The sequence below is a fragment of the Variovorax sp. GW821-FHT09D07 genome (genome assembly GCF_059416345.1).
Genome location: NZ_JBWKOY010000003.1, coordinates 836234 through 893181, shown reverse-complemented (window position 1 = coordinate 893181; position 56948 = coordinate 836234). Strand labels below are relative to the sequence as shown.

The 56948-nt window shown below is 65.8% G+C and carries 50 protein-coding genes (2 of these 50 running past the window's edge); 14 read left to right on the top strand and 36 right to left on the bottom strand.

Annotated features, from left to right (window positions below):
- The 7 genes in view from AC07OX_RS15570 to AC07OX_RS15540 are tightly spaced (at most 37 nt apart) and all read right to left on the bottom strand, a layout consistent with a single transcriptional unit that may run on beyond the window.
- On the bottom strand, nt 1-36 hold the beginning of the coding sequence (locus AC07OX_RS15570; protein WP_495261990.1) for an ABC transporter permease. 999 nt of this gene lie to the left of the window's left edge; 36 of the gene's 1035 nt are visible here — the first part of the coding sequence; its start codon is at nt 34-36; the stop codon falls past the left edge of the window.
- Nucleotides 33-1553, bottom strand: a complete 1521-nt coding sequence (locus AC07OX_RS15565; RefSeq protein WP_495261989.1) for a sugar ABC transporter ATP-binding protein — start codon at nt 1551-1553, stop codon at nt 33-35. The genes AC07OX_RS15570 and AC07OX_RS15565 overlap by 4 nt, the downstream gene beginning before the upstream one ends.
- A 7-nt stretch (nt 1554-1560) precedes the next feature.
- The gene (gene mmsB / locus AC07OX_RS15560) at nt 1561-2766 is read right to left on the bottom strand and encodes a multiple monosaccharide ABC transporter permease (RefSeq protein WP_495261988.1); all 1206 of its coding nucleotides are present in this window, start codon (nt 2764-2766) and stop codon (nt 1561-1563) included.
- Nucleotides 2753-4279 carry a multiple monosaccharide ABC transporter ATP-binding protein gene (gene mmsA / locus AC07OX_RS15555; protein ID WP_495262002.1) on the bottom strand — a complete coding sequence of 509 codons (1527 nt, stop codon included), beginning with the start codon at nt 4277-4279 and terminating at the stop codon, nt 2753-2755. Before mmsA ends, mmsB begins: the two co-directional genes overlap by 14 nt.
- 26 nt (nt 4280-4305) lie before the next feature.
- Nucleotides 4306-5376 carry a multiple monosaccharide ABC transporter substrate-binding protein gene (chvE, locus tag AC07OX_RS15550; protein WP_495261987.1) on the bottom strand — a complete coding sequence of 357 codons (1071 nt, stop codon included), beginning with the start codon at nt 5374-5376 and terminating at the stop codon, nt 4306-4308.
- 12 nt (nt 5377-5388) lie between these two features.
- A complete protein-coding gene (locus AC07OX_RS15545) occupies nt 5389-6354 on the bottom strand; it encodes an ABC transporter substrate-binding protein (protein WP_062480580.1) in 966 nt (321 codons plus the stop codon).
- A 37-nt stretch (nt 6355-6391) separates the two neighbouring features.
- Nucleotides 6392-7846 carry an aldehyde dehydrogenase family protein gene (locus tag AC07OX_RS15540; protein ID WP_495261986.1) on the bottom strand — a complete coding sequence of 485 codons (1455 nt, stop codon included), beginning with the start codon at nt 7844-7846 and terminating at the stop codon, nt 6392-6394.
- Nucleotides 7847-7993: 147 nt separating this feature from the next.
- On the opposite strand from AC07OX_RS15540, the gene AC07OX_RS15535 reads away from it, so the two are divergent.
- Entirely contained in the window at nt 7994-8953 is a 960-nt protein-coding gene (locus AC07OX_RS15535; protein WP_369644706.1) for a LysR family transcriptional regulator, read from the top strand.
- Here AC07OX_RS15535 and AC07OX_RS15530 read toward each other — a convergent pair whose 3' ends face one another.
- Nucleotides 8954-9754 carry an SDR family NAD(P)-dependent oxidoreductase gene (locus AC07OX_RS15530; RefSeq protein WP_495261985.1) on the bottom strand — a complete coding sequence of 267 codons (801 nt, stop codon included), beginning with the start codon at nt 9752-9754 and terminating at the stop codon, nt 8954-8956.
- A gap of 108 nt (nt 9755-9862) precedes the next feature.
- Between AC07OX_RS15530 and AC07OX_RS15525 the strand changes: the two genes are divergently transcribed.
- Nucleotides 9863-10807, top strand: a complete 945-nt coding sequence (locus AC07OX_RS15525; RefSeq protein ID WP_495261984.1) for an SMP-30/gluconolactonase/LRE family protein — start codon at nt 9863-9865, stop codon at nt 10805-10807.
- On the opposite strand, the gene AC07OX_RS15520 is transcribed toward AC07OX_RS15525, so the two are convergent.
- Nucleotides 10804-11718, bottom strand: a complete 915-nt coding sequence (locus AC07OX_RS15520; RefSeq protein WP_493196101.1) for a LysR family transcriptional regulator — start codon at nt 11716-11718, stop codon at nt 10804-10806. The genes AC07OX_RS15525 and AC07OX_RS15520 overlap by 4 nt on opposite strands.
- Before the next feature lie 123 nt (nt 11719-11841).
- On the opposite strand from AC07OX_RS15520, the gene AC07OX_RS15515 reads away from it, so the two are divergent.
- Nucleotides 11842-11964 (top strand): hypothetical protein, encoded by a 123-nt coding sequence (locus AC07OX_RS15515; RefSeq protein WP_495261983.1) that lies wholly within the window; start codon nt 11842-11844, stop codon nt 11962-11964.
- Nucleotides 11961-12206, top strand: a complete 246-nt coding sequence (locus AC07OX_RS15510) for a DUF2798 domain-containing protein (RefSeq protein WP_070060049.1) — start codon at nt 11961-11963, stop codon at nt 12204-12206. The genes AC07OX_RS15515 and AC07OX_RS15510 overlap by 4 nt, the downstream gene beginning before the upstream one ends.
- A 7-nt stretch (nt 12207-12213) precedes the next feature.
- Here AC07OX_RS15510 and AC07OX_RS15505 read toward each other — a convergent pair whose 3' ends face one another.
- The 4 genes from AC07OX_RS15505 to AC07OX_RS15490 form a co-directional block, all read right to left on the bottom strand.
- Nucleotides 12214-13266, bottom strand: coding sequence for an aldose epimerase family protein (locus AC07OX_RS15505; RefSeq protein WP_495261982.1), 1053 nt, complete (start codon nt 13264-13266; stop codon nt 12214-12216).
- The gene (locus AC07OX_RS15500) at nt 13263-14213 is read right to left on the bottom strand and encodes an alpha/beta hydrolase family protein (protein WP_495261981.1); all 951 of its coding nucleotides are present in this window, start codon (nt 14211-14213) and stop codon (nt 13263-13265) included. The genes AC07OX_RS15505 and AC07OX_RS15500 overlap by 4 nt, the downstream gene beginning before the upstream one ends.
- Nucleotides 14210-18997: a CapA family protein gene (locus AC07OX_RS15495; protein ID WP_495261980.1), complete on the bottom strand. Its 4788-nt coding sequence runs from the start codon at nt 18995-18997 to the stop codon at nt 14210-14212. Before AC07OX_RS15495 ends, AC07OX_RS15500 begins: the two co-directional genes overlap by 4 nt.
- A gap of 81 nt (nt 18998-19078) precedes the next feature.
- Nucleotides 19079-19957 (bottom strand): LysR family transcriptional regulator, encoded by an 879-nt coding sequence (locus tag AC07OX_RS15490; RefSeq protein WP_495261979.1) that lies wholly within the window; start codon nt 19955-19957, stop codon nt 19079-19081.
- Between the two features lie 143 nt (nt 19958-20100).
- On the opposite strand from AC07OX_RS15490, the gene AC07OX_RS15485 reads away from it, so the two are divergent.
- Nucleotides 20101-21075, top strand: a complete 975-nt coding sequence (locus AC07OX_RS15485; protein WP_390346572.1) for a DMT family transporter — start codon at nt 20101-20103, stop codon at nt 21073-21075.
- A 3-nt stretch (nt 21076-21078) separates the two neighbouring features.
- Here AC07OX_RS15485 and AC07OX_RS15480 read toward each other — a convergent pair whose 3' ends face one another.
- From AC07OX_RS15480 to AC07OX_RS15470, 3 genes are read right to left on the bottom strand one after another with little or no spacing between them, the layout of a single operon-like run.
- Complete coding sequence (locus AC07OX_RS15480) at nt 21079-21462, bottom strand: PaaI family thioesterase (RefSeq protein WP_307638430.1); 384 nt, start codon at nt 21460-21462, stop codon at nt 21079-21081.
- 46 nt (nt 21463-21508) lie between these two features.
- Nucleotides 21509-22039 (bottom strand): GNAT family N-acetyltransferase, encoded by a 531-nt coding sequence (locus AC07OX_RS15475; RefSeq protein ID WP_495261978.1) that lies wholly within the window; start codon nt 22037-22039, stop codon nt 21509-21511.
- A gap of 2 nt (nt 22040-22041) precedes the next feature.
- Complete coding sequence (locus tag AC07OX_RS15470; RefSeq protein ID WP_495261977.1) at nt 22042-22647, bottom strand: helix-turn-helix domain-containing protein; 606 nt, start codon at nt 22645-22647, stop codon at nt 22042-22044.
- A 159-nt stretch (nt 22648-22806) separates the two neighbouring features.
- On the opposite strand from AC07OX_RS15470, the gene putA reads away from it, so the two are divergent.
- Entirely contained in the window at nt 22807-26547 is a 3741-nt protein-coding gene (gene putA / locus AC07OX_RS15465; RefSeq protein ID WP_495261976.1) for a trifunctional transcriptional regulator/proline dehydrogenase/L-glutamate gamma-semialdehyde dehydrogenase, read from the top strand.
- A gap of 6 nt (nt 26548-26553) precedes the next feature.
- Here putA and AC07OX_RS15460 read toward each other — a convergent pair whose 3' ends face one another.
- Nucleotides 26554-26946: a carboxymuconolactone decarboxylase family protein gene (locus AC07OX_RS15460; protein ID WP_159273919.1), complete on the bottom strand. Its 393-nt coding sequence runs from the start codon at nt 26944-26946 to the stop codon at nt 26554-26556.
- A 166-nt stretch (nt 26947-27112) separates the two neighbouring features.
- On the opposite strand from AC07OX_RS15460, the gene AC07OX_RS15455 reads away from it, so the two are divergent.
- Together AC07OX_RS15455 and AC07OX_RS15450 are read left to right on the top strand one after the other, a co-directional pair.
- Nucleotides 27113-28582 (top strand): YadA family autotransporter adhesin, encoded by a 1470-nt coding sequence (locus tag AC07OX_RS15455; protein ID WP_495261975.1) that lies wholly within the window; start codon nt 27113-27115, stop codon nt 28580-28582.
- Between the two features lie 53 nt (nt 28583-28635).
- Nucleotides 28636-29043, top strand: coding sequence for an outer membrane protein assembly factor BamE (locus AC07OX_RS15450; RefSeq protein WP_495261974.1), 408 nt, complete (start codon nt 28636-28638; stop codon nt 29041-29043).
- Here AC07OX_RS15450 and AC07OX_RS15445 read toward each other — a convergent pair whose 3' ends face one another.
- A complete protein-coding gene (locus tag AC07OX_RS15445) occupies nt 29044-29475 on the bottom strand; it encodes a YbaN family protein (protein ID WP_495261973.1) in 432 nt (143 codons plus the stop codon).
- Nucleotides 29476-29593: 118 nt separating this feature from the next.
- Between AC07OX_RS15445 and AC07OX_RS15440 the strand changes: the two genes are divergently transcribed.
- Nucleotides 29594-30106, top strand: coding sequence for a bacteriohemerythrin (locus AC07OX_RS15440; protein ID WP_447741205.1), 513 nt, complete (start codon nt 29594-29596; stop codon nt 30104-30106).
- A gap of 29 nt (nt 30107-30135) precedes the next feature.
- Here AC07OX_RS15440 and AC07OX_RS15435 read toward each other — a convergent pair whose 3' ends face one another.
- The 13 genes from AC07OX_RS15435 to AC07OX_RS15375 form a co-directional block, all read right to left on the bottom strand.
- Nucleotides 30136-31647 carry a tripartite tricarboxylate transporter permease gene (locus tag AC07OX_RS15435; protein ID WP_070060062.1) on the bottom strand — a complete coding sequence of 504 codons (1512 nt, stop codon included), beginning with the start codon at nt 31645-31647 and terminating at the stop codon, nt 30136-30138.
- Between the two features lie 33 nt (nt 31648-31680).
- Entirely contained in the window at nt 31681-32169 is a 489-nt protein-coding gene (locus AC07OX_RS15430) for a tripartite tricarboxylate transporter TctB family protein (RefSeq protein ID WP_062481184.1), read from the bottom strand.
- Between the two features lie 138 nt (nt 32170-32307).
- Nucleotides 32308-33681, bottom strand: a complete 1374-nt coding sequence (locus tag AC07OX_RS15425) for a sensor histidine kinase (protein WP_495261972.1) — start codon at nt 33679-33681, stop codon at nt 32308-32310.
- Complete coding sequence (locus tag AC07OX_RS15420; RefSeq protein WP_495262001.1) at nt 33678-34361, bottom strand: response regulator transcription factor; 684 nt, start codon at nt 34359-34361, stop codon at nt 33678-33680. Before AC07OX_RS15420 ends, AC07OX_RS15425 begins: the two co-directional genes overlap by 4 nt.
- 295 nt (nt 34362-34656) lie before the next feature.
- Entirely contained in the window at nt 34657-35253 is a 597-nt protein-coding gene (locus tag AC07OX_RS15415; protein ID WP_495261971.1) for a YitT family protein, read from the bottom strand.
- Nucleotides 35254-35491: 238 nt separating this feature from the next.
- Nucleotides 35492-36445, bottom strand: coding sequence for a branched-chain amino acid transaminase (locus AC07OX_RS15410; RefSeq protein WP_495261970.1), 954 nt, complete (start codon nt 36443-36445; stop codon nt 35492-35494).
- Between the two features lie 188 nt (nt 36446-36633).
- Nucleotides 36634-36999 carry a LysR family transcriptional regulator gene (locus AC07OX_RS15405; RefSeq protein WP_495261969.1) on the bottom strand — a complete coding sequence of 122 codons (366 nt, stop codon included), beginning with the start codon at nt 36997-36999 and terminating at the stop codon, nt 36634-36636.
- A 218-nt stretch (nt 37000-37217) separates the two neighbouring features.
- Nucleotides 37218-38432 carry a porin gene (locus tag AC07OX_RS15400; RefSeq protein WP_492744881.1) on the bottom strand — a complete coding sequence of 405 codons (1215 nt, stop codon included), beginning with the start codon at nt 38430-38432 and terminating at the stop codon, nt 37218-37220.
- A gap of 304 nt (nt 38433-38736) precedes the next feature.
- Entirely contained in the window at nt 38737-39765 is a 1029-nt protein-coding gene (locus AC07OX_RS15395) for an AraC family transcriptional regulator (RefSeq protein WP_495261968.1), read from the bottom strand.
- Between the two features lie 171 nt (nt 39766-39936).
- Complete coding sequence (locus AC07OX_RS15390; protein ID WP_495261967.1) at nt 39937-40944, bottom strand: alpha/beta fold hydrolase; 1008 nt, start codon at nt 40942-40944, stop codon at nt 39937-39939.
- Between the two features lie 134 nt (nt 40945-41078).
- Entirely contained in the window at nt 41079-42494 is a 1416-nt protein-coding gene (locus AC07OX_RS15385; RefSeq protein ID WP_495263287.1) for a dipeptidase, read from the bottom strand.
- A 4-nt stretch (nt 42495-42498) separates the two neighbouring features.
- Entirely contained in the window at nt 42499-44184 is a 1686-nt protein-coding gene (locus AC07OX_RS15380) for a carboxylesterase/lipase family protein (protein ID WP_492744889.1), read from the bottom strand.
- Nucleotides 44185-44216: 32 nt separating this feature from the next.
- Complete coding sequence (locus AC07OX_RS15375; RefSeq protein WP_492744891.1) at nt 44217-45203, bottom strand: tripartite tricarboxylate transporter substrate binding protein; 987 nt, start codon at nt 45201-45203, stop codon at nt 44217-44219.
- 122 nt (nt 45204-45325) lie between these two features.
- On the opposite strand from AC07OX_RS15375, the gene AC07OX_RS15370 reads away from it, so the two are divergent.
- Complete coding sequence (locus tag AC07OX_RS15370) at nt 45326-46252, top strand: LysR family transcriptional regulator (protein WP_492744893.1); 927 nt, start codon at nt 45326-45328, stop codon at nt 46250-46252.
- Between the two features lie 562 nt (nt 46253-46814).
- On the opposite strand, the gene AC07OX_RS15365 is transcribed toward AC07OX_RS15370, so the two are convergent.
- The 5 genes from AC07OX_RS15365 to AC07OX_RS15345 form a co-directional block, all read right to left on the bottom strand.
- Nucleotides 46815-47618: a hypothetical protein gene (locus tag AC07OX_RS15365; protein WP_495261965.1), complete on the bottom strand. Its 804-nt coding sequence runs from the start codon at nt 47616-47618 to the stop codon at nt 46815-46817.
- A 166-nt stretch (nt 47619-47784) separates the two neighbouring features.
- Complete coding sequence (locus AC07OX_RS15360) at nt 47785-49035, bottom strand: hypothetical protein (RefSeq protein ID WP_495261964.1); 1251 nt, start codon at nt 49033-49035, stop codon at nt 47785-47787.
- A gap of 130 nt (nt 49036-49165) precedes the next feature.
- A complete protein-coding gene (locus AC07OX_RS15355) occupies nt 49166-52435 on the bottom strand; it encodes an AAA domain-containing protein (protein ID WP_495262000.1) in 3270 nt (1089 codons plus the stop codon).
- A gap of 84 nt (nt 52436-52519) precedes the next feature.
- Entirely contained in the window at nt 52520-52813 is a 294-nt protein-coding gene (locus AC07OX_RS15350; protein WP_495261963.1) for a hypothetical protein, read from the bottom strand.
- A 298-nt stretch (nt 52814-53111) separates the two neighbouring features.
- Nucleotides 53112-54044, bottom strand: coding sequence for a DUF5655 domain-containing protein (locus AC07OX_RS15345; RefSeq protein ID WP_495261962.1), 933 nt, complete (start codon nt 54042-54044; stop codon nt 53112-53114).
- A gap of 151 nt (nt 54045-54195) precedes the next feature.
- Between AC07OX_RS15345 and AC07OX_RS15340 the strand changes: the two genes are divergently transcribed.
- The 4 genes from AC07OX_RS15340 to tnpB form a co-directional block, all read left to right on the top strand.
- Nucleotides 54196-55062 (top strand): restriction endonuclease, encoded by an 867-nt coding sequence (locus tag AC07OX_RS15340; RefSeq protein WP_495261961.1) that lies wholly within the window; start codon nt 54196-54198, stop codon nt 55060-55062.
- Nucleotides 55026-55838, top strand: coding sequence for a PIN domain-containing protein (locus tag AC07OX_RS15335; protein WP_495261960.1), 813 nt, complete (start codon nt 55026-55028; stop codon nt 55836-55838). Before AC07OX_RS15340 ends, AC07OX_RS15335 begins: the two co-directional genes overlap by 37 nt.
- Nucleotides 55839-55984: 146 nt before the next feature.
- Entirely contained in the window at nt 55985-56344 is a 360-nt protein-coding gene (locus AC07OX_RS15330) for a hypothetical protein (RefSeq protein WP_495261959.1), read from the top strand.
- Between the two features lie 259 nt (nt 56345-56603).
- Nucleotides 56604-56948, top strand: the 5' portion of a protein-coding gene (gene tnpB / locus AC07OX_RS15325; protein ID WP_495261958.1) for an IS66 family insertion sequence element accessory protein TnpB. It continues 96 nt past the right edge of the window; 345 of the gene's 441 nt are visible here — the first part of the coding sequence; it begins with the start codon at nt 56604-56606; its stop codon lies off the right edge, out of view.

Sequence of the window (56948 nt, the reverse complement as noted above, 5' to 3'; positions counted from 1 at the left end):
GAGCCGGTGGCTCATGAGGGACGAAAAGCGGTTCATGCTGCAGCAATCATTTCGTAGACCTCGTCCTCGGTCGAACCACCCGGCAGTTCGCCCACCTTCTGCCGGTCGCGCAGCACCACGATGCGATGCGCCACGCGCACCACCTCGCTCATCTCCGACGAGATGAAGATCACCGCCATGCCGGCGCGCGCGAGCCGCAGGATCTCCTCCATGATTTCCTGCTTGGCAGCCACGTCGATGCCGCGCGTGGGCTCGTCCAGGATCAAGAGGCGCGGCTCGGTCGCGAGCCAGCGCGCGATCATGGCTTTCTGCTGGTTGCCGCCCGAGAGCAGGCCGATGGGCGTTTCGACGCTCGCCGTCTTGATGCCCAGCGAGGCGACGAAACGCTCGGCCATCACGGTCTGCTCCGCGTGCGAGAGAAATTTCCGCGTGCCCAGGCGGGCCTGCAGCGCCAGCGCGATGTTCTCGCGCACCGACAGCTCGGCCACGATGCCGTCGGTCTTGCGCTCTTCGGGGCACAGCGCGAGGCCTTCGCGGATCGCATCGGCCGGATTCGAAAAACTGACGGAGCGGCCGTCGATCTTCAGCACGCCACGGTCGGGCGATTCGAGGCCGAACAACAGGCGCGCAAGTTCGGTGCGGCCCGCGCCGAGCAGGCCGGCAATGCCGACGACCTCGCCGGCACGCACGCGCAAATCGGTCGCCTGCAACTGCCCCGCCTGCCCCAGCCCTTCGGTCTGCAGCAACGCCGGTGCGGCCTCATCGAATGCAGGCAGCGCGGCAGGTCGTGCCGACTGCGCAGCCAGCTCGCGACCCAGCATCGCCGCGATCAGCGCCTGCGGGCCGAGCGCTGCGGCCTTCCACTCGCCCACCCAGTTGCCGTTGCGCAGCACGGTGATGCGGTCGGACACCGCGTACATCTGGTTCAGGAAGTGCGTCACGAAGACGATGGCCAGGCCTTCGCCGCGCAAGCGCCGCAGCACCTCGAACAGCTTCTCGACTTCGTCGTCATCGAGGCTCGAAGTCGGCTCGTCGAGGATCAGCACTTTCGACGACACGCCGAGTGCCCGCGCGATCGCCACCATCTGCTGCACCGCGACCGAATAGCTCGACAGGAGCCGCGTCACGTCGATGTCGAGCCCGATGCGCGCCAGCAGTTCTTCTGCCCGGCGGTTCACCGCGGCCCAGTCGATGCGAAAGCCCTGCATCGCACCGCAGCGCGGATAGCGCCCCGCGAACACGTTCTCCGCCACCGAGAGGTTCGGGCACAGGTTCACCTCCTGGTAGACCGTGCTGATGCCCAGCTTCTGCGCCTCCAGCGGCGAGGCGGGACGGATGGCTTCGCCACCGAGGAACATCTCGCCGCCGCTCGATGGCAGCACGCCCGTGAGCACCTTGATGAGCGTCGACTTGCCCGCGCCGTTCTGCCCCATCAGCGCATGGATCTCGCCCGGGTAGAGCCTGAGCTGCACATCGTTCAGCACGGAGATGCCGCCGAACTGCTTGTGGATGCCCCGCAGTTCGAGCACCGGGCTGGCGGTTCCGTCGGTCATGCGCCTGCTACTTGTTCTTGTTGTAGACGTCGATGAACACCGCCGCCAGCAGCACCAGCCCCTTGATGACCTGCTGGTAGTCGATGCCGATGCCGAGGATCGACATGCCGTTGTTCATCACGCCCATGATGAAGGCGCCGATCACCGCGCCCATCACCCGGCCCACGCCGCCCGAGGCCGAGGCGCCGCCGATGAAGCAGGCCGCGATCACATCGAGCTCGAAGCCCAGGCCCGCCTTGGGCGTGGCCGTGTTGAGCCGCGCCGCGAACACGAGCCCCGCCAATGCGGCCAGCGCACCCATGTTCACGAAGGTGAGGAACGCGAGCCGCTGCGTCTTCACGCCCGACAGCCGCGCGGCCTTCTCGTTGCCGCCCAGCGCATAGATGCGCCGGCCGATGGTCGTGCGGTTGGTGACGAAGTCGTACACCACGATCAGCACCGCCATCACCACCAGCACGTTGGGCAAGCCCTTGTAGGTCGAGAGCAGGTAGCTGAAGAAAAGAATGATCGCCGCGAAGAACAGGTTCTTCACGAGGAAGAAGGCGTACGGTTCCTGCTCCATGCCATGCGCCTTGAGCTTGGCGCGCCCGCGCAGCTTGAAGAACACCAGCGCCGCGGCCGCCAGCGCGCCCACGATCAGAGAGGTGGTGCGCACCGTGTCGCCGCCGAGCGGATCGGGAATGAAGCCCGAACTCAGGCGCTGGAACTCGACCGGAAACGGCCCCACCGACTGCCCCGCCAGCAGCGCCAGCGTGAGCCCCTTGAACACCAGCATGCCCGCGAGCGTGACGATGAACGAGGGGATCTTGCGGAACGCGACGAACCAGCCCTGCGCGGCGCCGATCACCGCGCCGGCCGCGATGCTGATGATCGCGGTCGGCACGAAGTGCCACTCGTACTCCACCATCAGCACCGCCGCGAGCGCGCCGATGAAGCCGCAGACCGAGCCCACCGACAGGTCGATGTGCCCCGCCACGATCACCAGCAGCATGCCCAGCGCCATGATGACCACGTAGCTGTTCTGCAGCAGCAGGTTGGTGAGGTTCAGCGGGCGCAGCAGCGTGCCGTCGGTCAGCACCTGGAACAGCACCATGATCGCGACCAGCGAGATCAGCATGCCGTATTCGCGCAGGTTGTTCTTCAGGAAGCCCACATGGAGCTTCGGTGCTGCAGGTACGGCGCTCTGCACCGCGTTGGCTTTAGGCAGCGACATGGACAGAGCTCCCTGCGCTCACGATCGCATGCATGATGCGCTCCTGCGACGCCTCGGCCGCCGTGAACTCGGCCACGAAGCGGCCCTCGTTCATCACGTAGATGCGGTCGCACATGCCGAGCAGCTCGGGCAGTTCGGAAGAAATCATGAGAATGCCTTTGCCCTCGCTCGCGAGCTGGTCGATGATGGTGTAGATCTCGTACTTGGCGCCCACGTCGATACCGCGCGTGGGTTCGTCCAATATCAGCAGTTCCGGCTTGGCGAAGAGCCACTTGCTCAGCACCACCTTCTGCTGGTTGCCGCCCGACAAATTGACCACCAGCTGCTCGACGCCCGCGCAGCGGATGTTCAATGCCTTCTTGAAGTCATTGGCCACCTTGAACTCGCGGCCATCGTCGATCACCGCGCGCTCGGCAATCGCATCGAGGTTCGCGAGGCTGATGTTCTTGCGGATGCCTTCCTCCAGCACCAGCCCGAGGCCCTTGCGGTCTTCGGTGACATAGGCGATGCCGTGGTCGATGGCCTTGCGCACCGTGCTCACGTCCACGGGCTTGCCGTGCATCAGCACCGAGCCGCTGATGCGCTGGCCGTACGACTTGCCGAACACGCTCATCGCAAGCTCGGTGCGCCCCGCGCCCATGAGGCCCGCAATGCCAACGATCTCGCCCTGGCGCACATGCAGGTTCACGCCCTTGATCTGCTCGCGGTCGGCGTGCAGCGCGTGGTGCACGCGCCAGTCGCGCACCTCCAGCACCGTCTCGCCGATCTTGGGCGAGCGCTGCGGATAGCGGTGTTCCATGTCGCGCCCCACCATGCCGCGGATGATGCGGTCTTCGCTGATCGGGTCGCTGCGGCAGTCGATGGTTTCGACCGTCGCGCCGTCGCGCAGCACGGTGATCGAATCAGCCACCTTGGCGATCTCGTTGAGCTTGTGCGAGATGAGGATCGACGCGATGCCCTGGCGCTTCAGTTCCAGCAGAAGCATCAGCAGCGCATCGCTGTCGTTCTCGTTCAGGCTCGCGGTGGGCTCGTCGAGGATCAGGAGCTTCACTTCCTTCGCCAGCGCCTTGGCGATTTCCACGAGCTGCTGCTTGCCGACACCGAGGTCGGTCACCAGCGTGGTGGGCAGCTCCTTCAGGCCCACCTTCGCAAGCAGCTCGCGCGTCTTCGCATAGGCCGCGAACCAGTCGATCACGCCGCCGCTCGCGATCTCGTTGCCGAGGAAGATGTTCTCGGCAATCGAGAGCAACGGCACCAGCGCGAGCTCCTGGTGGATGATGATGATGCCCAGCTTCTCGCTGTCGGCGATGCCCTTGAAGCGGCGCAGCTCGCCCTCGAAATGGATCTCCCCGGTGTACGAGTCGCACGGGTAGACGCCGCTCAGCACCTTCATGAGCGTCGACTTGCCCGCGCCGTTCTCGCCGACCACCGCGTGGATCTCCCCCGCGCGCACCGCGAGGTTGACGTTGCTCAGGGCCTTCACCCCGGGAAACGTCTTGGTGATCCCGCGCATCTCGAGGATCGTGCGTTCTCCGCCGTTCACTTGACCTGGCTTTCCTTGTAGTAGCCGCTGTCCACCAGCACCTGTTTCCAGTTCGAGGCGTCCACGCTCACCGGCTTGAGCAGGTACGAGGGCACGACCTTGATGCCGTTGTTGTAGGTCTTGGTGTCGTTCACCTCGGGCGTCTTGCCCGAGAGCATGGCGTCGACCATCGCGACCGTCACCTTGGCCAGCTCGCGCGTGTCCTTGAACACGGTGGAGCTTTGCTCCTTGCGCAGGATCGACTTGACCGAGGGAATCTCCGCGTCCTGCCCCGACACCACCGGCATCGGCTGCGAGCCCGAGCCGTAGCCCACGCCCTTGAGCGACGAGAGGATGCCGATGGAAAGACCGTCGTACGGCGACAGCACCGCATCGACGCGGTCCTTCGTGTAGTAGGCCGACAGCAGGTTGTCCATGCGCGCCTGCGCCACCGCGCCGTCCCAGCGCAGCGTGCCGACCTTGTCCATGCCCATCTGCTTGCTGCGCACCACGAGCTTGCCGCTCTTGATGTACGGGTCGAGCACCGACATCGCGCCGTTGTAGAAGAAGAAGGCGTTGTTGTCGTCCGGCGAGCCGCCGAACAGCTCGATGTTGAACGGGCCCTTGCCGCTCTTGAGGCCCAGCGCCGCCTCGATCGATTGCGCCTGCAGCACGCCGACCTGGAAGTTGTCGAAGGTGGCGTAGTAGTCGACGTTCTTCGAGCCCTTGATGAGCCGGTCGTAGGCGATGACCTTCACGCCCTTGTCAGCAGCCTTTTGCAGCACGTCGGACAGCGTGGTGCCGTCGATGGCCGCGATGACCAGCACCTTGGAGCCCTTGGTCACCATGTTCTCGATCTGCGCGAGCTGGTTCGGAATGTCGTCGTCCGCGTACTGCAGGTCGGTCTTGTAGCCCTTGTCCTTGAAGTACTTGACCATGTTGGCGCCGTCGGCGATCCAGCGCGCCGACGACTTGGTGGGCATCGAGATGGCGATGAGGCCCTTGTCCTGCGCGTGGGCCAACGGCGTGAAGCCGACGACGGCGAAGGCCAGGCCCGCGAGCGAGGCCTTGAGGAAGTTGCGTTTCATGTCGGTCGGTCCTCAGTACTTGCGGTTGGGAAACTCTTTGGCCGCGACTTCCATCGGGAAGATGCCTTCTTCCGTGACGATGCGCTTGGGCAGCGTCTTGCCGGCCTTGATGTCCTTCACCGCGCTCATGAGCTGCGGCCCGAGCAGGGGGCTGCATTCCACCGACACGTTGAGCTTGCCGGCGATCATGGCTTCGAAGGCGCCCTTCACCCCGTCGATGGAGATGATGGTGATGTCCTTCGCGGGCTTCATGCCGGCCTCTTCGATCGCCTGGATCGCGCCGATGGCCATGTCGTCGTTGTGCGCGTAGAGCACGTTGATCTTCTTGCCCTCGGCCTTGAGGAAGGCTTCCATCACCTCCTTGCCCTTGGCGCGCGTGAAGTCGCCGGTCTGCGAGCGGGTGATCTTGAACTTCGGGTCGGCCTTGATGATTTCCTCGAAGCCCTTCTTGCGGTCGATGGCGGGGGCCGAGCCCACGGTGCCCTGCAGCTCGACGATGTTCACCTCGCCCTTCTGGTCCTTCATCTTCTCGACCAGCCAGCGGCCGGCCTTGCGGCCTTCCTCGGTGAAGTCGGAGCCCATGAAGGTCACGTAGAGCGAGTCGTCCTTGGTGTTCACGGAGCGGTCGGTCAGCACGACCGGGATCTTGGCGGCCTTGGCTTCGCGCAGCACGGTTTCCCAGCCCGACTCGACCACGGGCGAGAACGCGATCACGTCCACCTTCTGCGCGATGTACGAGCGGATGGCCTTGATCTGGTTTTCCTGCTTCTGCTGCGCGTCGGAGAACTTCAGTTCGATGCCCGCCTCCTTGGCCGAGGACTTGATCGACTCGGTGTTGGCGGTGCGCCATTCGCTCTCGGCGCCCACCTGCGCGAAGCCGAGCACGAGTTTCTTCTGCGCGAGGGCGGACACGGGCAGCATGCTGCCCAGGGCTGCGGCGGCGAGCGCGGTGTTGAGGGTGCGGCGATTCATGGTCATGGTTGTCTCCTTCTTGATGAGTCTGTGATGTGTTCGGTCAGGCCAGCATGTAGCCGGTCTTCACCGTCGTGTAGAACTCCGCGGCGTGGCGCCCTTGTTCGCGCGGCCCGTAGCCCGACCCCTTGCGGCCGCCGAAGGGCACGTGAAAGTCCACCCCCGCGGTCGGCAGATTGACCATCGTCATGCCGACCACGGCATGGCGCCTGAAGTGCATCGCGTGCTTCAGCGAATTGGTGCAGATGCCCGCGCACAGGCCGAAGGGCGTGTCGTTGCACAGCGCGAGCGCCTCGTCGTAGTCGCCGGCGCGCAGCACGCAGGCCAGCGGCCCGAAGATCTCTTCGCGTGCGATGCGGTGCCCGGGTTGGGCCAGGAAGAGCGCGGGGCTCATGTAGTGGCCGGCGGTGGCACGCTGCAGCGCTTCGCCTCCCCACACGTGCTCCGCGCCCTCTTCGCGCGCGATGTCGATCCACGCGAGGTTCTGCGCCAGCCGCTCTTCGTCGGCCACGGGGCCGATGTCGATGCCGCGCTCCAGCGCGTGGCCGATCTTCAGCGTCTTCAGGCGCTGGCGCAGCTGCGCCACGAAGGCGTCGTGCACAGCGGCTTCGACGATGAGGCGGCTCGATGCGGTGCAGCGCTGGCCGTTGGAAAAGTAGGCGCCCTGCACCGCGCAGTCGACGGCGCGGTCCAGGTCGGCGTCGGCCAGCACCACCAGCGCGTTCTTGCCGCCCATCTCCAGCTGCACCTTGGCGCGCCGTGCGGCCGCGGCCTGCAGCACGCGTTCGCCATTGGCGGCCGAGCCGGTGAAGCTCAGCGCATCGACCAGCGGGCTGTCGACCAGCGCCTGGCCGGCTTCGCGCCCGCTGCCCATCACGAGGTTGAACACGCCGGCCGGCAGCGTGGCGCGGCCGATGATGTCTGTGAGCGCCCAGCCGCAGGCCGGCACCAGCTCGGCCGGCTTGAAGACCACGCTGTTGCCGTGCGCCAGTGCCGCGGCGATCTTGGAGGCCGGCACGGCGAAGGGCGTGTTCCACGGCGTGATGAGGCCCACCACGCCGACCGGTTCGCGCGTCACGTCGACCTGCACGCCGGCGCGCACCGAGGCCACGTTCTCGCCACCGCCGCCGCGCAGGGCCTCCCCCGCGAAGAACTTGAAGATCTGGCCCGCGCGCGCCACCTCGGCCACGGCCTCGGGCAGTGTCTTGCCGACCTCGCGCGCCAGCAGCAGGCCCAGCTCGTCCTTGCGGGCCAGCAACTCGGCGCCGATGCGGTCGAGCACGTCGGCGCGCCGCTGCGGCGTGCTGTGGCTCCAGTGCACGAAGGCCTCGCTGGCCGCGCGGATCGCCAGCTCGACCTGGCGCCGGTCGGCACGTGCGTACTCGGCCACCACTTCGCTGGTGTCCGATGGATTGACGCTGACACCGGTGGTCGCGCTGGTTTCCCAGCGGCCGTTGATGTACTGGCGCACGCTCTGCCGAAGCTCGCCGTGGATCACCGTGGCGTTGCCTTGTCTCTGTTGTTATGGGACTGGGGCGGAAGTCTAGAAACGATTTCGATATCGATCCAATCGTTTTTTAGACAAAATGCATATCAATCGGTGGATTCTGGAAAACCCCGTCAGACCTTCGTTCGCACCCTCTTCATGAACACCTACAACCACTGGTTCATCCGCGCCCGCCTCAAGACCCGCCAGCTGCTGTTGCTGGTGGCGCTGGCCGAGGAAGGCAACATCCACCGTGCGGCGCAGGTGCTCAACATGACGCAGCCCGCCGCGTCGAAATTGCTGAAGGACCTGGAAGACGTGCTCGAGGTGCCGCTGTTCGAGCGCCTGCCGCGCGGCATGCGCCCCACCTGGTACGGCGAGACCATGATTCGCCACGCCCGCGTGGCACTGGCCAGCCTGAACCAGGCGCACGACGAGCTCACCGCGCTGAAGGCCGGGCGCCTCGGCCAGGTGAACGTGGGCGCCATCACCGCGCCGGGCCTCACGCTGATGCCGCCGGCCGTGGCGATGGTCAAGCGCGAGCAGCCCGACCTGCGTGTGTCACTGGAGATCGAGACCAGCCCGGTGCTGCTCGAGCGGCTCGAGCAGGGCAAGCTCGACATCCTCGTGGCGCGGCTGTTCGCCGAGCACGACAAGTCGCAGCTGCGCTACGAGGCGCTCACCGAGGAGCCCGTGTGCGCGCTGGTGCGCCCCGGCCATCCGCTGCTGGGCGTGAGCGGGCTCACGCTGCGCGACGTGGTGGGCGCCGGCTGGATCGTGCCGCCCGCGGGCAGCGTGCTGCGCCATCGCTTCGAGCTGATGTTCCAGGAGGAAGGCCTGGCGCCGCCGGGCAACATCATCGAGAGCCCGGCGCTGCTGTTCATCACGCGCATGCTGCAGCAAAGCGACATGGTCGCGGTGCTGGCGACCGACGTGGCACGTTACTACGCGTCGCACGGCATCGTGTCGCTGCTGCCGCTGGACATGCCCTGCCACATGGACGCCTTCGGCATCATCACGCGCACCGACCGGCTGCTGTCGCCGGCCGCGAAGGTGATGATGAAGGCGCTGAAGACCGCGAGCATGAGCGTCTACGGACGCAAGCTCGAGATGGACTGATCAGGTCCAGCCGGCGTCCACGGTGAACTCTTGTGCCGTGCACATCTTCGCGTCGTCCGACGCGAGGAACAGCACCATGCGCGCGATGTCTTCCGGCATCAGCTTGTCGGGCAGGCACTGGTTGCGGTGCAGCGCCTTCTCGCCCTCCTCGTCGAGCCACAACGCCACCTGCCGCTCGGTCATCACCCAGCCGGGCGAGACGGTGTTGATGCGGATGCGGTCGCGGCCCAGCTCCACCGCGAGCCCGCGCGTGAGGCCGTTCACCGACGACTTGGCGATCGCGTAGCAGGGGTAGCCCGAGCCCTTGGTCTGCCAGCCCGTGGAGCCGAGGTTGATCACCGAACCGAAGCCCAGGCGCTTCATGCCCGGCACCACCGACTGGATCGCGAACAGCGCGGGCCGCTCGTTGATGGCCATGCGGTTGTCGTAGTAGTCGGGCGTGACCGATGCGAGCGTGTGGCGGTCGTCGCTGGCCACGTTGTTGACCAGCACCGCGAAGTCGCCGAGCTCGGCGGCCGCGTCGGCCACGGCCTGCTGCAGCGCGCCGATGTCGCGCACGTCGCAGGCGCGCCACCACGGCGCGGCGTGGCCGGCTTCGGCGATCTGCGCGGCGAGCGCCGCGCTGGCAGCTTCTGCAATATCGACAAAGGCCACGCGCGCGCCCTGCGCCGCGAAAGCAGCGACGATGGCCGCGCCGATGCCGCTGCCGCCGCCGGTGACGAACACGGTGCGGCCCTTCAGGCTGGGATGGATGGAAAGCTGAGGGGAATTCAAGGAAAAGGTCTCCAGGGGGCATCTCATGACATTGCAAAACACATATCAATCGATGCAGTTATTTTCAATTTCTATTATCAATATGCCTTGATACGATCCGCCGCGTCAAGGCGACATGACATTCAGAAAGAACAAATGAACATGCAAGAGACAAGCGCCCCTTCTTCGCCGCTCGCAGCGCCCCGCGTGCTCGGCACCCCCGAATGCCTCTGGCCCGCCGCCGCCGACCTCGGCGAAGGCACGCTGTGGTCGGTGCGCGAGCAGGCGCTGTACTGGATCGACATCCTGCAGCCGCGCCTGTTCCGCTACGACCCGGCCACGGGCGCGCAACGCACCTGGCATTTCGACGAAGAGATCACCGCCATCGCCGAGCGCGCGTCGGCGCCGGGCCTGTTCCTCACGCTGCGCCGCGGCTTCGCGCTGTTCGACACCACCGCGCCCGGCGACACCACGAAGCCGCACTACCTGCACCAGCCCGAACCCGAGCGCACCGGCAACCGCTTCAACGACGGCAAGTGCGACAGCCGCGGCCGCTTCTGGGCCGGCAGCATGGACTTCGACTGCAAGGCGCCCACCGGCGCGCTCTACCGCTTCGACGCCGACGGCCAATGCACCCGGCACGACGACGGCTTCGAGGTGACCAACGGGCCGACATGGTCGGGCGACGGCCGCACCATGTACTTCAACAACACGGCGATCAACACGATGTACGCCTACGACTTCGACATGGAAGCCGGCGCGGTGTCGAACAAGCGCGTATGGCACCGCTTCCCGAAGGGTGACGGCCTGCCCGACGGCATGACCACCGACGCGGCCGGCCGCCTGTGGATCGCGCACTGGGACGGCGCCTGCGTCACCTGCCACGACCCGGTGAGCGCCGCCGAGCTGTGCCGCATCGCGCTGCCCGCGAGCAACGTGACCGACTGCGCCTTCGGCGGCGCTGACCTGCAGACGCTCTACATCACGACGGCGCGCAACAGCCGCACCGAAGAACAGCTGAAGAGCGAGCCGCTGGCCGGTGGGCTCTTCTCGGTGCGCATCGACAGCCCGGGCGTGCCGGCGGCACTGTTCGCGGGCTAGGCCGCCCCGGGTCCCTCGCGCGGCTGCAGCGACGGCAGGTGCGCCGCCGCGAAATCGGCGAACAGCCGGGCCCGCGCGAAGCTGCCACGGGACGAGGGCCACACCGCGTGGACCGGAATCCTCGGCGACTCGAACTCGGTCAGCACCAGTTCGGCCTGCCCGCTGTCGAGCAGGTCACGGATCTGCCACAGCGGCGTGAAGAACAGGCCCAGCCCGCTCAGCACGGCCGCATAGATCGCGGCGGTGTTGTCGGCGCGGAAGCGCCCCGTCACCTTGACGCGCTGCAGCGTGCCGTCGACCGTGAAGGGCCAGTGCGCGTCGCTGCCGTGCGTGGTGCGCACCACGCACTGGTGGTCGGCCAGGTCTTCGGGCCGCTGCGGTCGCCCGTGCCGCGCGAAGTACGCCGGCGAGCCGAACACCACCAGCCGCAGCTCGCCGAGCGGCTTGGCCGCCAGTTCGGAATCGGGCAGCTCGCCGATGCGGATGGCCAGGTCCAGCTCGCCTTCGATCAGGTCCACGAAACGGTCGGAGGCCGTGAGTTCGACCTCCATGTCCGGGTAGCGCTGCATGAACGCGCCGATCAGCGGCACCACGAAGGCCGGCGCGAACTGCACCGGCGCGGCCACGCGCAGCAGCCCCCGCGGCGAGTCGAGCTGGCTGCTGGCCTCGACGGCCGCCGCATCGAACTCCGCCAGCGCGGCCCGCACGCGGCGGTGGTAGGCCAGCCCCACTTCGGTGACCGACGACTGCCGCGTGGTGCGGCGAAGGAGCTGCACGCCGAGGCTGCGCTCGAGCACGCTCAGCGAGCGGCTGATCGATTGCACCGAGCGCCCCAGGTGCCGGGCCGCCGCGCTCTGGCTGCCGTGGTCGACGATGGCCACGAAGGCCCGGATGTCCTGAATCTGGTCCATGGATTCTCTCGGTCTGGATGAAGGTCTATGGCGGCGCGCGTGGCTTCCCGATGGCGCCTGCCGTTCGTATCTTCGAGGCCTCGCGGTCGCAGGCCGCATTGCCACAAACGAAGGAATCATTCCATGAAACAACGACACAGACCCACCGTACGGGTGGTCGGCGCCGACGGCGCTGACGGCGCAGAAGGGCTGCAACCTCGTCCGCGCACCTTGAACAACCACATCCAGGAGCTTGCCCAATCATGACCACCCGAAAACTGCCGGCCCGTTATGCGGGCATCGCCATGCCCTTCCTGCTGTCGATCTTCATGTCGTGCATCGTGGCGGGCATCTCCACGCTCAAGAGCGTGGGGCTGGCCTCGGGCCTCTTCCAGATGTGGATGGCCGCATGGGGTGTGTCGTGGCTGGCCGCGTTTCCGTCGCTGCTCGTGGTGCTGCCGGTGGTGCGCCGGATCGTCGCGGCGACGGTGCAGAGCCCGCAGCGCTGATCCGCGGTCAGCCGATGCCGAAGCGGTGCTCGGTCGCGCTGGCGAACACCTCGCCGGGGCGCAGCACGGTCGACGCGAACTCCTGCCTGTTCGGCGCGTCGGGAAAGTGCTGCGTCTCCAGGCACAGGCCGTCGCCCTGGCGCAGGCTCGCGCCCGCGCTGCCGAGCAGGCTGCCGTCGAGGAAGTTGCCCGAATAGAACTGCACGCCGGGCTCGGTGGTGTGCACGTCCATCACGCGGCCCGAGGCCTCGTGGGCGAGGCGCGCCGCAAACGCCAGGCCCGTGCCGCTGCGGTCGAGCACCCAGTTGTGGTCGTAGCCATGCGCGCGCAGCAGCTGCTCGTGCCCTTCGCGGATGCGCGCGCCGATGCGCGTCGGCGTGCGGAAATCGAAAGGCGTGCCGGCCACCTCGCCCAGCCCGAGCGGAATGAGCGTGGCATCCACCGGGCAGTAGCGGCTCGCGGGCAGCGTCAGCACATGGTCCATCACCGAGCCGCTGCCTGCAAGGTTGAAGTAGTCGTGGTGGCTCAGGTTGAGCACCGTGGGCCGGTCGGTGGTGGCGCGGTAGTCGATGCGCCAGGTGTTGGCGGTGGCACTCAAGGTGTAGCGCACCGTCAGCTGCACCTCGCCGGGGTAGCCCTCTTCGCCGTCGGCGCTGGTGTAGCGCAGTTCGAGGGCGAGTTCATGCGGCACCGGCACGATCTCCCAGTAGCGCTTGCCGAAGCCGGTGGCGCCGCCGTGCAGCGTGTTCACGCCGTCGTTCAGGCCCAGCTGGTGAGCGGTGCCATCGAGCGTGAAGCGGCCCGCCGCGATGCGGTTCGCGTAGCGGCCGACGATGGTGCCGAAGTGCGGGTGCGGCTTCAGGTAGTCGGCCAGCGACGGCAAGCCCAGCACCACGTTCGCGCTGCGCCCCAGCCGGTCGGGCACGTGCAGCGCGGTGACGATGCCACCGAGGTTGATGGCGCTCAGGCGCAGGCCGTGGCCGTTGTCGAGCGTGTATTCGGTGACGGGGCGGCCGTCGGGCATGGCGCCGAAGGGGCGCGAAGTGAGGGGTTCGATCATCGGGCTTGCGACTGCAGCGCCTCGCGCGCGCACTGCGATGCGGTGCGCAGGCCGATGCGGTCTTTCAGGTCGTGGAAGGTCGGTGGCTCGGCGTCGTGCGTCATCACCTCGACGCGATGGCCCGCCTTGCCCACCGCGTCGGCAAAGCGCTGCTGCAGCGCGAACGGCGTGTTGCGGTCGCCGGGGTTGCCGATGAGCACGATGCGCCGCTGCGGGTCGCGCGGGATGCCGGCCACATGGTCCAGCGGGTCGTAGACCTGCATGCTGCCCGTGGTGTCGCTGCGCCCGTTCTTCGATCGGCCGAGCAGCCGCGCACGCTCCAGCAGGTCGAAGGCGCCCGAGGTGAGCACCGCGCAGGCCACGCGCGTGCGCCCGAGCGTGAGCAGCGCGGCGCCGGCCGTGGCGCCGCCGCTGTGGCCGAAGAGCACCACGCGCTGCAGCCGGTGGCGCTGCATCAGCGCTTCGAGCGCCGCATCGAGCGCATGGAACTCCACCGCCTCGCGCCGCTGGCGGTGGTCGCCCGACGAGCCGTAGGTGCCGGGGCGCGCCATGAAGATCCACGGCATGCCCGCGCGGTCGCTCGCGGCCTGCGCGTCGAGCGTGCGCAGCGGTTCGGTGTTGCCGGGGATGCGCGTGGGCGACAGGTTCATCACGCTGTCGCGGTCGCCCGAGAACTGCACGATGGCAATGCGCGCGTCGTCGATGTCGCGGCTGGCGAAGTAGCGGATGCACGACGGCCCCTCGACCGCCTGCACCCAGAGAAAGCCCGGGCGGTCGGGGCAGTTGGCGCGCACGGCGGGCTGGTTCCAGTGCAGCAGTGCGCCCTCGGCCGACGCGGAGGCCGCCGGCTCGCGCGGCGCTGCGGCCTTCGGCGCATCGGCACGCTGCGCGCAGGCCGTCTGCACGAGGGCAAGGAGCACACAGGCCAGGCGCGCGCGGGGGCTCATAGCTTCTGCAGCAGTTCGGAGATGAGGCCGAAGTCGGACTGCTGGCGGTCGCCCTTCACCAGCACCAGGTCGCCGTCGCGCAGGAATTCGCCGAGGTAGCCGGTGAGCTGCGCGGCGTCCTCGAAGTGCGGGCCGAGCAGCTCGGCCGGCACCTCCTCGCGCAGCCAGCGCATCTCGGCGCCGTGCGTCACGAGGTGCTGGATGCCCGAGGCCAGCAGCGGCGCGGCCAGGCTGCGGTGCATCGCTTCGGCTTCCTTGTCGAGGTTGATGATGCGCCCGAGCACGCCGATCTTGCGCGTCACCGGCCCGTGCGCCGCATGCTGGCAGGTGCGCACGAACTCCATCGCGTTGCGCATCGACATGACCTCGGCGTTCCAGCTGTCGTCGATCAGCGTGGCCTGCACGCCGCCCTGCGTGCGCAGCGGGCGCAGCTGCATCACCGAAGCCGGCAGGCGCACGAAAGGCATGCGCGCGCACGCGGCCTCGGCATCGAAGCCCAGCGCCAGCAGCGCGGCGAAGGCCAGCGCCGAATTGCGCACCAGCCCGGCGCTCGCGATCGGGAACAGGTACTCGACCGCGCGCCCCGGCAGCGCGATGCGCACGCAGCAGCCGCCGTCGCGCTCGGGCCGCGTGTCGACGATGCGGATGTTGGCGTCGGGGCTGCTGCCCACGACCCAGATGGCGCCCGCGGTGCGCGCGGCCGCCCGCACCACCTGCATCAGGCAGGGGATGTGGTCGGGCACGATGGCCACGCCGCCGGGCTCCAGCCCCAGGAAGATGCGCGACTTGAACTCGGCCGTCTGTTCGAGCGTGGCGGTCTGGCGGGTCTGCGACAGGCCGATCTCGGTGAGGATGGCCACGTGCGGGCGCGCCACGAGCGAGATCGGGCCGCGGTCCATCCACAGCGCGCTCTGCGCCATCTCGAGCACGCACACGTCGGCATCGGCCGCGAGGTTGGCCAGCATCGCCGGCACGCCCACGCGCGAGTTGTAGTTGTCGATGGTGGTGTGCACGCGCGCCGCCTCGGGCAGCAGGTCGCGCAGCATGGCGATGGTGGACGACTTGCCGACGGTGCCGGTCACGCCCACCACGCGGCCCTTGAAGCGCGCACGCGCGGCAATGCCCAGGTCGATCATGGCGCGGATCGGGTCCTCCACCTGCAGCAGCGGGAACGACGGGTCGAGACCGTCCACCGGGTGCGCGACCACGGCGCCCGCGAGCGCGTGCTGCAGCACGGGCACGTCTTCGTGGCGGTCGGGGTTGTCGGCGCGCGGCTTGCTGTAGTTCTCGTGCTTGGCGAGCGTGCGGTAGTCGGACGCGATGAACAGCGCCGGCTTCGGCAGCCGCGCCATGTGCGTCGGTCCGCGCACCACCGCGTTCACGAACCAGCCCGAAGGCGGCGGCACCAGCCACTGCCCGCCGGTGACGCGCTGCAGTTCGTCGGCGGTCCACACGGGCGACGCCTGCGGCGCTGCACCGGGGCGCAGCGCCGCGAGCACGGGCGCGGGGCGCTCGGGCAGCGGCGTCGGAAACTTCGGCACGCGCAGGCCGCACCACACGGGCAGCCGGCGCGCGCCCGGCAGGTCGGGCATGCTGCCGCGCACGCGCACCTCGATCTGCAGCGCGTCGTTCTCGAGCAGGCCCAGGCGCGGCGCGCGCAGGCCGTAGCGGTCGCGGTAGATGCGTCCCGGCGTCCAGCGGCTGGTGGGCCACATCCAGTCGCAGGGGTCGTGGTCCATGGCCTCGCCCCAGGCCGGCATGGTGGCGCTGCGCATCGGCAGCGCGCGAAACTGCACGCGCAGGTCGGCGCTCACGGGCGCATCGGCGGTCCAGAACGACTCGACCCACAGCAGGCGCCGCCCGATGATCTGCGTCGGCGCGAGGCGGATGCCCACGAGGCGCAGCGGGCCGAACTGCAGCGGGCGCATCCTGGCGTCCTCGGGCACGGCATCGACCGACCACTCGGGCCGGGGCGCGAGCACGGGGCCGACCAGCGCGGGCGGGCGCGACGCCGACAGCGGCGCCAGCGGCGGGCGCCCGGCCGGCGCGGTGCGTTCGGGCGGCGACAGCTGCAGCGCGCAGCGCCCGTCGGGCCGCTGCGTCATCTCGGTGCCGAGCGCGCGGCACAGTTCAGCGAAGCGCGCGCTGGCGGCTTCGGCTGCCTCACCCGCGAGCTGCTGCGAGAAACCGAAGCCCACGCCCACCGGCGTGAACACCACCTCTTCCACGCCGTGCGGTCCCAGGCGCAGCGAGAACACGCCGGAGTCCGCGAGGTCGTTGCGGATGGCGTCGAACAGCAGGTCGCCCGCGTCGTGCAGGATCGGCCGGCCCTGGTAGACCTCGATGCCCTGCAGCACGTGGGCCGAGGTGCCGAGCACCGCGTCGGCGCCGGCTTCGACGATGGCATGGCCGACGGCGATCTCGGCGCGCGAGGGCGCGGTCTCCAGGTTCTCGCCCCAGTGCACCGCCACCAGCACCACGTCGGCCTCCTGGCGCGCGGCGGCGATGCGCGGCGCGAGCGTGGCGCGCCAGGCCGCCGGGTCATCGAGCGACAGCCAGGCCGCGCCGGGGCGCTGCGCGGTGGCGGCGAAGCGCGGCTGCGTGGCGTCGAGCGAGAACAGCGCGACGCGCAGCCCACCGGCTTGCCGGAAGGCGGGGCGCAGCGCCGAGTCGAGGTCGGGCCCGGTGCCGGCAAAGGCGATGGCGGCGGCGTTGAGCAGCCCGTGCTGCTCCAGCAGCGCCTCGGGGCCGTAGTCGCCGCTGTGGTTGTTGGCCGTGGCGACCATGTCGATGCCGGCCTCGGTCAGCACCGCGAGCATCTCGGGCCGCGCGCGGTAGTAATAAGGGCCGCCCTCGTCCTTCTCGACGCCCTGCGCGCCCGTGGTGGCGACCACGCATTCGAGGTTCACGATGCGCAGGTCGGCCTCGCGCAGCGCGGGGATGTCGCCGAGCATGCGGGCGGGGCCGCCCAACTCGTGCATGCGGTAGTGCTGGCGCCGGCCCAGGTTGACGTCGCCGCCCCACAGCACGGTGCCTTCGAGGCCGCGCGGCGCAGCCGGTTCGGTGGCGGCTTGCGAGAGCTGCGCGCTCTGCTGCTGCGCCTCGCGCGCCTCGAGCAGCCGGTGGTAGGCCACGTAGCCCGACAGGTAATGCTCCACGTCGTCGATGCGCACGCGAAAGCTGTGGTGCTTGATGAAGAACGCGCCCGCGATGCGATCGGGGTGGCGGAAGAACATCGCCAGCTCGGGCCAGAAGTGGCCGTTGGCGAGGTAGCGCGCGCGGTGCTCCAGCGCGCGGTCGAACTTGTGGCGATCCAGCCCCGCGAGCAGCGGGCGCAGGGCCGGGTCGGCTTCGAGCCGCAGCACCATCTCGCGCGCGGCCATCATCAGCTCGAGCAGCGTGGGGAAGGTGGTGATGCGCTCCAGCACGAAGTCCAGGTGGCCCGCCATGTTCTGCAGGCCGAACTGGTAGTAGCGCGTCTCGGGCTTGAAGCGCGTGAGTTCGTTGACGCAGTAGCTCAGCCAGTGGTCGTGCGCGCGCCAGTGGCCCGCGGCGATGAAATGCTCGAAGGCCTTCTCGACCACCGCGAGCCAGCGCGCGTCGCGCGTGAGGCCGTACAGCCGCATCAAACCGAAGGCCGCTTCGCCGTCGTAGTAGATGATGCGGTAGGGCTCCTTCACGTCGAGCCCCGGGTGGTTGAGCACGTGCACGAAGCGCCCGGTCTCGGGGTCCTGCATGGAGCGGATGCCCAGCGCGAGCTGCTCCATCAGCGGCTGGTACTGCGCATCGCCGGTGAGCTCGGTGTACTTCACCAGCGCCAGCAGGCACACGGCGTTGCCGCCGAGCTTGATCTCGCTGCCGATGTCGACCAGGAACGCGGCCTGCGTGCCGTCGGCCAGCGTGGCGCGGCGGATCAGCCGCTGGCTCAGGAAGGCCAGCGCGCGGTCGATGGCGGCCTTCTGCACGTCGCTGCGCGTGAGCTCCCAGCCTTCGAGCATGGCGTAGGTGGAGCTGGCGTGGCGCAGCGTGTTGTAGGTGGGAATCGCGCGGTCGAAGCAGGGGAACCAGCCGTAGTGGAACTCGCCCGTGGGCTTGACCTGCTCGGCCAGGTAGTCGCTCGCCGAATCGACCAGCGCGCGCACCTGCTTTGCGTTCCAGTCGGTGAGCGTGCGAAAGCCCGCGGCTTGTCCTTCGGCCGTGAGCGGCCAGGCGCCGTCGGCATCGACATACACGGCGCGCGTGGTGAAGCACCACACGGGCGCGGCGTCGTCGGTGGGAAAGTCGCGCTCGTCGCCGAAGCGGCGTTTGGTGTGCGTGCGCAGGTTGCCGTTGTTGGGCTCTGCGTGGTCGACCGTGCCGTTGTAGAGCACGGCGCTGCCGTGCATCTCCTGCGCGAGCAGCGCGGTCTCGAAGCGCACGTCGAGCGCGATGCCTTCGTTGAAGTAGTTGCGCTTGGTCTGCGCCAGCCGCGCCTTCAGTTCGCCCCAGGTCATGGGCGTAGCGTGCTCGACGATCTCCGCGCGCAGCCGCTGCGCGGGCCGCTCGGCACGCTTCGCCTTCACGGCCAGCGCCTCGGCGGCGGCCTGCCACGCGGCTTCGGTGTCGGGGCCGCGGCCCATGACGACGCGGGCGCGGCTTTCGCCCTCGCCCATCGCGAGGAACACCACGCAGCCGGCCTCGTCGGTGGCGGGCGGGGCCGGGGGCAGCGCCCCGTCCGGGGTGGCCAGGGCCTGCCTGGCGCGGTTCAACAGATCGGCGAGGGGGACGGGAGCTTGGTGAGTCATGCGCCGCGAATGATGACAGGCCCCGGCGCGGCCTGCCACTGCGGAAATCCGGGGCGGCGTCAGACCCGGATCAGGCCCGGGTCACGCCCAGGCGTCGAACACCGCGCCGCGCACGGCCTCGACCGCCGCCGATCGCTGGCCGCCAGCCGGCGCGACCCAGCACAGCCAGGTGTGTGAGCGCCAACCGTTCCAGATCTTCAGTTCGCCCTGGCGCTCGCCTTGCTCGGCCTGGTCCAGCCGCATCAGGCCCGCGCCCATGCCGCTGGCGACCATGCTGCGGATGGCGCTCTCGCCGTCGGCGGTGACGCCCTGGCGGTAGTCGCGCCCGGCCGAGGCGAACAGCTTCTCGAGGTGCGCACGCAGGATGCACGAGGGCGGCGTGCCGACCCAGGTCAGGTCGGTGAGCTGCTCGAGCGTGAGCTCGGGGTGCGCCTGCGCCACCGCCAGCGGCAGGCCCACGGCCAGGTCGATCACGCCCAGGCGCCGCAGCTCGAAGCCTTCGAGCCGCTCGGCATCGCTGAGCACATAGGCGCAGTCGAGTTCGCCGCGCTGCACGGCCGCCAGGGTTTCGTACGACAGCCCCTGCTTGAGTTGCAGCGTGACCTGCGGATGCTGCTGCGCCAGCGTGACCAGCACGCTGCCCAAGCGCAGCGCCACCGGATCGACCACCGTGCCGAAGCGCACCACGCCCTGCGCCGCGCCGCGCAGCTGGTCGGCGGCCGACTGCATGCGCATGGCCGAGGCCAGGGTGCGCTCGGCCTCCTCGAGCAGGCGACGGCCGGCCGCGGTGGGCGACATGCCGCGCGGCGTGCGCTCGAACAGGCGCACGCCGAGCTCGTCTTCGAGCGCCTTGAGTTGGGCGCTGGCGGCCGGGGCGCTGGTGAACACGCGCTCGGCGGCGCGGGTCAGGTTGCCCTCCTTCGCGATGGCGACGAAGGTCTTCAGTTGGTACAGCTCCATGACCGCGGATTGTGAGCGCGTGCGACGCAGTCGTCCGTTCGCTTTTTCGGAAGCCCCGGTCCAAAGAAACGAATGGCCTTCGCGGCGGCCCGTCCCCATCCTTCAGGCCACGCGCTCCCTCTTTTTTCTTGAAAGGCCTTCCCGTGTCCTCCCCTTCCTCACGCCTGCCTGGCATCGCGGCCCTGCTCTTCGCCACCGCCAGCTGGGGCAGCCTGTTCCTCGTCGGCAAGGGCGTGCTGCAGCACGTGGCGCCGGTGTGGCTCACGCTCATCCGCTACACGCTGTCGGCGCTGGTGTTCGCCGCGCTGCTGGGCCTGCGCGGCAGCGGCGGCTGGCACAAGCTGCGGCAGCACGCGGTGCCGCTGGCGCTGCACGGCTTTGCGGGCTTCGGCGTGTTCAGCATCCTGCTGTTCGTCGGGCTGTCGCACTCGGTGCCCTCGCACGGCGCGGTGCTGATTGCGACCACGCCGATCACCACGCAGCTGCTGCGCTGGTGGCTCGACGGCGTGCGCCCGACGCGCACGACCTTGCTGACCGCCGCGCTGGCGCTGGCCGGCGTGGCGACGGTGGCCGGGCTGCTGTCGCCCGGTGGCGCAGGCCTGTCGCACGACACGCTGCTCGGCGACGCCATCGCCTTCGTCGGCACGCTGGGCTGGGTCGTCTACACGCGCGGTGCGGCGCGCTTCCCGACGCTGGACACGGTGGACTACACCGCGCTCACGGTGCTGGCCTCGTGGCCGCTGCTGCTGGCCGTGGCGGTGGGCATGACCGCGCTGGGCGCCTCGCCCGCGCCCGACGCGCAGGGACTGCGCCTGTCGTGGCAGGTGCTGCTGTACGTGGGGCTGGTGCCGTCGGCGCTCGCGGTGCTGGCCTTCAACCACGGCGTGCGCGCGCTCGGTGCGGTCACGGGCACGGCCTTCCTGAACTTCGTGCCGGTGTCGGCGTTGCTGATGGGCGTGGCGCTGGGCAAGCCGCCCGCGACGCACGAGATCGTCGGCGTGGCGATGGTGGTGGTGGCGCTGCTGCTGCATGTGGCGGCAGCGAAGCGGGCGGCGACGCCGGTGGCCCCGGTTCGCGTGCCGGCGCCAGGTCAGCGCACCTGCGGCGTCACGCCATGAACCTCAGCCCTCGGCGCGGCTGCGCCGGAAGATCGCGTAGTTGCCGTTCGCCATCCCCACGAGCACCTCGCCCACGTACAGCCGCGACTCCAGGTTGGCGACGGTGCGCCCGCGGTTGAGCAGCGTGGTCCTGCAGACGACCTGGCCTTCGAACACGGGCTTGAAGTAGTTCATCTTGATCTCGATGGTGGCGCAGATCTCGCCCGCCTCGAGCGTGGGGTACAGCGCCGTGCCCATGCCCGTGTCGGCCAGCGCATAGAGCACGGCGCCGTGCACCACCTCGTGCGGGTTCAGATGCTGCGGCGCGACGACCAGCGTCATGGTGCTGGCGCCGGCGGTGGCTTCCTCGCAGTGCAGGTCGATCAGTTCGGCGAAGGGGTGTTTCATGGCGACGGGAAATGAACGGACCGGCCGACTGTAGACCGCACGGCCGTCAGTCGCCGAGCGCGCGATAGAAGTAGGTGGTGCCGCACGGCGTGCCGTCGGGCAGCAGCGCGTAGCCGGGGATGGTGCCCACGCGCAGCCAGCCGCAGCGGGTGTACAGCCGTTCGGCCTCGGGGCTGGAGGTGTCGAGCACCAGCAGGGTCTTGCCATGGTCGCGCGCGCGCTGTTCGGCGCCCTTCATCAGCAGCGCGCCGAGGCCGTGGCGGCGTGCGCGGCGGTGCACCAGCATCTTCGCGACCTCGCCGCGGTGCGGCTGGTTCTCGGGCTGCGCCAGCACCAGCTGCACGGTGCCGACGATGCCTGCGTCGTCCTCGGCCACGAGCAGCTCGCGCTCGCCGCGCGCCACGCCGTCGGCCACGTGGCGCCAGAAGGCCCGTGCGCGCTCGGGCGTGAGCGGCTGCATGAAGCTCACCGAGGCGCCGCCCTCGACGCAGTCGATGAGCACGTCGGCCAGCGCGTTCAGCTCGGCCTCGGTGACGGAAGAAAGGGCGCGCAGGCGCGGGGTGGCGGTGACAGTCATGGTCATTTCCGGTTGGATGCGTGGGCGGGCGCGCTGGTGATGACGACCGCGTAGCGCGCCGTCTCGCGGGTGGGGTTGAAGTAGCTCGTCGGCTGGTCGAGCACGAGCGCGAGGCAGTCGCCGGCCTCGAGCCGGTGTTGCTGGTCGCCGACCGCGAGTTCGATGCAGCCTTCGAGCACCCACACCTGCTGGTGGATGCGCGGCTCGCGCGCGCCGGTTTCGTAGGCCACGCGCGCGCCGGGCGGAAACAGCACCTCGACGATCTGGATCGGCGAGGCGTCGCCGCCGGCCGAGACGTTGCGGCGCAGGTAGCCCGAATGCGGATCGCGCCATTCGAGCTGGTCGGCGCGGCGCGACACCGGGCTGGCGGCCGGCGCGTCGGGCTCGAACAGCGAGGCCAGCGGCACGCCCAGGCCGGTCGCAAGTTTTTCGAGCAGCACGGCCGTCGGGCTGCTCTCGCCGCGCTCGATCAGAGAGATCATGGAGCGGCTGACGCCGCAGTGCGTGGCCAGGGCGTCGAGCGAGAGATCGCGCGCGGCGCGCAGGGCGCGCACGCGCTGGGCGATGCGGTCGTTGAGGCTGGGGGATGACGCTGACTCTTCTTTCATATTGGATGAAATATCCAATGAAATAGAAATTCAGTCAACCCCGGGCTGGAAGCGGGCCGTCTAGTCCGCAGAGACTTGCTCGTCGAAGTGACTGTTCTTTGGAGAAATATTCATGCCGTTCGCTGAAATCATCCAACACATCACCACCACCGACGCACCATGAGCGCCAACGATCCCGCCCCCCTGCCCTCGACCTTCGTCACCTTCGCCGACGGCCCGGCCGCGCCGTCCGCGCTGCGCACCCGCATCACGGCGACCTGCCGGCCACCCGAATCGGAGGCGCTGGCACCGCTGCTCGCGCAAGCCCGGCTGCCGGCCGACCAGGCCGCCGAAGCCCACGCCCTCGCCCATCGCATCGCCCACCAGCTGCGCCAGCGCAAAAATGGCGGCGGCCGTTCGGGCCTGGTGCAAGGCCTGCTGCAGGAGTACGCGCTGTCGTCGCAGGAAGGTGTGGCGCTGATGTGCCTGGCCGAGGCGCTGCTGCGCATTCCCGACGCCGACACGCGCGACGCGCTCATCCGCGACAAGATCGCGCAGGGCCAGTGGCAGGCGCACGCGGGGCACAGCCCGTCGGTGTTCGTCAACGCCGCCACCTGGGGCCTGCTGCTTACGGGAAAGCTGGTGGCCACGCACAGCGAGACGGGCCTGTCGGCCACGCTCACGCGGCTGATCGGCAAGGGCGGCGAGCCGCTGATCCGCAAGGGCGTGGACATGGCGATGCGCATGATGGGCGAGCAGTTCGTCACCGGCGAAACCATCGCCCAGGCGCTGGCGCATGCGCGCACGCTGGAGGCGCAGGGCTTTCGCTATTCGTACGACATGCTCGGCGAGGCCGCGCTCACGGCCGACGACGCGCGCCGCTACCGCGCGGCCTACGAAGACGCGATCCACGCCATCGGCCGCGCCTCGAACGGGCGCGGCGTGTACGGCGGGCCGGGCATCTCGATCAAGCTGTCGGCGCTGCACCCGCGCTACAGCCGCGCGCAGTACACGCGCGTGATGGCCGAGCTGTATCCGGTGCTGCGCGACCTGGCGCTGCTGGCGCTGCACTACGACATCGGCCTGAACATCGACGCCGAAGAAGCCGACCGGCTCGAACTCTCGCTCGACCTGCTGGAGCGCCTGTGCTTCGAGCCCGCGCTGGCGGGCTGGCAGGGCATCGGCTTCGTGGTGCAGGGCTACCAGAAGCGCTGCCCCTTCGTGATCGACTGGGTGATCGACCTCGCGCGCCGCAGCGGCCACCGGCTCATGGTGCGGCTCGTGAAGGGCGCCTACTGGGACAGCGAGATCAAGCGCGCGCAGCTCGACGGGCTGGCGGGCTACCCGGTCTACACGCGCAAGGCCTACACCGATGTGTCGTACCTCGCGTGCGCGCGCCGCCTGCTCGATGCGCCCGACGCGGTGTACCCGCAGTTCGCCACGCACAACGCCCACACGCTGGCCGCGATCTACACGATGGCCGACCCGTCGCGCTACACGCCGGGCCAGTACGAGTTCCAGTGCCTGCACGGCATGGGCGAGCCGCTGTACGAGCAGGTGGTGGGCCCGCTCGGGCGGCCCTGCCGCATCTACGCGCCGGTGGGCACGCACGAGACGCTGCTGGCCTACCTGGTGCGGCGGCTGCTGGAGAACGGCGCCAACACCTCGTTCGTGAACCGCATCGCCGATGCGTCGATTCCGCTCGACACGCTGGTGGAAGACCCGGTCGCGACGGTCGAGCGCATGGCTGCGCAGGAAGGCGCGATGGGCTTGCCGCACGCGGCCATTCCGCTGCCGGCCGCGCTCTACGGCACGCAGCGTGCGAACTCGCAGGGCCTGGACCTCGCGAGCGAAGCCACGCTGCATGCGCTCGCCGCCACGCTGCAGGCCAGCGCGAGCGAGCCCTGGCGCGCGACGCCGATGCTTGCTGCGCCGCGCGCCGAAGACGACGCCAGTCGCACCTGGGCCGAGGTGCGCAACCCCGCCGACCGCCGCGACCTCGTCGGGCAGGTGCAGGACGCGGTGCCGGGCGACGTGGCCTCGGCCATTGCGCAGGCCGAAGCCGTCGCCGCCGCGTGGGCCGCCACGCCGCCCGCCGAGCGCGCTACCGCGCTCGAGCGCGCCGCCGGCCTGCTCGAAGCGCAGCAGCCGCGCCTGCTCGGCCTGTTGATGCGCGAGGCCGGCAAGAGCGGCGCCAACGCCATCGCCGAAGTGCGCGAGGCGGTCGACTTCCTGCGCTACTACGCGGCGCAGGCGCGCACCGACTTCGCCAACGCCACGCACCGCCCGCTCGGGCCGGTGGTGTGCATCAGCCCGTGGAATTTTCCGCTCGCGATCTTCACCGGCCAGGTGGCCGCGGCGCTCGCGGCTGGCAACCCGGTGCTGGCCAAGCCGGCCGAGCAGACGCCGCTGGTCGCGGCCGAGGCGGTGCGCGTGCTGTGGGAGGCCGGCGTGCCGCGCGCGGCGGTGCAGCTGCTGCCGGGCCGCGGCGAGACCGTCGGCGCCGCGCTGGTCGGCGACGCGCGCGTGCAGGGCGTGATGTTCACGGGCTCGACCGAGGTCGCGCGCCTGCTGCAGAAGACGCTGTCGACGCGCCTGGGTACGCACGGCGCGCCGGTGCCGCTGATCGCCGAGACCGGCGGGCAGAACGCGATGATCGTGGACTCGTCCGCGCTGGTGGAGCAGGTGGTGGCCGACGTGATGGCCTCGGCCTTCGACAGCGCGGGCCAGCGCTGCTCGGCGCTGCGCGTGCTGTGCGTGCAGGAAGAAGCGGCCGACCGCCTCGTGGCGATGCTGCAGGGCGCGATGGCCGAGAGCTGCATCGGCAACCCCGCGCGGCTCGCGGTGGACGTGGGCCCCGTCATCGACGACGAGGCGCGCGACGGCATCGAGCGCCACATCGCCGGCATGCGCGGGCGCGGCCGGCGCGTGTTCCGCCAGGGCCGCGAGTTCGGCCACGACACGCGCCACGGCACCTTCGTGCTGCCCACGCTGGTCGAGCTGGAACACCTGGGCGAGCTGCAGCGCGAGGTGTTCGGCCCCGTGCTGCACCTGCTGCGCTACCGCCGCCGCGACCTGGGCGCGCTCATCGGCCAGATCAACGGCAGCGGCTACGGCCTCACGCTGGGCGTGCACACGCGCATCGACGAGACCATTGCGCAGGTGGTGGCGCAGGCGCAGGCCGGCAACGTGTACGTGAACCGCAACATGGTCGGCGCCGTGGTGGGCGTGCAGCCCTTCGGCGGCGAAGGCCTGTCGGGCACCGGGCCGAAGGCCGGCGGGCCGCTGTACATGGCGCGCCTGCTGTCGGCGCGGCCCGACGATGTGCTGGCGCGCGCCGTGGCCGAAGACCGACCCGTGGCACCTGCCAGCGGCCTCGCGGCGCTCGAAGGCTGGGCGCGCGACACGGGCCGCGACGCCCTGGCCGCGCAATGCCGCCGCTTCGCCGGTCTGGCCCACGTGGGCCGTGCACGCACGCTGGCCGGCCCGACCGGCGAGCGCAACGTCTACACGCTGCAGCCGCGCGAAGCCGTGCTGTGCCTCGCCGATGCTGAAGCCGACCGGCTCGTGCAGCTGGCGGCCGTGCTGTCGGTCGGCAGCACCGCCATCTGGCCCGCCGACGCGCCCGGCGCGCACGCGCTGCTGGCCGCGCTGCCCGACGAGGCGCGCCACGCGGTCGTGCTCGCCAACGACTGGCGCGCGCCCACCGTGGTCTTCGATGCCGTGCTGCACCACGGCGACGCCGGCCACCTTGCCGGCGTGCTGCAGCAAGTGGCGGCGCGGCCCGGCCCCATCGTCGGCGTGCGCGGCTTCGCGCCCGGCGACACCGGCATCCCGCTCGAAAGCCTGGTGCTGGAGCGCGCGCTCAGCGTCAACACGGCCGCGGCCGGCGGCAATGCGAGCCTGATGACGATCGGTTGAGCGGGCTCAGCGATCGAATGCGGGATCGATCGGCACGCGGTAGCCGTTCACCAGCCGGTTCGTCTCGTTCGCCATGCCGACCACGGCCATCAGCTCGGCGAACATGGCCGGCGTCATGCCGGCCTTTTCCGCGCCCGCGTGGTGGCTCGCGATGCAGTAGCCGCAGTTGTTGGTGACGCTCACCGCCAGATAGATCATTTCCTTGACCACCGGGTCGAGCGCGCCCGGCGCCATCACCTCCTTGAGGCTGGCCCAGGTGCGCTTCAGCGTGGCCGGGTCGTTGGCCAGGTACTTCCAGAAATTGTTGACGTCGGGCACGTTGCGCGAGGCCTTGATGTCGTCAAACACCGCGCGGACCTCGTCGGAAGCGGCGGCGTGCTCGATAGGCTGGGGTTTCATGCGATCTCCTGAAGTGTGAATGCGCGATGGAAAGCAACATTTGCTTTCGGTACCTTCACATTTATTGTGAATTAGGTCCTAGGTTCACGCGCCCTGCGGTTCATACAGTCGAAGCGTCACACATCAAGCGCGCCATCAGGCGCCATCTCAGGGAGAAGAGAGAACCATGGAACACGTCACACAGCACGTGGGGGGCGGTGCGCGCGCCGCATTCGTCTGCAAGAAGAAAACCCGAGGCATCGCGGGCGCCGTGCTCGCACTGGCCGCCGGCCTCGCAGGCCCGTCGGCCTGGGCCGATGTGAGCCTGGGCGGCGCCAGCTACACCACCGGATCGGGCGCGGTCTGCAGCTCGGGCGGTGCCGGTCCCACGTGGGCCTGCCAGGTGCCCAACGGCAGCGGCGGCTTCGCGCTCATCACCGGCGTGCCGACCGATCCCGTGAACGGCGGCCCCGATGCCGCGGCCTTGCAAGGCATGGTGAGCGGCAACCTCGGCGGCGACGCGCTGCTGCTCGGCGGCACGGCTGCCAAGGCCACCGGCTTCGGCAGCGTGGCAGCGGGCTCCGACGCACGCGCCACCGAAACCTACGCCACCGCCATCGGCTCCACCACCGTGGCCGCGGGCGTCAGCAGCACCGCCGTGGGCAACGTGGCCCAGGCCTTCGGCACCAACGCCACCGCCATCGGCGCCAACAGCACGGCCGTGGCCACCAGCAGCGTCGCAGTGGGCGACCGCGCCACCGCGAGCGACATCAATTCGACCGCGCTCGGCGCCAACACGCAGGCGCGCAAGAAGAGCAGCCTGGCGGCCGGCGACAAGGCGATCGCCGACGGCATCAACGCCGCCGCGCTGGGCGCGAACACGCAGGCGCTGGCCGACAGCGCCGTGGCCGTGGGCGACCGCGCCACCGCGGGTGCCGAGTCGGCCGTGGCCGTGGGTCGCCAGAGCACCGCATCGGCCGCCTCGGCCGTCGCCATCGGCACCGGCGCGACGGCGAGCGCCGTCAATGGCGTGGCGTTGGGCGCCGGCGCCGTCGCCGATCGCGCGGGCATGAGCGGCCAGCAAGAGCGCTTCTCGAACGTCGCCGTGGGCTCCACGCAGGGCGCGGTGTCGGTCGGCAGCGCGGGCGGCGAGCGGCAGATCACGAACGTGGCGGGCGGCACGCAGGCGACCGACGCGGTCAACGTGCGCCAATTGCAGGCCGTTCAGGCCGGCGCGGTCAACTACGTGACCAACGTGGACGGCAGCGTGAACCACAACCAGATCGTGCTGGGCAACGGACAGGCACCCAACGGCACCACCGTGTCCAACGTGGCGCCCGGCGTGGCCGGCACGGATGCGGTCAACGTCAACCAGCTGAACGCACAGGGCGCGCAGTGGCGCGACGCCATTCGCGTGAACCAGCGCGACGCCAACGCCGGCACCGCCGGTGCGATGGCCATGGCCGGCATGCCGCAGGCTTACATGCCGGGCAAGAACATGATCGCGGCCGGCATCGCCGGCTACGAGGGCCAGAGCGCGCTCGCGGTCGGCTTCTCGAGCATCTCGGACAACGGCAAGTGGGTGATGAAGTTCACCGGCTCGGCCAACTCGCGCGGCCGCGTCGGCGTCTCGGCCGGTGCGGGCTACCAGTGGTGAGCCGCATGAACCCCAGAACCGCCATCGCTCCAGGCCCCACGCATTCCTCCTTCATGACACGCACCTTTTTTCTGCCCACCGCCGCGCTGCTGGCCCTGCTCACCCTCGCCGGCTGCACCTCGTACGTGAGCCGCGGCATCGACAGCGACGGCAAGGCCACCGAACTCGTCTGGCCCGGCGCCGACCAGCAGCAAACGTGGCAGACCGAAGGCAGCTTTCCGAACCGCGAGAACCTGCGCGCCGTCGGCCCCGGCGCGACCAAGGACCAGCTCTACGCCCTGATCGGCCGCCCGCACTTCGACGAAGGCATGGCCGCCGTGCGCGAGTGGGACTACGTCTTTCACTTCCGCTCGGGCGGCGGTGCGACGAGCTGCCGCTACAAGGTGATCTTCGACACGGCCTACAAGGCGCGCAGCTTCCACTGGAACCCGGCGATCTGCGCGGAGCTGGCCAAGGGCTGATCAGCCGCCCTGCGGCGGCTCCGGCCGCCGCCACAGCCACGCCAGCACGACCGCCATCGAGCCGATGGCGACGCCCGCGAGCCACGGCTTGTGCGCGGTGAACCCGATGACGACCGCGCAGAACGCCATCGCCGCGGTGGCGCTCCACTTGGCGCGCCGACTCACGGTGCGGCCGTTTTCCCAGTTGCGCAGCAGCGGGCCGAAGAGCCGGTGGTTGAGCAGCCAGCGGTGCAGCCGCGGCGAGCTGCGCGCCGCGGCCCAGGCGGCCATCAGCACGAAGACCGTGGTCGGCATGCCCGGCGCGACCACGCCGATGGCGGCCAGCACGAGGCACAACGCGGCGAAGACCATCAGCAGCCAGCGCACGACCAGCGGCAACGGCCGGGGCTCCACGGCAGCGGGCGGGTTCTGGGGGTCTTCGGCGGGCGTCACGGGCCGATTGTCTTTCTTTCTCTTTCACCGCACCGACGCGCTTGATTCAGATCAACCGCGCGCCGCTTTCGGCTGCCGATACTGGACTTTTACATCCACCTGCAAAGTTCTGAAGACCATGGCCCACCTTGTATGGAAGACCGAGCTCAATACGGGGATCCATGAGATCGACACGCAGCACCAGCGCATCGTGCAATACATCAATGCGCTGGACGACGCCCGCCGCACGAACGACCGCAAAGTCGTGGGCCGGATCATCGAGGAGACCATCGACTACACCGCCTCGCACTTCGCGTTCGAGGAGGCCATGATCGAGGACGCGGGCTACCCCTTCACGGGCCCGCACCGGAAGGTGCACGAGATCTTCGTGCGCCGCGTCACCGAATTCCGCGCGCGCTTCGAGCACGGCGAAGAGGTGCTGGCCGAGCTGCACGACATGCTCTCGCGCTGGCTGTTCAACCACATCCGCCATGAGGACGGCGCCTACGTGCCGACCGTGAAAGCGCACCTGCACACGACGGATTCGTCCGCGGAAGTGCTGGTCCACGCGCAGGTGCGCAAGGCGGTGCAGCAAGGCGGCGCCGCGGGGCAGGTCAAGATGGGCTGGATGCGGCGGCTGTTCGGCGGGTGACGCGGCCCTGACGCCGCGCCACCGCCGCGTCACTCCTCGACGAAGGCTTCTTCGCGCTTGGCCTTCACCGAAGGCAGCAGCACCACGATGAGCAGCAGCGCCGCGGCGGCCAGCAGCCCCGCCGACAGCGGACGCATGACGAACACGCTCCAGTCGCCGCGCGACAGCAGCAGCGCGCGGCGCAGGTTCTCTTCCATCATCGGCCCGAGGATGAAGCCCAGCAGCAGCGGCGCGGGCTCGCACTTGAGCTTGAGGAACAGGTAGCCCACGATGCCGAAGATCGCCACCATCCACACGTCGAAGGTGTTGTTGTTCTCGGAGTACACGCCCACCGCGCAGAACAGCACGATCGACGGAAAGAGCCACTTGTAGGGAATGGTCAGCAGTTTGATCCAGATGCCGATCATCGGCAGGTTCAGCACGATGAGCATCAGGTTGCCGATCCACATCGAGGCGATCAGGCCCCAGAAGAGTTCGGGGTTGCTGGTCATCACCTGCGGGCCCGGCTGGATGTTGTGGATCGTCATGGCACCGACCATCAGCGCCATCACGGCGTTGGGCGGAATGCCCAGCGTCAGCAGCGGAATGAACGACGTTTGCGCACCGGCGTTGTTGGCCGACTCCGGCCCCGCCACGCCGCGGATGTTGCCCTTGCCGAAGGGCACCTCGCCCTGCTTGAGCTTGATGCGCTTCTCGATCGTGTAGGCCGCGAAGGCCGACAGCAGCGCGCCGCCGCCCGGCAGGATGCCCAGGGCAGAACCCAGCGCGGTGCCGCGCAGCACGGCGGGCGTCATGCGTCGGAAGTCTTCCTTGGTGGGCCACAGGCCCTTGACCTTGGCGGTGAACACCTCGCGCTCATGCTCGGGCACGGCCAGGTTGGCGATGATCTCGCCGTAGCCGAACACGCCCATCGCGATCGCGATGAAGCCGATGCCGTCGGTGAGTTCAGGGATGTCGAAGCTGTAGCGCGCCACGCCCGAGTTCACGTCGGTGCCCACGAGGCCCAGCGCCAGTCCGAGCAGGATCATCGTGATCGCCTTGAGCAGCGAACCCGAGGCCAGCACCACGGCGCCGATCAGGCCCAGGATCATCAGCGAGAAGTATTCGGCGGGGCCGAACTTGAAGGCCAGCTCGGTCAGCGGCGGTGCGAAGGCGGCAAGAATGAGCGTGCCGACGCAGCCTGCGAAGAACGAGCCCAGGCCCGCCGCGGCGAGCGCCGGCCCGGCCCTCCCCTTGCGCGCCATCTGGTAACCGTCGATCACGGTCACCACCGACGACGATTCACCCGGCAGGTTGACCAGAATGGCGGTGGTCGAGCCGCCGTATTGCGCGCCGTAATAGATGCCGGCCAGCATGATCAGCGCCGACACGGGTGGCAGCGCGTAGGTGGCGGGCAGCAGCATCGCGATGGTGGCCACGGGGCCAATGCCCGGAAGCACGCCGATCAGCGTGCCCAGCAGGCAGCCGACGAAGGCATAGACAAGGTTCTGCGCGGTGAAGGCCACGCCGAAGCCGATCGAGAGGTTGGTAATCAGGTCCATTGTTCTCTTGGATTTCTTGTTGTTCTGCGCGGGTCAGCCGGCGATGAAGGTGGGCCACACCTGGAACTGCAGCTTCAGCGCCACCACGAAGGCCAGGTAGCTGCCGAGCGCGAGCACGGTCGCCAGAAGGGTCACGCCCTTCCAGCCGAAGCTGTCGCCCGCCAGGCTCGCGATGAAGGTCAGCGCATAGATCGCGACGATGAGTCCCATCGACGGCAAGCCGATGCTCGGCAGCCCGCCGAGCAGCACGCCGAACACCAGGTTGGCGCCGATGATGAACAGCAGCGGCTTCCATGCAATGCGGCCCACCGGTTCGCCGTCGGCGGTCTCGACCGTGAGGGCCTTGAACGTGATCAGCACGCCCATGCACGCGATGAGGATGCCCACGATGAGCGGAAAGTAGCCGGGGCCCATGCGGGCGCCGGTGCCCACGTTGTAGGTCGTGGCGCCCCATGCGAAGGCCACGCCGAAGGCGCTGAAAAGCACGCCCGAGCAGAAGTCTCTCTGACTCTTGATTCTCACCGTTGATGTCTCCTGGAACTGCGTTGATCGGCACAGGATGTGCGTCAGCGATCCTAGGAATTCAGCGCCGCGGTGTGTATGAACAAAGCATTGCCATTCGGCAATGTTCGAGGCGCGACGAGGCGAAGAAGGCGCCGCTCAGGCGTCCGCCGTCGGCAGGTCGATGCAGGCGCGCAGGCCCGGGCGGGCATCGCCGAACTGCAGGCGACCGCCGTGCAGAGCCACCACCGCCTGCACGCTCGCGAGCCCCAGGCCGTGGCCCGGCGTGCTGTGGTCCAGCCGATGGAAGCGCACGCCCAGGCGCTCGTACTCCGTGCTCGGAATGCCGGGGCCGTCGTCCTGCACGAACAGCTGCGCACGCCCGTCGACCGTGTGCGTGCCGATGCGCACGGTGGCGCCGGCCCCGCCGTACTTCAGCGCGTTGTCGAGCAGGTTGGCCGCCGCGCCCGCGAGCAGGTCGCGGTCACCGAGCGCGATGGCGCGGTCGGCAGGCTCGCGCAGCAGCGCGATGCCCCGCACCTCGGCCACCGCCTCGTACAACTCCGCCACGTCGTCGGCGATGACGTGCAGCGCCACCGGCGCGAACTGCTGGCGCCGCGCGCCGGCCTCGACCTCGGCGATCTGCAGCAGCTTCTCGAACATCACGGCCAGCTCCTCGAGCTCGCGGATGGCGGTGGCCACGGGCTCGCGCTGTGGATGGCCGGCCTCGCCGAGCCCCGCCTCCACCGCACGCAGGCGCACCAGCACGCGCGTGAGCGGCGTGCGCAGGTCGTGCGCGATGGTGTTGGACACATGGCGCACGCCGTCCATCAGCGACTGGATGCGGTCGAGCATCGCGTTGATGTCGCCTTCCAGCAGCGCGAACTCGTCCTCCTGGCCCGAGGGCGCCACGCGCTCCTGCAGCTCGCCCGCCGCGATGCGCGCGGCCGTGCGCCGCACCGCGCCCACGCTGCGCTCCAGCTCCTGGCGGAAGACGAAGGTGCCGCCGATGAGCAGCAGCACCGCCACGATGCCCGCCGCCGCGCTGGCGCTCGCCACCAATGATTCGATCGACTCCTGGTCGCGCAGGTCGTGCCCCACCACGAGCATGCCGCCGTCGGGCAGCGGGCGCATCACGAGGTAGGCGATGACGGTCTGGCCCGCGCGCACCACGCGGCGGTGCACGCCGTCGCCCGCATCGGGCGCCAGCGAGGGCATCTGGTCGAGGTTGCCCGCGCGCTTGTTTCCCTCGCGGTCGGTGAGCAGGTAGATCTCGTTGTCGGAGTTGCGGCCGTCGGAGAGCGCATGGGCGATCTCGCCCGCCACGCCCTCGGCGCCGCGCGCTTCGTAACGCACCACCAGCTGCTGCACGCTGGCGGCCACCTGCCGCACCATGCGCTGCTGCAGCACGCCGACGGTCTGCATGTAGACGATGGCCAGCGCGGCCAGCATCGTGATGGCCACGAGCAGCCCGTAGTAGAAGGCGAGCCGGAAGCCGACCGAGCGCCACAGCTGGCGCAGGGCCCGGGTCATTGCGGCGCGGCCAGCGTGTAGCCCACGCCGCGCACGGTGTGGATCAGCGTCGGCGCGCCGCCCGCATCGAGCTTGCCGCGCAGGCGGCTCACCTGCACGTCGATCACGTTGGTCTGCGGATCGAACTGGTAGTCCCACACGGCCTCGAGCAGCATGGTGCGCGTGACCACCTGCCCCGGATGCATCATGAGATAGGCCAGCAGCCTGAACTCGCGCGGCTGCAGCGCGATGGGCCGGCCGCCGCGCTCCACATGGCGGCGCGCCAGGTCGAGCGTGAGGTCGGCCAGCTGCAGCGTGCGGATCTCGGGCCCGCTGCGCGAGCGCCGCACCAGCGCCTCGGCGCGCGCCGCGAGTTCGGAAAAGGTGAAGGGCTTGGCCAGGTAGTCATCGCCGCCGGCCTTGAGCCCGCGCACGCGCTCGTCGAGCGCGCTCAATGCGCTGAGCACCAGCACCGGCGTCTTCTTGCCGAGGGCGCGCATCGTGGTGAGGATCGACAGGCCGTCCACGTCGTTGGGCAGCATGCGGTCGAGGATGACGAGGTCCCACGTCTCGCCCGTCGCGCGCGCGAACGCATCCGCGCCATCGCGGCTGATCACCGCCACATGGCCGAGCGAACGGAAGCCTTCGGCGATGTAGCGCGCGTTGTCGGCATCGTCCTCGACGATGAGGCAGTTCCAGATGACGGTGGGGCCGAGCACGTCAGTCGGTGCGGCCACGGCAAGAAATACCCATGGATGGCGGTGCGGTTGTGCTCACGTTGCGCCCCCTGGGATGCGGGGGCCTGCAACGCAAATGCTAGCCCAGGTGGAAGCGGGAAAGGCCTGCGCTTCATTACCGTTTGTCCATGAAGGCTTTTTCCCGCCATGAATGCCCAAGACAGCGTGCCTGCGAGAGGCCACGCATTGCATCTTGAAATCCAGGTCTTCCGGAGTGATTGAAGCGGCAGGCGTTCTCCCCTTGAAAACAGGAGCGCATTCACAAGGTCATGTAGCGCCCGGGCTTGTGATTGAGCATGACCATCAGATTCAGAACGACCGCACCCACCACCGACCACAGCACGTGGACCGGGTCGATCACCATGAATGCTGTCAGCAAGACGGCACAGTCGACGGCCATCAGTATATGGCCGGCCCGCCAGCCACGCCGGTTCTGCAGGTACACGGCCAGCACACTGAACCCACCCACACTGGCCGCATGCCGGAAAAGCGCCAGCAGTCCCATGCCGACAAGCACACCGCCAGCCAGGCTGGCAAAGGCAGGATGCACCGACTGGAGGCCATACATCTGTCGTGCATTGGCTGTGAGCACCGAGATGAGCCCAACTGCTGCCAAGGTCTTGATCGCGAACACTTTTCCCAGCCGGGCAAACGCGAGCAAGTAGAAGGGCAGGTTCATCAAGAAGAACGACTTCCCTATCTCCCAGCCGAAGGCATAGTGAGCGAGAAAGACCACCCCAGAAATGCCGCTGGTGAGCAGGCTTGCACTGCTCAGCAAGGACAGCCCCAGCGATATGAGCAGTGCACCGACCCCCAGGGCGACCAAGTCCTCGAAGGTCGAGTGCGGCTGCGCCATGCGCCCTACCGCCATACGGCTGCAAACGCTCTCGGCAAGACGCTGGAAAGGGCACCGACTGCATGAGTGTCGCGTCCACCCCAAGAGACCGGTCGTGCGGCGAAGATCAACGTCCTGCTCCCTTGCCGTGATCCGGCATGTTCGAAGATGCGATGCGGTGGTGGTGCCGAGGCCGACGCATTTCGGTGTCATGCGGATGTGACACGCATGCGCTCATGCCATCGGCGACGGCAGGGAATCAGACCTTCGTGAGCCAGTGGGCGTACTTGGGGTTCTTGCCGTTCACGATGTCGAAGAAGGCCGACTGGATCTTCTCGGTGACCGGGCCGCGCGCGCCGCCGTCGCCCCGGTTGCCGATCTCGATGCGGTCGAGTTCGCGGATGGGCGTCACTTCGGCGGCCGTGCCGGTGAAGAAGGCTTCGTCGGCCACGTACACCTCGTCGCGCGTGATGCGCTTTTGCACCAGCTCGATCCCCAGGTCCTTGCAGATGTGCAGGATGGTGTTGCGCGTGATGCCGTTCAGGGCGCCGGCCGACAGGTCGGGCGTGTAGACCACGCCGCCCTTGACCACGAACACGTTCTCGCCCGCGCCTTCGGACACGAAACCGCTCGCGTCGAGCAGCAGTGCTTCGTCGTAGCCGTCGTCCAGCGCTTCCATGTTGGCGAGGATCGAGTTGGTGTAGTTGCTCACCGTCTTGGCCTGCGTCATCGTGATGTTGACGTGGTGGCGGGTGTAGCTGGAGGTCTTCACGCGGATGCCGCGGCGCATGCCCTCTTCGCCGAGGTAGGCGCCCCAGGACCAGGCCGCGACCATGGCGTGGATCTTGTTGCCCTTGGGGCTCACGCCCAGCTTCTCGGAGCCGATCCAGATGAGGGGGCGCAGGTAGCAGCTTTCGAGCTTGTTCTCGCGCACGACCTGCTTCTGGGCTTCGTTCAGCTGTTCCTGCGAGAACGGGATCTTCATGCGCAGGATCTTGGCGCTGTTGAACAGGCGCTCGGTGTGCTCGGCCAGGCGGAAGATGGCGGTGGCGCCGTCGGCCGTCTTGTAGGCGCGCACGCCCTCGAAGGCGCCGCAGCCGTAGTGCAGCGTGTGGCTCAGCACGTGGATCTTGGCGTCGCGCCAGTCCACGAGTTCGCCGTCCATCCAGATCTTGCCGTCACGGTCTGCCAACACAGGGGAAATCGGTTTCATTTGTTCCTCAAAGAAGTACGGGTATTGAGTGCTTGATGCAATGTGGAGTGAGTCCGCTGAGCGCTTCGCCAAGCCCGCTCCGGAAGTCGGCGGTTCGCCGTGGGAAGGGCGGCGTACAAAGCAGTGAGTACGACGTAGATGGATGCTATGAACCGCCCAACCATCCGTCCAATGCATTGTTCTTGTAATCACCATAGACCCTGCGCATGCAACGAAACACGCTCCTCTTCCGAATCGCCGCGGCTGCATCCCTGCCCCGGCCCGCCGGGCCCGGGTGTGTCTTCTTCGATATTGCCGACATCGCGGACGGTTTCATGGATGCGGGACAGGATCTCAACGCAACGCGCGTTCAAGGCCAGGCCGCGCCGGGTCAGTCGAACTTTGCGCGTCGTGCGCTGAAGCAATGGACTCTCCAGAAACGCTTCGAGCCGGGCAATGCTCCTGCTCACACTCGACTTGTGGACCTTCAAGGCATCGGCTGCCAGGGAGAAGCTGGCCAGAGAAGCGACGCAGGCAAAAACGCGCAGGTCGTTGAGATCAAGTGCGGTCTCCATGGCCTGTCCTTTGGGGATGTGTTCCTGCATTGGGACTTGGCCTCCAACCATCAACGTCGTTCCAGCGGTAGCCCGAGATTCCGCTGACGCACAGCAAGAACGCATGCGACGGATGCCGCAGCGGTGCGCCTCGCGTCGAGTGAGACGAGAGAAGCGTTCATCTTTCGATGGATGGCCCTCCCGTCTTCCACTTCGAAGCTGACTCAGATCGATGCGCGTCAGAAAGCGTGACGGATGCCGACGTCGTAGCCGGTCGAAGTCTTGGGTGTGAACGCCGGATTGCTGCTGAAGCCCGGCCCACCGACGCTCGGATTCGCACCGTTCTTGTCGCTGACGCGAGCGATCGTTGCGTACAACGCCGTGCGCTTCGACAGGTTGTGCACGTAGCCCAGCGCCAGCTTGGTGGCCTTCTGATCGGCTGGGCTCACGACGAACGGATTGAATGGCAAGTTGCGGTCGAACCTGACGTGCGACCAGGCGGCACGGACAAGACCGGCGCCGACCGGCACGGTCACGCCCAGCAGATACCCGGTCAGATCGATGTCAGGGCGGGCACCTGCCAACGGTGTGACTTCATAGTCGATCTTGTTCCTGGCCTTCGACAGCTCACCGAACAGCTTGACGGGACCGAAGTCATATGAAGCGCCGACATTCAGCGTATTGACCTTGGTCGTCGTGCCCGCATAGAAGTCGTCACCGATCGTGCTGCTGCCATAAGAAAGCGCCACATCCAACGGGCCGTTGCCGTAGCCGAAGCGGCCACCGACGTAGCGGCCAGCGCGCGCATTATTGGTGCCTGCAGGCGTGAAGCGGCCGGCGTCGTACTTGACCTGCTCGCTGAAGCCGTACATCACCTGACCGTAGAACCCACCCAGGTTCGGCGGGAGGAAGTAGCCGATCGTGTTGCTGGCTCGGGTCGTGTTGTTGCCCGTCACGTTCGTGATGCCGGGCACGGGCGCGGCGGCCGGTCCATTGAATGCCCCGAACGAATTGTTGGCGACGAAGATCAGGTTGGTACCCACGCCGTTGGTTCCAAACGGGTCGAACACCGTGTCGTTCCAGAAAGTGGGGGTGTAGTCACGACCCAGACGGATTTCACCGAATCCGCCCGAAAGGCTCACCGTCGAGCGTCGAGCGAAAGTCGACACGCCCTGCTGCCCATCGTCGTTGGTGATCGGAGCTTCGAGCCAGAAGCTGGCGGCCCATCCGTTACCCAGGTCTTCCGTTCCACGGAAGCCCAGCCTGCTGGCGTTGTAGGCAGAGTTGCGAAGAACCGTTTGCTTGGTCGTGATGCTCTGCCCCAGTACGTTTGTGGCCTTGTTGGAAAAACCACTGACAGAGGCATCCACCACACCGAACAGAGTGACGGACGATTGAGCCGATGCGGCACTTGCAAGGGCCAGAGCGGCCAAAGCAACGAGGGATTTTTTCATTGAATTTTCTCCAAGGTTAAACAAGCGGGTTCGATCGGCATTCGGTGACCAACACCACGTGCTCCTATCGCACCGCAACCTCCGTTCAGGAAGTTGTCGCTATTCCATCGGACTCATCCAAAAGAGAAGCAGCAGGTCATGCAAACTTCCACATCAACCATGCAACTTCGTCCCGCAGAGTTGTTTCTCTTGTTGCCGCGTCACTACAAACTCCAAAGACACGCATCGCCGATGGATTCGTTCGCTCTGGCGCACTTCCATGCAGAAATCTCCTCCCAATGAAACGCCCCTTGCGTCCTCGATCTCATCGCGAGTCGATCCGCGACCTCTGCCGCATCTTGCTTGGCGTTGTTCGATACCAGTGCTTGAACTTGCGACTGAAATTTGTAGGGTCCCCATATCCAAGCTGTGACGCAATGGCTTCAATTGACAGCTCGGTATGCTGCAAGTACCAGGCGGCATGCGTCCTGCGCAAGTCTTCCTTGATGTCGGAGTAGGTCACGCCAGCATCTGCAAGCCTTCGAGCCAGCGTGCGCTTCGTGACGCCAATGTTCACCGCCAGATCATTGACATCCGGATTGAAGATCAACTGCTCCAGAAGTGCTTGGTGAACACGCTGCACGAAGGTGCCATGCGAACGTTCCAATGCCAGTTTCCTGCAAGCCTGCAGGGCCACCAGAAAGGCACCGGCGTTGGCGGAGGGACAGGGTGATTGGAGCAATCCAACCGGCAGGTGGAACGTCAGGCACGGATACCCGAACTCGATCACTCGCACATGATTCGAAACCGGGAGGTCACGACTCGCTGGACGCGGGTACGGCAGACCCACGACAAGCTCGTGCGCAGGCCTGCCCAGGATCGCCTCCAACAAACGGCAGTACGCACCAACGATCGAGTGGACAACGAAGAGATGTGTGTCGCACAAGGGTCGAATCGACCTTGCCTTGAGCGTGCTCCATCCTTGAGCACTCTCAAGCCCGAACTCGAATCCCCCGAAGATCAGTCTTCCGTATTGACCAAGGAGTTCAAGGCTCTGACCGAGGTTCTCGGACGTCACCGCCGCGATGCCAACCTGGGTGTGATAGGGCTGGATCATGCCTCCGGCGATCAAGCCCAGCGCCGGCTCTCCGCTGCAATGGATGGCGTGGATGACGAGCTGGCGAAACACGGAAAAATCCACCATGTGCTCGCCATCGCGCAGATCCTGCCAGGCCAGGCCCGCACGGAGAAGCACGGCGCCAGGGCGCACACCCAGACTGTTCAGACAGTCCAGGATGCCTCGGATGTAGACCGGATGGGCAAATGGGATGGCAACTTCTTTCCCGCTGTTCATGGCCTCGGCTGTTTGATTGCACGCTCTGCCCTTTGACGATTCAACGCGCTCGATGCAACAGGAAACTGATCCATCTGCGTCGCCCGAAGCATTGCGCTCTCGCGGAGGGTGTTGTCAACCCGGCGTCGAACCTCCGCTTTCCGAACGGGATGATCCGAGCCGGTTGATGCCTCACCGACGCGCCAAGCGGGCGATCGACTCGGCCAGTTCCTTGGGCCTGGAAAGAAATGGCGAATGGCTGGCGTCCAGCGTTTCAACGACTGTCTTGTTGTCGGGGGTGAACTTGTCGAGGGCGGCCATGATCTGATCCGCCAACCCTGGAGGGATGATCTTGTCCTTCATGCACTTGATGAAGGAGCGCGGAATGCTTCCCCAGTTCGAGGCCGTCAAGACCGTCTTCCCGTTCTGGGGCCCTCTCGAATCGTCAGGTACCAGCATGTTGGCCCACGCAAGAAAGTCTTCATCGGACACATCGCCACAGTACGCATTCTTGACGGCAGACCGCACCGCCGGGTCCGGCGTATTCAGGTCGAACCGCCCGGCTCCTATGTCTGCCGTCGGGCGGACGCTGCCATTCTTTCCTTGGGCGACATAGGACTCGGCGAAGGCGCTCTTGCTGGACAGACACTCTCCAACCGATTCGCCGGACGCCGGAATCACAGCGGAAACGTAGATCAGATTGCGGATCTTCGAGGCACGGCTTTCACCAACCGCGTTCAGCGTAATGCCTCCCAGGCTGTGTCCGACGAGAACCAGTGGTTCATTGGTACTCGCGTACAAGCGATCGACGATGCCTCCGGCGTACTGCGCATAGTCCGCCAGAGTCAACGAGGCGACGGGCGACAGCTCGGCGCTGTATGCGCTGGGGTCGAATGGCCTGGCATAGGAAGACACCGGGAATCGACCGTTGAGGCCACAGCCCGGGAGATCGATGGCCAACACCTTGAAGCCGGCTTCGACAAGAAAGGGCGTCACTCTCGACCAGCAAAAGGCACCGTGCAAGGAGCCGTGTATCAGCACAATGGTCGGCAACGGGGCCAGACGTCCGTTGCCCGACGAAATGGCGTCCTGTTGTCCACCACCTCCGCAAGCGGCCAGGCTGAGCGAAGCAAGGCTGCCTGCCAACGAGCCGGCAAGAAAGCCTCGCTTGGAGATCGTTTTCGTTTCGTGTGATGTCATGAGATTCCCTCTGGGTCCTTCGGATGTCTTGAGCCAATGAACGCGACGAGGCCACCGCGACGCACCTGCGGGTGCCGCGGGCATGCCTCATCTGGGAGTGCAACGTCTTTTCTTGCAGACGCTGCGTGACCGTACTAGCGGGAGTGGAACGAAGCCGGCGAGTGGGTGCCCAGCTCGCCAAGCAGCAGCGCCCATGCCTTGGCGCCATCACGCATGGACTTCAGCCTGAAAAACTCATTGGGTGCGTGCACGTCTTCGTCCGGAAGGTTGTAGCCGAACATCAGGGTGTCGATGCCCAGCACTTCCTTGAAGAGTGAAGTCACAGGCACCGTCGCCCCCAGCCGTACGTGAATGGCCTGGCGTCCGGTCTCGCGTTGGAGCACCGCTTCGGCAGCACGCACCAGAGGGTGTTCGGGCGGAATGGTCGATGCCGGAGATCCCTCGCTCAGCTTGACCACATCGAGATGACACCCCGCAGGACAGTGCGCCTGCAAGTGTCGAAGCACCGCCTGGATGACTTCATTCGCGTCTTGCCCTTCCACCACGCGCGCCGTCATCTTGGCTGAGGCTTCGCAGGGAATGATGGTCTTGAGGCCGCTGCCGGTGTAGCCACCCCACAGGCCGTTGACGTCCAGCGACGGGCGCAAGGTCACGCGCTCGCGTGCCGAATAGTTCGGCTCTCCATGCGCAACGCCCTGGACGTCTGAAAAGTAGGCGGCCTCGTCGTACGGAAACGCGGCGGTATCGGTGCGCTGCCTGGCGCCAGGTGGAACCGCCTGATCGTAGAAACCGTCGACAGCGACCGCACCATCCACCTCATGGAGCGAAGCAGTGAGCCGTGCCATCTCGTGCACCGCATTGCGCACAGCCCCCCCATAGCGTCCGGAGTGAAGGTCCTTGCTTGCCGTGCGCAAGCGCACTTCAAGCTGTGCGACCCCGCGCGCACCGGTGTTGATCGTCGGAACACTTGGGCTCGCGCGGCCACCGTCTGCCGAAATCACCGCATCCGCCCTCAACAGTTCTCGATGGCGATGGGCAAGCATACGCAAGCTGGGACTGCCTGTCTCCTCTTCGCCCTCGAGGAACACCTTGATGTTCACGGGGCAACTTCCCTGCACGGAAAGAAAGGAGGCGATCACCTCGAGCGCGATGGTCGTCGAGCCTTTGACGTCCGAGGTGCCCCGCCCATAGATCCGGCCGTCCACGACGGTCGGTTCGAAGGGCGGTGTCGCCCACAGTTCGATGGGATCGGCCGGTTGCACATCGTAGTGACCATAGATCATCAGTGTCGGTTTGCCTGGTGCGCGATTCCACTCACCATAGACCGCGGGTTCGCCGCCGCCTTCCAGCAACTGCACGTTGTCGAGCCCGATCTGGTTCAACCGATCGATGAGGAAGCGACGCGCCTCGTGCATCCCTTGCCCGAACGACGGATCGGCACTCACGCTCGGGATGCGAAGAAACGACTTGAGCCAATCGAGGATCGCGGGATGGCGGAACTCGAGGTCGTCGAGGACGTCTTGATGGGTCATTGTGTTGTCGGATTTCATGGCTTCAATACAACGGAGGGAAAACATCCGCCCCCCACAGCGTGTCGCATTTGTGCGTGTGCTCGAACACGTTGCTCGATGTCTGGATGACCGGGTAGGTGAAGTTGATCAATGCGCGGTCCGAAGGACCCATGAAGCGCGGCCAGCGTGTCGGGACATTGCGACCATCGCCATTGGGGTCGCCGTTCTTCGCGAAGTTGAGCAGGTACGCGATCATCTGCGCCGACAGCGCCTTGCGCTGTGCGGTGGTGGTCGCGTCGGGTGTTGCCTTGCCTGGATCGAAGTACGGGTATGCGCCCAGAGAATCCACCGTGTCGGTGAAATAGAAACTGTCCATGCCGTGGAAGGAACCGAAGTAGAAGCCCTTCGGACTCGATGGAAACGACAGCTGCGGATCAGCCATTTCCCAGCCGTACACCGGCACCCAGGCCGCGAGCGCATCGCGCCTTGAACTGTTGCCGCAGGCATACATTGCGTCGCCGCTTGCGCGTGCAACCCCCTGCGCGGGGACGGCGTAGTTGCCGATCGGATAGGCGGCCTCGATGGCGGTGGTGTCGTAGCCTGCAGGTGCCAGCCCGCGCAGGTACAGCGCGTAGTAGTCGGCACTCAGCTTGGGGTCGACGAAGAGCGTCCCTTCGTCGTACACCCCGCCGATCATCACTGGAACCTGATTGAAGTTGCCTGTCGCAAAGGCCCGTGCCGGCACCTGCGTGATGATCTGCGCGTCCACCGTGGGCCGCCACTTCAGGCCGCCTTGAGCCAGCGGTGCCGAAGCGGGCAACCCCCGCAGACAAGCGACCACATCGGCCGCGGCGCCGCATCCCATGTTCTTCACAGCGACATCACCCACGGCAAGCGACGTGTCCATGCTCGGGTTGGAAAACTCCGCGGCGCCGCCGCTTTGCATCACCGCCCGCTGGAACAAGCCCTTGGCCTTCGGAGATTGCAGCAGCGAGAAGCTCTGCGTCGCGCCCGCCGAGGTGCCCCAGAGCGTCACGTTCCCGGCATCGCCCCCGAAGGCCGCGATGTTCTTTTGCACCCAGCCCAATGCGGCCAGCTGATCCATCACGGCGAAGTTGCCGAGGCTGCCGTCCTTGTTGGCCGTGCGCAGCGCCTTGTTCGCAAGATAGCCGAGTGCACCGAGTCGGTAATTGATGCCGACGACGATCACGCCGCGGCTCGCCAGTGGGCTGGGCCCCATCTCGCCGGACCCCAGCGTGAATGCGCCCCCGTGGATATAGAAGATCACCGGCAGCTTGTCGCCGGGTTTCGTACCTGCTGGCTTCCATACGTTGAGGTAGAGGCAATCTTCCGATGACGACGACGCAAAAGAAGTCCCTTGAAGACAGGCGCTTCCAAATGCAGTGGCCTGCAGGGTCGTTGCGTGCGCGGAGGGCGGCTGCGGGGGTGCCCAACGCAAGGCGCCGACAGGCGGCTGCGCGTAGGGGATGCCAAGGAAGGACACCATGCCCGCGCTCGCGACACCTGCCACCTGGCCTTCGGTGGTGGCCGCGATCGTGTCGCTCACTGCAGGTGGTGCGCTGCCGGCAACCGGTGTCGCCGGAGCGCCCCCCGTCGACGGCGGCAGGGCGATGCCCCCGGCAGTGCCCGGGTTGCCTCCGCCGCCACCGCAAGCAGACAGCGTCACTGCAAGGACCATCGCCAGGCAGCTCTTTCGTGTTGTCTTCATGATTGCTCCTTCTTTCCTTGAGTGAGCAGGGTTCATTGCCGCTCGTAGCCCACGGTCTTGATCAACTCGCGATAGCGGTCGACCTCGGATGCGTAGAACTTCTCTCCTGCTTCGACGCTCATCGGCTCGAAGATGGATTTGGCTTGCAACTCAAGTTGCGCACGTGCATGCGGATCTTTGAGGGAAGCAGCAATGGCGGAATTCAGCCGTTCGACAATCGGCTTGGGCGTTCCCTTCTTCACCATGTACGAGGTCCAGATGGTGAAGTTGAAGTCCTTCATGAACTTGCTGTCTGCGGCGGACTGCGCGGCATTGAACGGCGGGGGGAGACTCTTGCCTGCGGAGAGCGCTCCGATGACTCTCAAGCGTCCCTGCTTTTGATAGTCCATGTAGAACGACTGGTACGGCAGGAAGGCAAAGTCGAACTGCCCGCCCATGAGGTCCTGAACGAGCGTGGCGCCGCTCTTGTACGGTACGTGGGTCAGCGGTGCACCCGTGCGCTTGGTGAACAGCTCTCCCAGCAGGTGATAGAGAGTGCCGGTGCCGGGCGTTCCGTAGGAAAGTGGCGTGTCCCTGCGTGATCGCGCGAGCTCGACCAGTTCGTCGAGTGTGCGGGCGGGGAGCGAGCCATTGACGACGATGACCAACGGCGACACGGCCACCGGAGCGACCCACTGGAAGTCTTCCGACTTGTAGCGTGTGCTCTTGTTCACCAGGCTCGCGAGGATGAGTTCGTTCGGCGAGCCCTGGAAGATGTAATGACCGTCGGCAGGCGCAGCCAGCACCTTGCTTGCGGCGATCGCACCGCTCGCACCGGGCATGTTCTCCACGATCACCTGACCGCCCAACTGCTTGGCGATCAGGTCGTTCAACGTGCGAGCGGTGAAGTCGCTCGCCGCACCGGCTGCGTAGGGGACCATCATCGAGACCACCCGCGAGGGGTATTTTTCCTCCGCCACTGCAAGCACGCTGACGCCGAGCAGCGCGAGCACCGATAGCCATTGACCGAGACGCTTCATGAGGTAGTTCCTTGGTGGTATGTGGGGCGAGTGATGAATGCTAGGAATCCGCTTCAAATCAGTCCAATGCATTGTTTTTCTCGTTACCATGAGCAGATTGCATTCTTGTGACGCGCGTCGCCATGAACCTCCAGCAGATCGACCATCTCTTGGCACTGGCCGAAACCGGCTCTTTCAGTCGCGCATCCGAGAAGGTGCACCTGAGCCAACCCGCGCTCAGCCGCAGCATCCGGATGCTCGAGGAGGAGCTCGGCATGCAACTTGTCGATCGCATCGGCAAGCGCAACGAACTCACGCCCTTCGGCGAAATGGTCCTGGTGCGTGCGAAGAAGATTTCAATGGAAGCGCACGAGCTGAAGCGTTCCGCAACATTGCTGAACGAAGGGCTCAGCGGTTCGGTGAAACTTGGACTTGGCGGGGCGCCCAGCGCACTCTTTTCTGCACCGCTCTTGACCCATATGCTGCGCAACTTTCCCCAAGTCGGACTGCACCTGAGCAGTGGCGGCGCAGACCATCAACTCGCAGCATTGCGCTCACGCGCTGTGGATGCGGTGGTGCTGACGTACCGCGCCGTCTTGCCGCGCGAAGATTTGCGCATCGATGTACTGCCCATGATGCGCTCGGGCTTTGTATGCCGCCGTCAGCATCCGCTCGCCCGCCAACGTGAGCAGCCCCTGGCGTTCAAGGACCTCACTCGATACCCGATGATCTCGACAGGAGTGAGCGATGACGTGACGCGCCTGCTTGTCGAGCGTCATGGAAGCCAGGCCAATCCGCAGAGATGGCTGCATGTTTCTTCCGACGAGATTGGCGCGCTGATAGAGGCCGTACGCAATAGCGACGCCATCTTCCTCGGTGTGCTTGCCGCCACGCGCGCGCTTCTACAAACCGGGGAGTTGGTCGAGCTGCATCTTCATCCCCTCACGCAGCTCAATGCCCAATTCACCTTCATCACACTGGAAGGTCGAACCGAAGCACCGCCACTTCAGTTGGTCCGCTCGTTCTGCGCCGACCTTGCGCGCGCCGAAGCGGAGCTCAACGGCAAATAGCGATCCGCGAACGGGCGCGGTGGAGCCAGCAAAGTTCGCTGGGGAACGGCGGGCTGCCGAGCGCCGCTGTTCTTTGCCAACAATGTCTGAGACAAGATCATCGATGGGACGTCCAGGGCGAGGGTTGCTTGTCGGCATCATGAAGTCTGAGACAACCGAGGGAAGCAGCTCGGAGGGGCCAGGAAGGTAGGCAATAAAGTCTGAGCCCTGTCGCTGTTTGAGTAGACCCCAGTTCGCCGTGCGATCTACTCTCGCCCGCTTGGGGTTCCAAGATTGCCAGCGAACAGCTAGGAAGCGCTGTGGCCCATCAGCGGCTTGATCATCTCCACGGCCCAATGTTCCGGACGATCAGGCCCACCGCGCAGAGACCCGTTCGGCAGTGATGAGATGCGGCGCCCGGCATCGCTCCCCCCACTGGCGCTTGAAATCTGGATGCGGCTTGATTTCTGAAGGAGGGTAGCGAAGGAGGTCGGCGAGGAGATCGCCCGCCGCAGCACAGAGGAGCAAGAAATACCGATGACACGTGCTCGATCGCCTCCTTCTTGTGCGGCAGTACGCCTACCTATCGAGGTTTGGGCCAGGTGTGCTCCGCAGAGAATTTCCATCGCCCCATTTCCCCCACCGGCGGCGTCAGAAACGAAGCCCTCATCGTGTAGCAATACTCTTGCGGACTCGGTGCATCAGGTGAACTGATCCGACGGTTCATCCAGGCATTAACGCGGCGAATGAACCTGCGAACACTCGCTGCGCTTGGACTCGGGTTGCTTGTGGGCGCCAGAGCCTCGTCTACGTCACGATAGACGTAAAGCATCGCGAAGGCCAAGACGAGCGATATCAACGCTATGCATGCGTGAACCATGGCCTGCATGGCGTTCATCCCGTCCCAGCCCACTATCCAGCCATACACGCCCGTGGGAAAAATGACGCCTGCTGCGATGACCAACGATTTGACAATGCTCCAGAAGAGAAATCGAAAGGACGGGCCAATGAAGATCGGCGCTGAAGCACAACCATGCAGCCCACTGAGCACCCAACTTGCGAGCTGCGGAAAGACCACCAGTGCCACAACGCCGCCGTATACGACGAAGGCGCTTCCAAGATCCAGCGTGCTCTTGAGTAGCTTGAGGAGTACATTGCCGGCCGCACCGCGAAAGCTGCCAGCCGCATCGATGGCGCCCACGCTAGTGGCCCACCAGGCGATCAAGAGCGTGACCGTCACGGTCAACGAAAACAGGTACCAAACAATGCGAAGGTCTGAGGAATAGCGACCCGCGAGCTTCCGTCCTGCATACCCAATGATGAAAACAGCACAGCCCAGAAGTAAGGGGATACCGACGTAGAGCGAGAGATCGTTGACAAAAGACATGACTGTAGCTTTGACGGCAGCGCGTCTAGGTTGGTTTCAGGGCAGAGGATGACAAGCTAGGATTCAGTTCGGGCCGCCGGCAATGCCGTCAGCGCCACGCCTCCGGGTGCCTTAACCGGCCATCCTTCGGCCTGAATGATGACGGGCGCGATGCACCCTGACTTGGTCAACGAAGATGATCACTCCGGCGGGCGCCTCTCCTGGAAACCGGCACGCTATTAGACACAAGCTCACGAAGAAGCTCGACGCCGTCATCTGCGTCCGTCATTGCCGCACCAAAGAAGGTGGAGTAGCGACCCATCGGGCTGGCAAGAAATTTCGCTTGGCCAATTACCGCAAGGCCACTATCCACGCACACCCCGCACCATCCGCTTGACCGTGGGCGCGGACTGACCTTCACCTTTCCTAGAAGCGCTCGTAGCTCAGCGTCGCCAGCAACAGCAGTGATGTCCTCCGCATGCATGTGAACTTCGGCGGCTACTCCGCGACTGGTGGCTCTACCGACTGCCAACAGCAAATCGCGGCTGACAATCCCTGCAACGTCGGGGATCACGAGTAAGAGACGCTTTGACGCGGAGCCGACCGCATACAACTGAAGTAGATCAAGCTCAGCCGCCCCCAACCAATGCGACTTGGCGATAAGGCGCTTTATATGTCCGGTGAACTCAGACCAGGCCGTCTTACGGTCGTCGCCATCTGCTTGCAGCCAAGCGTATGCGGCGGTCAGTGCCAACCGGAGCGTGTCCGCGCTTGGATTGCCCTGACCCCGAAACTTCGACCGCTGAGCTGATAGCTCGTGGCGAACAGTTTGCTCCTGGCGGGCGATTTTCTTTCTTAGACTCTGAAGCGCCGCGTGTGCACCCAGCTCTCTTGCCAGATTGAGATCAGCAGTTCCTCCAACAGAAATTATCGGAGCACTATGTGCACCTCTTCGAAGCATCAGCAGTGCTGGTTGAAACAATGTGCTGGCTCGAAGAACGCGCCCTAGCCTTGATACCTCAAGGGACCTGTAGTGCATGTTGCTGCTTGCGGCGAGAGCGGCCTTGACCTGAGGCAGATCCAGATCGTTTGCACGTGGTGGCTTTGCTGGAACCGCTGGCAGTGCCAGCGTGCCACCCTGCAGTCGTCGGCGAGGCAAGAGATCAACTCCAACTATGAGAGTCCGTCGTGTCACCCCGTTGATCACGCAAGAAATCTCTTTGACCACTCGCGCCCGAGGCCCATCGGCAAGGATCGCAGTGCTCCCCTTTTCGGTTAGCCTCACCCTATAAATTGCCCCCTCCACAGACACAAAGCCATCGCGCTCGAGATCTTGAATTTCGCGAATAACTTGTTCCCGCGCCAGGCCAAGATACGGCGCGATCTCCTCCGGCCGGTCAAACCCCACAGTGGTCGATCTCAGGATGTACTCAGCCACCACAGAAAGGCGCCTTCGCTCCACACAAACAGCAGTCACTCGAACTGAGAAATGGGGAACTGCGACCGGTAGGGTGGCCAGAGGTACCTCATCGCCTTCTTTAAGATGCGCGGCAGTTACTTGCGTTGCTTCACTTAGCATTTCGTGTCTCGCAAGTCTTAGGGTGGTTGTCGATGTGATCGATCACCTTCTCAAACGGGTTGTCTTCCTCAACGGCATAGCAGAACCGCTGGTCTCCTACGATCACGAGAAGATCCCTCGGCCTAGACAGTGCGACATTCAGGCGGTTTGCGCTACGCAAGAATCCGAGCCAACCACTGTCATTACTAAGCGTGACGGAGAACACGGTCACGTCTGTCTCGCGCCCTTGAAATGAGTCCACGGTGGCCACTTCAATAAACAATGAGCCGAACGCGCTCTTCTGAATGCTGGCATCCAGTGCATGAGCCTGAGCTGCGTACGCGGCAATCACGGAGACGGACACTTGAGCTTTCGCGCGTCCGGCGCCATGTTGCAGACGCTTGAGGACTTCGAGAACGATCTCTTGCTCGCCTCGATTTACATAGGTGTAGCCCTGCCGCTTCTGTGACGAACCGTATGAATCGATCCAGACTACAGGCTTCGGAAAGATCTTCTGCAGCCACCCAGGGCGTTGGCTATCGGGCCTCTTGTTGACTAGGGTCTTGTTGTAGAACGCATGGCTGATTAGCTCGCCAATCCCCTGGCACATGCGATGTTGGTGCGTCAGTTGGAAGACGCACTCTGAGGGCAATCGAGAGAGAAGGTAGTCAAGCAGTGTCTCCTTGGCCTCTGAGTCGCTGTAGTCGTCAAGCTCAAGCGCACCGCTATCAAATGGCGGAAGCTGTTTCGGATCACCCACGATCAAAAAACGCTCACTTCGAACCATCGGAACAAGCGCCTCTGCTGGAGTTGCTTTGGACGCCTCATCGATGATGCAGAGGTCAAACTTGATCCCGGGAAGCGCCTCAATGCTTCCCAGCCCAACGCACGTTCCGGCGACCACTGCTGCCGAACGCAGCACCGGCTCTTCGAACTGCTTCAGCTGTCCTAGCAAATCGAGCCATGAGACCTGCATCTCGATCTCTCGTCTGAGCTGCGACCAGACGTCTCCCGTTCCCTTGATGACCCCGAGACACTCCTCTAGCTCCCCATCTGGGGCGTTCGCGATGAACTGACCATCGGGTCCAAGCTCACGCAACTCATTGCGGAGGTGTTCGATCACCTCCGCCAGTCGCTTTGCCTCCTCTTGCAATTCATCTACCGACATCGCTGCGGCAGTGGCGTTCTCAACCGAGAGATCCGCTGCTGAGGTCGCGGTTCCAGTGTTCTCAAGCGAGGCCGTCCCTGCTGCAATTTGAGCCACAACTGTCGCGGCGCGTTTGGTTGCAAGAAGCAACGCCTCCAGTCGGACAGCCCTTTCCACCTCACCGGCATCTAGCTTCAGTTGCTTCGCCCTCTGTTCAGCGAATTGGCGTGCGTTCTTCGCAGTGCGCATGCACCATCCGGCAACGCACTGTTGAAGCGTGACCTCTCTAACACGCTCCGCGACCTTTTCATCTCCAGCCCGAGCAATCCGCACCACCCGATCCTTGAGCTCCGGTTCGTCCAGCAACTTGGAGATGATGTGGTCGATGGCAATGTGCGTCTGCGCCGCGACCAAGATGCGAGCGGTCGGCAGCTGCTTCAGGAAGCGGCGAAGGATCTCCGTTATCAGCGTTGTCTTGCCCGTCCCTGGTGGTCCTCGAACAGCCAGGATCTGCCGCAAGCCAAGCGCGGCCTGTAAAACAGCAACCTTGTCTTCACTGAAATTTTCGGGAGCGACGTCGACAACTTGGTCTGGTGCCTCTGCAGTTTCCGGCTTGAGCAGAAGTCGCTTGAGTCCGGGTAGCGCGGTCATTTCAGCACGCACAGCCTTGATCGCATCGTCTTGCCGCTCCAGCGCCCGCCGCTGTGCGGTGATATCAACCTCCAGCACGCCTTGCGCTTGGAGAACGCCCCGGACTGGGCCCACTTGACGCAGGAAGATGCGGTCGCGGGCAACGCGTCTGATCTCAAACACGTTGATGTTCGCACCCGCTCGGATGACTCGGCGACTCCCTGTTTCTGGAGGCTCATAGCCGTCGACCCGCACCACATACTCTGCGCCTTCCCAACGGCCCTCAATATAGGTCAATGTCGGCAAATCCTTCAAAGCACGGGTGCGAGCGGCAACCACTTCCTGCAGCATAACTAGGTAGCGCTCCTCGTCGCGTCGCCTTTGCTCTTCCTTCTGGCGCTCCTCGAGCGTCGCCAGAATGCCGCTGAGGAAGTCAAGACACAACCGGGACTGCTCCACGTCGGCTCCAGTCGCAGAGCGTTCGGACATCGTCAAAGTCACTTCAACACGTGGTTCGAGGAGTGGCTCGTTGCCCGCAAGGCGCACGGTCTTGATCAATAGCCAAGGGGAGTCGCCCGTCCTTCCCCCCCGAAGGCACATGGTTCGGCCGAGGATCTCAAAGTCGCCCTGAGGTAGTTGCGCCACCTCGCACACCGGCTGAAAGTCATCCAGAAACTGCTTCACTCGCAGTTCCACCTCTTGTTCATCGCCCAGCAAATCTTCCAGATCCTCATGGGCACTCGCAAGGATCTCCACGCCGAGGAATCGCACCTTTTCGACCTGGATAAGCTTTTCGCGATGGAAATCGTCAAGATCCCATAGCAGTTCATTGGCTGTGCCTGGACGAATCTTTGGAAAGTCAGACAGACACTGAACCAGCTTGGCTACCGGAATCACAGCGCCAAGCTTCTCTGCTGCTTCACGGACGTCTGAGCTCGCTGCGAAATCTTGTCGCCCGGTAAGGCAGGCGACGCAGACAGCCGCCCAGGAGTAGAGGTCGCGTCGAACGCTCAACTCACCGTTGTCCGATTCCGGCGGGGTCCATGGCTTCGAGCCTAGATCCGCCAGAGTTAAACCCAGCTTTGTCTGAGCGAGGTCTCTAGCGATGCCGAAATCCGTAATCTTTGGGACCCCAGTACGCGAAAACATGATGTTCATCGGCTTCAGATCTCGATGCACGATGTCTCGCCCATGCGCGTACTGAAGAGCGACGAGCAGAGGACGCCCAATTTGCTCGTAGAACGTCACCCAATCGAGTGGCCCCAGAGCGGCAATTCGCTCCCGAAGGGTTTCCTCAAGCCATTCGAGTGTGATGAACCGATCGAGACCCTCCGTACCGACGCCAATCAGCTTGACGATGTTGCGATGGTCGAGGTTCGCCAGGGCTTCGAGTTCGCGCTTGAAGCTCATCGCGGCTAGCTCTTGGTTCCCATCCTTCCTCAGGAACTTGAGGGCACACGGTTGCTTCGAGCTCCTCAATACGGCCTTTCGGACCGTAGCCATACCGCCCTGTCGCTCCGTATCCAGCAGGTCAAACTGCTCAATTCCGAGATGAATTGGTTCCATAGATGTCGTGCGCGCGCCAGTTCAGTTAGAGGTCTTTGCCATGTCGGCTGTCAAACGCCAGCGTCGTCCCCTCAAGGACATCGAGCACGATCGGTTGAGCTCAAGACTCTCAATCGCGCCAGAGGTGGGCGGCAGCGCGAACTGTTCGCCGCGGTCAAACTCAGCATGAATGGTTTGCTCGACGTCGCAGAAGACCGACAGACTGGCGTTGTGTGTGACCATCACAATCTGTCGACTGTCCTTGGCGCGCTGGATGACGGGCAGTACCGCCGACTCCAATCCCTGCCGCGCGCGTGCATTCGGTGCTTTGCTCAAGTCCTTCCCTTCTGGCTTCGTCGACATCGACCAAGCCCCTCATTCAGGAACCTGGCGCCCTCACCTCGGGAGCGCCATCTTCAATTTGCTAATGACTCTACCAACCGCCCTCATGTCTGCCAAGGAGGGAAGTTGCTAGGCGGCTGGGTGTACCACGCTCAATAGATTCACTGCCCGGAATTGAGGAGCTGCAATGCGGACTATTGCTGCGACAGCTTCAATGGCAGCTCTTGACCGAGGCTGTGTTTCGACGCGCCGCTGTTGATTTCCATCTGGAAGTGACCCACTTGACTCGTGACTAGCCGCCAACCTTGTCATATGCGAGTTTCACAAAAGGCTTGGCAAGTTCAAGGTCCGCCTGCGTCTTGATGCTCACCTCAAGATCACCGGTTCCGAAGTGCCCAATGTCGGACACGTCTCTGGATATTCCCGGCGGGCCTGGATGCTGCTTCGGATCCAGTTTGAGGAAGACAAGAATCTTCTTCTGCTGGACTTCGACACACGCGATGTTCTGTGACGAGCGGTATGCAACGTAGAGCTTCTTGGGCGCCTCCTCGATCGTTGGATCGAGTGCCAGCATGAACTCCTGAATCTCGATGGCGAGGTCGGCAATCTGCTGCGGTTTGGATTCCAGATGCTGCTCGAAAGTCCAACCGCCCAGCGCCCTCGTCAACGCAGCCTTCTTGCCGGCGGCCACCATCACGGGGTCTTTGCCTTCAAGGACCGCAGCGGTTTCGGACACGGACCGCTGGAAGACTTCCTCCAGATAGATGGCACCGTTCGCAAAGCGTCGGAAGGTCCACAGTTCGATGTTTGCACCCATCACCTGAACGGCGTGCAGGTCGTACTTCCTGTAGCTGGGTGCGAGGCATATCACCCGTATCTCGGACCAATCAACTTCGACACCGGACCCCAGGACCTTCTGCACGGCGATCTCGAAATCACCGTGATGGTCCCTGAGCCAGGCCAGGTAGTAAAGCGACTGGTTGATCAGCTCGGACGAGGAGACATTCTTGTACTCGATGATGACGGGGTTGCCGTCCTCCGACAGAGCCAGCGTATCGATCCGCCCCGCGTGCACCTGGCCCGTCCTGAACTCAGTGGCGACGAAACTTGAGTTGAAAACCACCTTGAGGTTTTTCTCGATCAAACGCTGGAGCGTTCGCTCGTCCACAAAGTCGTCTTGCGCGACGGCAGTGAGGTTGTCGTCGGAGAGTTGAAAAAGAGGCATGCGTCGTGACGATGGTTGCAGTGGTACGTCGTAGGAAATGCAAGCGGCAGCGTTCCGGACCGAAGCCGTCCGCAGGCCGCCGGCATCACGTAACCGACTGTATCGAGTTTGATAGCTTTTGGGCAGAATCCGCCCAAAGGAGGAATTCACGATGGCGCGCCGAAAAAGAACTAGCCCCGCGGAAGACTTGGTTGACCTGATTGCACTCTTGCCTTGGTATGTAGGGGTCATCCTGGCCGTTGCCGGCTATTTTCTGCTCCACCGTATTGCGGCAGCACCCCTTGCCAGCGCCATGGGCCCGGGCGAGGTTGGGAATGCGGTGGTTGGCGCCGTCGGCCGCGGCCTCGCGACTGCCGGGCAGTATGTCGTGCCGATCCTCTGCCTCGTCGGCGCAGCGATTTCCGCTTGGCGCCGCCGCGCACGTCGAGTGCTGGTGGACAACGTGACAAGCTCGGACGCGTCCGACGTTCTTCAAGGCATGAGCTGGCGGGAGTTCGAAGTGCTCGTCGGCGAGAGCTTCAGGCTACAGGGCTATCAGGTCGTGGAGAACTTCGAGCCAGGGCCAGACGATGGCATCGATCTCATGCTTCGGAAGGACGGCGAGAAATACCTCGTGCAATGCAAGCACTGGCGGGCCTTCAAGGTCGGTGTGCCCGTAGTGCGCGAACTCTACGGCGCCATGGCGGCCAAGGGAGCCGCCGGCGGATTCGTTGTCACGTCCGGTAGATTCACGCCAGAAGCAGAAGCGTTCGCCAGTGGGCGAAACCTTCGGTTGCTCGATGGGCCGCAGTTGCACCGACTGTTGAAGCAGGCGGGAGGCAGCTCTTCTGCGAAGCCCGATGACCGCAACCAGGCGAGGCAGGCCCGCAACGCTGCACCCCAAGCTGCGAAGACAGCCGCGCCGACCTGCCCCAGGTGTGCACAGCACATGGTGCGACGCACAGCCCGAAAGGGCAGCAACGCCGGCCAGGATTTTTGGGGATGTTCGGACTACCCGCGCTGCCGCGGTACGGTTTGAACATGGGCGCCGGCGTTCACTTGCTGGTCGATCTGGAAAACGTCCAGCCGTCCCCGCTCGAGGTGGAGGCATGGCTCGGCGAGATCGGTGAGGCATGGGTGTTCTATGGCCCCCACCAGCTGAAGCGAAAGGCAGCTTTCGAGGTCTACAGCCCCCGCTCCACGCTCGTGCCGATCGCGCGCCCGGGAGCGAACTCGCTAGACTTTCACCTGGTCTTTTATCTTGGCTATTTGGCGGCCAAACATCCCGAGTGCCGCTTTGTCGTGCTCGCGAAGGACACCGACTACGACCCGCCGATAGCGCACGCGAACACGTTGGCGTTCTCGGTCGAGCGTTTGCCGTCACTGTCCATCGCGGTGCCAGCCTCGCTCAAGACATCGACTGCACCATCGAAACCTGCCACGACGCCACCGACAAAGCAGAGGACGGTAACGCCGCCCAAGAAGACAAAGGCCGGATCGGTAAGGGGCGCACCGGTGCAAAAGACCGAGGGCAAGGTGTTGCCTGAGGTGCAGATAGCACAGAAAGCCGTGGTCAAGAAGTCGGCTACCCGGAAGTTGCCGATAGCGATATACCGTGATCTCGTGAAAGATCTCAGCGGTCCGCATCGGCCCGGCAGCCTTGCGGCCCTGCAACGCCACATCCAGACCAAGTTTGGGCCGACGGCTGTCCCTGAAAAAGTGCAAATGCTCGTCGATCGGCTCCTCACGGCCGATTTGATTATTCTGAAAAGTGGCAAGTTGAGCTATCGATCGACACAGGCACAAAGGGTTTGATGGCCTTCCCGCGCTAAACAGCTGGACGAAGGCGACAGACTGCGGCAATCTCCTGCGATGCTGGCTTTAGGATTACCCTGCGTCGCCTCGCAGCCAGCTCTGCAAGCGGATGAATTCGATCCCGAGCGTATCGAAAGGAATGCACCGTGGCGAACAGAAACGATGACGCAGGGCTTCCAAAAGCGCCTGAACTGAGTCCCCCGGCGGGCTACGAAAGCTGGCTCGAATGCGCCGTCGCGTTGTTCGATCCGACTATGGCTTCAGTTGCGCTCAACGACGCTCCCCAGACGTTGCGCAGCCAAGTACAGAACCAGGTCTGGAGCGAGTTCAATGCATTGCGATCGAAAGCGGGGGTGCCGGAACTTAAACCTCGGGCCTCTCTGCCTGCTCAACAAGATCTACGTTCACTGCTGGAAATGATGGACGCAATGCCGCAGTGCGACAGCATCGAATTCGAACCCGTCGTCATCGGCGCCGAGAAAGTGGATTTCGATCCAGATCGTTGAATGGGGGAATGACGACCAGGAAGCCCAAGATCTATGGTGGCTAGGCGACGAGCACTATCCCCGATCAACAAGCCGGCACACGCCGGCGACGTCGCATTCACAGCGACGAATTCAAGGCAAACGCTGTGGTCAGCTGCATGCAGCCGGCTCATGTCCTGGCCGTTCGCATCGAGCTGCGACGTGGGGCGATAGCGGCTACCGTGACTTGGCCGGCGAGTGCCGCCAGCGACTGCGCGGTCTCGATGCGCGAGCTGCTTCGATGATCCGCATCGACGCGATGTGGCTGGCCGCGGACCCTATCGACATGCGCGCCGACGCCGAGCGCCTGTTGGCGCGTGTCGTGCAAGTCTTCGGCGCAGCGCAGGCGCACCATAGCTACTTGTTCGCGAACGCCCGCGGCACGCGCGTCAAGCTGCTGGTACACGACGGCTTCGGCGTTTGGTGCGCGGCGCGCCGGCTCAACTCGGGGCGCTTCGTGTGGCCGCGCACGACCAACGCGACGCCCTTGCTATCGCTCACACCTGCGCAGTTCGATGCCGTTGACTTGACTTCAGCCACTCGCAGACCCAAGCCTCCTGTCGGGTTCGGAAGTTGGCTCGAGTGC

Excerpts from the sequence above, each read along its gene's own strand:
- AC07OX_RS15470 (WP_495261977.1), bottom strand. The coding sequence starts at position 22,647 with ATGAAAGAAGAGTCAGCGTCATCCCCCAGCCTCAACGACCGCATCGCC.
- AC07OX_RS15530 (WP_495261985.1), bottom strand. The coding sequence starts at position 9,754 with ATGAGATGCCCCCTGGAGACCTTTTCCTTGAATTCCCCTCAGCTTTCC.
- putA (WP_495261976.1), top strand. The coding sequence starts at position 22,807 with ATGAGCGCCAACGATCCCGCCCCCCTGCCCTCGACCTTCGTCACCTTC.
- AC07OX_RS15475 (WP_495261978.1), bottom strand. The coding sequence starts at position 22,039 with ATGACTGTCACCGCCACCCCGCGCCTGCGCGCCCTTTCTTCCGTCACC.
- AC07OX_RS15505 (WP_495261982.1), bottom strand. The coding sequence starts at position 13,266 with ATGATCGAACCCCTCACTTCGCGCCCCTTCGGCGCCATGCCCGACGGC.
- AC07OX_RS15510 (WP_070060049.1), top strand. The coding sequence starts at position 11,961 with ATGACCACCCGAAAACTGCCGGCCCGTTATGCGGGCATCGCCATGCCC.
- AC07OX_RS15455 (WP_495261975.1), top strand. The coding sequence starts at position 27,113 with ATGGAACACGTCACACAGCACGTGGGGGGCGGTGCGCGCGCCGCATTC.
- AC07OX_RS15375 (WP_492744891.1), bottom strand. The coding sequence starts at position 45,203 with ATGAAGCGTCTCGGTCAATGGCTATCGGTGCTCGCGCTGCTCGGCGTC.
- mmsB (WP_495261988.1), bottom strand. The coding sequence starts at position 2,766 with ATGTCGCTGCCTAAAGCCAACGCGGTGCAGAGCGCCGTACCTGCAGCA.
- AC07OX_RS15365 (WP_495261965.1), bottom strand. The coding sequence starts at position 47,618 with ATGTCTTTTGTCAACGATCTCTCGCTCTACGTCGGTATCCCCTTACTT.
- AC07OX_RS15525 (WP_495261984.1), top strand. The coding sequence starts at position 9,863 with ATGAACATGCAAGAGACAAGCGCCCCTTCTTCGCCGCTCGCAGCGCCC.
- AC07OX_RS15345 (WP_495261962.1), bottom strand. The coding sequence starts at position 54,044 with ATGCCTCTTTTTCAACTCTCCGACGACAACCTCACTGCCGTCGCGCAA.
- AC07OX_RS15515 (WP_495261983.1), top strand. The coding sequence starts at position 11,842 with ATGAAACAACGACACAGACCCACCGTACGGGTGGTCGGCGCCGACGGC.
- AC07OX_RS15415 (WP_495261971.1), bottom strand. The coding sequence starts at position 35,253 with ATGGCGCAGCCGCACTCGACCTTCGAGGACTTGGTCGCCCTGGGGGTC.
- AC07OX_RS15495 (WP_495261980.1), bottom strand. The coding sequence starts at position 18,997 with ATGACTCACCAAGCTCCCGTCCCCCTCGCCGATCTGTTGAACCGCGCC.
- AC07OX_RS15395 (WP_495261968.1), bottom strand. The coding sequence starts at position 39,765 with ATGAACAGCGGGAAAGAAGTTGCCATCCCATTTGCCCATCCGGTCTAC.
- AC07OX_RS15450 (WP_495261974.1), top strand. The coding sequence starts at position 28,636 with ATGACACGCACCTTTTTTCTGCCCACCGCCGCGCTGCTGGCCCTGCTC.
- AC07OX_RS15500 (WP_495261981.1), bottom strand. The coding sequence starts at position 14,213 with ATGAGCCCCCGCGCGCGCCTGGCCTGTGTGCTCCTTGCCCTCGTGCAG.
- AC07OX_RS15440 (WP_447741205.1), top strand. The coding sequence starts at position 29,594 with ATGGCCCACCTTGTATGGAAGACCGAGCTCAATACGGGGATCCATGAG.
- AC07OX_RS15535 (WP_369644706.1), top strand. The coding sequence starts at position 7,994 with ATGAACACCTACAACCACTGGTTCATCCGCGCCCGCCTCAAGACCCGC.
- AC07OX_RS15340 (WP_495261961.1), top strand. The coding sequence starts at position 54,196 with ATGGCGCGCCGAAAAAGAACTAGCCCCGCGGAAGACTTGGTTGACCTG.
- AC07OX_RS15380 (WP_492744889.1), bottom strand. The coding sequence starts at position 44,184 with ATGAAGACAACACGAAAGAGCTGCCTGGCGATGGTCCTTGCAGTGACG.
- AC07OX_RS15390 (WP_495261967.1), bottom strand. The coding sequence starts at position 40,944 with ATGACATCACACGAAACGAAAACGATCTCCAAGCGAGGCTTTCTTGCC.
- AC07OX_RS15370 (WP_492744893.1), top strand. The coding sequence starts at position 45,326 with ATGAACCTCCAGCAGATCGACCATCTCTTGGCACTGGCCGAAACCGGC.
- AC07OX_RS15400 (WP_492744881.1), bottom strand. The coding sequence starts at position 38,432 with ATGAAAAAATCCCTCGTTGCTTTGGCCGCTCTGGCCCTTGCAAGTGCC.
- AC07OX_RS15410 (WP_495261970.1), bottom strand. The coding sequence starts at position 36,445 with ATGAAACCGATTTCCCCTGTGTTGGCAGACCGTGACGGCAAGATCTGG.
- AC07OX_RS15565 (WP_495261989.1), bottom strand. The coding sequence starts at position 1,553 with ATGACCGACGGAACCGCCAGCCCGGTGCTCGAACTGCGGGGCATCCAC.
- AC07OX_RS15335 (WP_495261960.1), top strand. The coding sequence starts at position 55,026 with ATGTTCGGACTACCCGCGCTGCCGCGGTACGGTTTGAACATGGGCGCC.
- AC07OX_RS15520 (WP_493196101.1), bottom strand. The coding sequence starts at position 11,718 with ATGGACCAGATTCAGGACATCCGGGCCTTCGTGGCCATCGTCGACCAC.
- AC07OX_RS15480 (WP_307638430.1), bottom strand. The coding sequence starts at position 21,462 with ATGAAACACCCCTTCGCCGAACTGATCGACCTGCACTGCGAGGAAGCC.
- AC07OX_RS15460 (WP_159273919.1), bottom strand. The coding sequence starts at position 26,946 with ATGAAACCCCAGCCTATCGAGCACGCCGCCGCTTCCGACGAGGTCCGC.
- AC07OX_RS15435 (WP_070060062.1), bottom strand. The coding sequence starts at position 31,647 with ATGGACCTGATTACCAACCTCTCGATCGGCTTCGGCGTGGCCTTCACC.
- chvE (WP_495261987.1), bottom strand. The coding sequence starts at position 5,376 with ATGAAACGCAACTTCCTCAAGGCCTCGCTCGCGGGCCTGGCCTTCGCC.
- AC07OX_RS15425 (WP_495261972.1), bottom strand. The coding sequence starts at position 33,681 with ATGACCCGGGCCCTGCGCCAGCTGTGGCGCTCGGTCGGCTTCCGGCTC.
- AC07OX_RS15355 (WP_495262000.1), bottom strand. The coding sequence starts at position 52,435 with ATGGCTACGGTCCGAAAGGCCGTATTGAGGAGCTCGAAGCAACCGTGT.
- AC07OX_RS15385 (WP_495263287.1), bottom strand. The coding sequence starts at position 42,494 with ATGAAATCCGACAACACAATGACCCATCAAGACGTCCTCGACGACCTC.
- mmsA (WP_495262002.1), bottom strand. The coding sequence starts at position 4,279 with ATGCGCGGGATCACCAAGACGTTTCCCGGGGTGAAGGCCCTGAGCAAC.
- AC07OX_RS15405 (WP_495261969.1), bottom strand. The coding sequence starts at position 36,999 with ATGGAGACCGCACTTGATCTCAACGACCTGCGCGTTTTTGCCTGCGTC.
- AC07OX_RS15490 (WP_495261979.1), bottom strand. The coding sequence starts at position 19,957 with ATGGAGCTGTACCAACTGAAGACCTTCGTCGCCATCGCGAAGGAGGGC.
- AC07OX_RS15545 (WP_062480580.1), bottom strand. The coding sequence starts at position 6,354 with ATGACCATGAATCGCCGCACCCTCAACACCGCGCTCGCCGCCGCAGCC.